The sequence below is a fragment of the Rhizobacter sp. OV335 genome, assembly GCF_900142965.1.
Lineage (GTDB): Bacteria > Pseudomonadota > Gammaproteobacteria > Burkholderiales > Burkholderiaceae_C > Rhizobacter.
Map to the genome: position 1 here is coordinate 1 of NZ_FRCQ01000035.1, position 57,671 is coordinate 57,671.

At 70.7% G+C, this 57,671-nt stretch carries 27 protein-coding genes and 1 tRNA gene (1 of these 28 running past the window's edge); 10 read left to right on the plus strand and 18 right to left on the minus strand.

The window, feature by feature from the left end; genetic code table 11:
* Positions 1-297: 297 nt before the first annotated feature.
* Positions 298-774 (minus strand): T6SS immunity protein Tdi1 domain-containing protein, encoded by a 477-nt coding sequence (locus BUE42_RS27195; RefSeq protein ID WP_073468424.1) that lies wholly within the window; start codon positions 772-774, stop codon positions 298-300.
* 295 nt (positions 775-1,069) lie between these two features.
* A complete protein-coding gene (locus tag BUE42_RS27200) occupies positions 1,070-1,945 on the minus strand; it encodes a LysR family transcriptional regulator (protein WP_073468425.1) in 876 nt (291 codons plus the stop codon).
* A 103-nt stretch (positions 1,946-2,048) separates the two neighbouring features.
* Between BUE42_RS27200 and BUE42_RS27205 the strand changes: the two genes are divergently transcribed.
* Entirely contained in the window at positions 2,049-2,987 is a 939-nt protein-coding gene (locus BUE42_RS27205) for an NADP-dependent oxidoreductase (protein ID WP_073468426.1), read from the plus strand.
* Between the two features lie 23 nt (positions 2,988-3,010).
* Positions 3,011-3,898, plus strand: a complete 888-nt coding sequence (locus BUE42_RS27210) for an NmrA/HSCARG family protein (RefSeq protein WP_073468427.1) — start codon at positions 3,011-3,013, stop codon at positions 3,896-3,898.
* A gap of 29 nt (positions 3,899-3,927) precedes the next feature.
* Here the strand turns inward: BUE42_RS27210 and BUE42_RS27215 are convergent.
* A tRNA-Gly gene (locus BUE42_RS27215) sits at positions 3,928-4,001 on the minus strand.
* Between the two features lie 73 nt (positions 4,002-4,074).
* Here BUE42_RS27215 and trmB point away from each other — a divergent pair.
* Positions 4,075-4,767, plus strand: coding sequence for a tRNA (guanosine(46)-N7)-methyltransferase TrmB (gene trmB, locus BUE42_RS27220; protein ID WP_083614633.1), 693 nt, complete (start codon positions 4,075-4,077; stop codon positions 4,765-4,767).
* A 1-nt stretch (position 4,768) separates the two neighbouring features.
* Here the strand turns inward: trmB and BUE42_RS32680 are convergent, their stop codons facing one another.
* Both BUE42_RS32680 and apbC read right to left on the minus strand, forming a co-directional pair.
* Entirely contained in the window at positions 4,769-5,020 is a 252-nt protein-coding gene (locus BUE42_RS32680; RefSeq protein WP_143171789.1) for a hypothetical protein, read from the minus strand.
* A 9-nt stretch (positions 5,021-5,029) separates the two neighbouring features.
* Positions 5,030-6,121 carry an iron-sulfur cluster carrier protein ApbC gene (gene apbC / locus BUE42_RS27225; RefSeq protein ID WP_073468429.1) on the minus strand — a complete coding sequence of 364 codons (1,092 nt, stop codon included), beginning with the start codon at positions 6,119-6,121 and terminating at the stop codon, positions 5,030-5,032.
* A gap of 103 nt (positions 6,122-6,224) precedes the next feature.
* On the opposite strand from apbC, the gene metG reads away from it, so the two are divergent.
* Positions 6,225-8,270, plus strand: coding sequence for a methionine--tRNA ligase (gene metG / locus BUE42_RS27230; RefSeq protein ID WP_073468430.1), 2,046 nt, complete (start codon positions 6,225-6,227; stop codon positions 8,268-8,270).
* A gap of 84 nt (positions 8,271-8,354) precedes the next feature.
* Complete coding sequence (locus BUE42_RS27235; protein WP_073468431.1) at positions 8,355-8,726, plus strand: hypothetical protein; 372 nt, start codon at positions 8,355-8,357, stop codon at positions 8,724-8,726.
* Positions 8,727-8,728: 2 nt separating this feature from the next.
* Here the strand turns inward: BUE42_RS27235 and BUE42_RS27240 are convergent, their stop codons facing one another.
* Positions 8,729-9,469, minus strand: coding sequence for a fused MFS/spermidine synthase (locus BUE42_RS27240; RefSeq protein WP_073468432.1), 741 nt, complete (start codon positions 9,467-9,469; stop codon positions 8,729-8,731).
* 89 nt (positions 9,470-9,558) lie between these two features.
* On the opposite strand from BUE42_RS27240, the gene BUE42_RS27245 reads away from it, so the two are divergent.
* The 5 genes from BUE42_RS27245 to panC are packed head-to-tail and all read left to right on the plus strand — an operon-like array spanning position 9,559 to position 13,324.
* Entirely contained in the window at positions 9,559-9,759 is a 201-nt protein-coding gene (locus BUE42_RS27245; RefSeq protein WP_073468433.1) for a DUF3460 family protein, read from the plus strand.
* Positions 9,760-9,794: 35 nt separating this feature from the next.
* Positions 9,795-10,634, plus strand: a complete 840-nt coding sequence (locus tag BUE42_RS27250) for a segregation and condensation protein A (protein ID WP_073468434.1) — start codon at positions 9,795-9,797, stop codon at positions 10,632-10,634.
* Between the two features lie 12 nt (positions 10,635-10,646).
* Positions 10,647-11,639, plus strand: a complete 993-nt coding sequence (gene bioB, locus BUE42_RS27255; RefSeq protein ID WP_073468435.1) for a biotin synthase BioB — start codon at positions 10,647-10,649, stop codon at positions 11,637-11,639.
* The gene (gene panB, locus BUE42_RS27260) at positions 11,636-12,469 is read left to right on the plus strand and encodes a 3-methyl-2-oxobutanoate hydroxymethyltransferase (protein WP_073468436.1); all 834 of its coding nucleotides are present in this window, start codon (positions 11,636-11,638) and stop codon (positions 12,467-12,469) included. The genes bioB and panB overlap by 4 nt, the downstream gene beginning before the upstream one ends.
* Positions 12,470-12,490: 21 nt before the next feature.
* On the plus strand, positions 12,491-13,324 hold the full coding sequence (panC, locus tag BUE42_RS27265) for a pantoate--beta-alanine ligase (protein WP_073468437.1): 834 nt from the start codon (positions 12,491-12,493) through the stop codon (positions 13,322-13,324).
* Between the two features lie 29 nt (positions 13,325-13,353).
* On the opposite strand, the gene BUE42_RS32685 is transcribed toward panC, so the two are convergent.
* The 12 genes from BUE42_RS32685 to BUE42_RS27325 form a co-directional block, all read right to left on the minus strand.
* The gene (locus tag BUE42_RS32685) at positions 13,354-15,996 is read right to left on the minus strand and encodes a hypothetical protein (RefSeq protein WP_143171790.1); all 2,643 of its coding nucleotides are present in this window, start codon (positions 15,994-15,996) and stop codon (positions 13,354-13,356) included.
* Between the two features lie 246 nt (positions 15,997-16,242).
* Complete coding sequence (locus BUE42_RS27275) at positions 16,243-17,124, minus strand: alpha/beta fold hydrolase (protein ID WP_143171791.1); 882 nt, start codon at positions 17,122-17,124, stop codon at positions 16,243-16,245.
* A 2-nt stretch (positions 17,125-17,126) separates the two neighbouring features.
* A complete protein-coding gene (locus BUE42_RS27280) occupies positions 17,127-17,852 on the minus strand; it encodes a serine aminopeptidase domain-containing protein (protein WP_073468440.1) in 726 nt (241 codons plus the stop codon).
* Positions 17,849-24,415, minus strand: a complete 6,567-nt coding sequence (locus BUE42_RS27285; protein ID WP_159445503.1) for a non-ribosomal peptide synthetase — start codon at positions 24,413-24,415, stop codon at positions 17,849-17,851. Before BUE42_RS27285 ends, BUE42_RS27280 begins: the two co-directional genes overlap by 4 nt.
* A gap of 121 nt (positions 24,416-24,536) precedes the next feature.
* A complete protein-coding gene (locus BUE42_RS27290) occupies positions 24,537-25,451 on the minus strand; it encodes a DMT family transporter (RefSeq protein ID WP_073468441.1) in 915 nt (304 codons plus the stop codon).
* 2 nt (positions 25,452-25,453) lie between these two features.
* Complete coding sequence (locus BUE42_RS27295; RefSeq protein ID WP_073468442.1) at positions 25,454-26,419, minus strand: DMT family transporter; 966 nt, start codon at positions 26,417-26,419, stop codon at positions 25,454-25,456.
* A complete protein-coding gene (locus BUE42_RS27300) occupies positions 26,416-32,988 on the minus strand; it encodes a type I polyketide synthase (RefSeq protein WP_073468443.1) in 6,573 nt (2,190 codons plus the stop codon). The genes BUE42_RS27295 and BUE42_RS27300 overlap by 4 nt, the downstream gene beginning before the upstream one ends.
* A complete protein-coding gene (locus BUE42_RS33205; RefSeq protein WP_073468444.1) occupies positions 32,985-33,173 on the minus strand; it encodes a hypothetical protein in 189 nt (62 codons plus the stop codon). The genes BUE42_RS27300 and BUE42_RS33205 overlap by 4 nt, the downstream gene beginning before the upstream one ends.
* Positions 33,174-33,364: 191 nt before the next feature.
* Positions 33,365-39,139 (minus strand): type I polyketide synthase, encoded by a 5,775-nt coding sequence (locus BUE42_RS27310; protein ID WP_073468445.1) that lies wholly within the window; start codon positions 39,137-39,139, stop codon positions 33,365-33,367.
* Between the two features lie 297 nt (positions 39,140-39,436).
* A complete protein-coding gene (locus tag BUE42_RS27315) occupies positions 39,437-47,008 on the minus strand; it encodes a type I polyketide synthase (RefSeq protein WP_073468446.1) in 7,572 nt (2,523 codons plus the stop codon).
* Positions 47,005-51,570, minus strand: a complete 4,566-nt coding sequence (locus BUE42_RS33530) for a type I polyketide synthase (protein WP_073468447.1) — start codon at positions 51,568-51,570, stop codon at positions 47,005-47,007. Before BUE42_RS33530 ends, BUE42_RS27315 begins: the two co-directional genes overlap by 4 nt.
* A protein-coding gene (locus BUE42_RS27325; RefSeq protein WP_073468448.1) for a type I polyketide synthase crosses the window boundary here: on the minus strand, positions 51,567-57,671 show its 3' portion. The gene runs 333 nt beyond the window's last position; only the last 6,105 of its 6,438 coding nucleotides appear in the window; its start codon lies off the right edge, out of view — the gene reads right to left on this strand; its stop codon occupies positions 51,567-51,569. Before BUE42_RS27325 ends, BUE42_RS33530 begins: the two co-directional genes overlap by 4 nt.

The window sequence follows — 57,671 nt, forward strand, 5'->3', positions numbered from 1 at the left end:
GATCGTCTGCTGTGCTTGGTCAAACTCAACCCACTAGAAGCACTCAGGCCCCTTCAAGGTTTCGATCGGCTCCGGCTCACTAACGATCGTTCCAACGCTAGCCTGCTTCCATCCGCCAAGTGAGGAGACGATGACACGGTCACGGGGGTTGAAGCTCTTCATGGCTGAACATCCTAACGCGACACCCGAAAGCTGCCGGTCGCGAGCGTCTGCTTGTGGCCGATCAGCGACTTCCGCGGCAGGCGCGGCAGGCGCGGCAGGCGCGGCAGGCGCGGCAGGCGCGGCAGGCGCGGCAGGCTACGAGCCTACGTTGATTCTGACTTGCGCGCCGTCAGGGAGTTCTCGGATCTCCTGGAGGAGGTGTCCGGTGAGGGCAAAGTGTTCGCGCGCGTTGACCGGGTTCAGATTCGAAACCTCATAGGTGCCTTCCTTGAAGACTGGCAGCGTCACGTAGGTGAAGCATTCGCCAGGAGAGGGACGCTTCCCGGCACCGTGAAGGCGCTCCACGAGATCGGGCATGAACCAATCGTCCACAAGGTCGGTACCGAGTAGGCTTTGGAATTCCTCGACAGAGCCAGCGACCCGATTGACCTCCGCCGTTCCTGCGTTGAGCCACCAGACGCCACCAGAACGGGCCTCGAAAAACACATCACCGAGTACCGAGAACAGAACGGGCACGAATGGCTCGCGCAGCAGCCATGACCAGGACTCTCGAAGCTGCTGCACGGCCTCGTCACTGGGCACGAATGTGAGCGACGACCATTTGTGCGACATGTTATGCGGGAGGAGATCCTTGTACGGGAGCTCGTCGATTGTGCCTTGGGCGGTGGACCTCGCCGCACGCCCCCAAAGCGGCCCTTCGCGACCGGCAGCAAGTGGCCGACTGCACCCCTCCGCCCCGTGCCCCGGAAGCGGCCGTCGAGAGGTGACGCCCCCGCCAGCGACCGGATGCTTGCAGTGATGTCGCGAACATAAACCGTCGGCCAATAGCGGGCGCTGACGTCGACACTGCGAAAGAAATCCCCCGGGACATCACACCGACAAGTTCGGCCAAGTTCCGCGCGAGCTTCTATCCCATCAGTACAAGCGATTCCTCTGGGTATCGGTTGCACATGAACTCCACGAACGCCCGGACCTTCGGCGCAGGCAGGCGTCTCGATGTGTGCAAGACCCAGAGCGCGGTCTCCACGCCCGAGACCGTTCCCCACTGAACCAACTCGCCTCGAGTCAACTGGTTCCATGCGATGGACTGCGGAATGAGGGCCGCGCCGGCGCCGGCGACGGCAGCGTCGCGGATCATCAGGAACGAGGACAGCCTCAGCTTCGGGATGGGGTCCAGGACCAGGCGTCCATCGTCGAGCTTCCAATGGGTCGGCTGGAAGCTCGAGGACACGATGCCGGGAACGGCCCTGACCGCACCCGGGTCGGGCATCGGCACCGAGGGCGCGGCCACGACCACCAGCCGGTCCTTCGCGAAGCACCGCCCCACCAAGCTGCTGTCCGGGCTTGGGTTGATCCGAATGGCGACGTCGAACTGCTCCTCGACCAGGTCGACCAGGCGGTCCTCGGCCACGACCTCGCACGTGACCTCCGGGTAGGCCGTGCAGAACTCCGCACTGATCCGCCCCATCGCCAGTTGCGAGAACAGCACGGGCGAGGCGACACGCAGGCGTCCGCGAGGCATTGACACCCCCTCCCGGGCCGCGGTCATGGCTTCGGCCACTTCGTGAATCGGCCCTTCGGTTCGAGCCATCAACAGATCGCCGGCTTCGGTGAGCTTCAGCCCGCGGGCGCTGCGCTCGATGAGTCGCACGCCGAGCTGCTCTTCCAGGTCGGAGATGCGCCGGGACAAGGTCGCCTTCGATTTGCCGCTGGCGCGACTCGCCTTGCCCAACCCCCCGTTCGTCGCGACGAGCGCGAAATCGGCCAATGCGTTCAGATCCATGGTGTTCCATATTTGAAACGGTGTATCTACATTTTGGCGTCTTCGTTTTAATGGTGCAACAGCCTATCTTCTCGTCATCGCAACTTGATACGAGGAACTTCAAATGAGCACCACTCAACAACGCGCAGTCCTGATCCGGGCCTATGGAGGCGCCAGCGTCGCCGAGGTGGCCGAGATCGCCCGGCCGGAAGCCGGGCACGGCGAGGTCCTGGTCCGGGTTCGGGCCGCCGGCGTGAACGGCCTCGACTGGAAGGTCCGCGAGGGTTACGTCCGGGATGCCTTCCCGCTTCAACTGCCGGCCGTGCTGGGCATCGAACTGGCGGGCGTGGTCGAGGCCGTCGGCCCCGGCGCCTCCCGCTTTCGCGTCGGCGACCGCGTCATGGGTCCGCTGGGCAGGCTCGGCGCCTACGCCGATGTCGTGGCAGTCGCCGAAGGCAACCTGGCTCGCACACCCGAAGGCCTCGACGATGTCCGGGCGGCCGCCATTCCCGTGGCAGCCGTCGCGGCCTGGCAGAGCCTGCATCACGCGGGTCCGATCCTCCCTGGCCAGCGGATCCTGATCCACGGCGCGGCGGGCGGGCTCGGCGGCCATGCCGTGCAGTACGCGAAACGGGCGGGCGCCGAAGTCTTCGCGACGGCGGCCACTGCTCATGTCGAGTACGTGAAGAGCCTCGGCGCCGACCACGTCATCGACCACCAGACCCAGCGCTTCGAGGACATCGCCCGCGACATCGACCTGGTGCTCGACTACGTCGGAGGCGAAGTCCTCGATCGCTCATGGCAGGTTCTGACGCCGACCGGCGCGATCGTCGGCACCTCGTCCCCCGACATCCTGGCGCGCACGCCGGCGGGCCGCCGCGGCCTGTGGTTCATGAACAAGTCGGACACCGCACTGCTGGAAACGCTGGCGGCCGATGTCGCCGCCGGCACGCTGAAGTCTCCGGTCAGCGAGGTGGTCGGCTTCAACGACCTCCCTGCGGCCATCGAACGCAATCGCACCGCCTCGCGCACCGGCAAGGTCGTCGCGGACTTCTCCCTCTGATCCAACATTTCCTGGAGATTCACATGAGCATCCTCGTCACCGGTGCCACCGGCACCATTGGTTCCCTCATCGTTCAACGCCTGGCCGACGCCGGCGCCGAGGTCAAGGCCCTCGTTCGCCAGCAGGGCAAGCGCAGCTTTCCCGCAGGCGTCACCGAAGTGGTCGGCGACCTGACCGACGTGCCCTCGATGCGTGCAGCGCTGTCGTCGGTGCGAACGCTGTTCCTGCTGAACGCCGTGACGCCCGACGAGGTGACGCAAGCCCTCATCGCGCTGAACCTGGCGCGCGAGGCCGGCATCGAGCGCGTCGTCTACCTGTCGGTGATCCACGCGGACAAGTACACGAACGTGCCGCACTTCACGAGCAAGTACACGGTCGAGCGCATGATCGACAGCCTCGACATGCCGGCGACCATCCTGCGCCCGGCCTACTTCATGCAGAACGAAGGCACGGTCCAGCAGGTGATCCAGGGTCATGGCGTCTATCCGATGCCGATCGGCTCGGCCGGCGTCTCGATGATCGATGCGCGCGACCTCGCCGACCTCGCCGTCGCCGAGCTGTTGCGCCGCGACAGGGCACCTGCCCCGCTTGCGCGAGTGACGCTGGACGTGGTCGGTCCGCAAGCGCTGACGGGCACTTCCGCAGCAAGGATCTGGGGCTCCGCCTTGGGTCGCGAGGTGGCCTACGGAGGCGACGACGTGGCAGCCTTCGAAGGACAGATGGCGTCGTTCGGCCCGGCCTGGCTGGCCTACGACATGCGCCTGATGATGGCCGGCATCCAGAAGCTCGGGATGCGGGGCGAGGACGGTGCGGTGGACCGCCTGCAGGCGATCCTGGGACGCCCCCTGCGCACCTACGCCGCCTTCGTGGCGGAGTCCGTCGCCGCAACTTGGCCTGAGGCACGGAACTGAGGGCCCATCGGTCAAGGAAAATCGGGCAGTGGAGCGGGTGAAGGGAATCGAACCCTCGTATGAAGCTTGGGAAGCTGCCGTTCTACCATTGAACTACACCCGCAACGGGGCGGATTCTAGCGCGTGCTCGGGCACAATTCGGCCCCCTGCCTGCGAGGCATGCCCGCCGAATTGCCATGACCGCCCCCTCCGACCCCACCGTTCCGCCGCGCGGCATCAAGAGCTTCGTGCTGCGTGCCGGTCGCATGGGCCCCGGTCAGGTGCGCGCGCTCGAGACGCTCGGCCCGCGCTACGTGATTCCGTTCTCGCAGCAGCGCTTCGACCCGCAGGCCGCGTTCGGCCGCAGCGCCCCGCTGGTGCTGGAGATCGGCTTCGGCATGGGCGACGCCACCGCGGCGATCGCGCAGGCATTGCCGGGCACCGATTTCCTCGGCGTCGAGGTGCACACGCCGGGCGTCGGCGCGCTGCTGAAGCAGATCGGCGAGAAGGAGATCGCGAACCTGCGCATCGTTCAGCACGACGCGGTCGAGGTGCTGGAGCACATGGTCGCGGCCGGCTCGCTGGCCGGCGTGCACGTGTTCTTTCCGGACCCGTGGCACAAGAAGAAGCACAACAAGCGCCGGCTGATCCAGGCGCCGTTCGTCGCGAAGCTCGCCGCGCACCTGGCCCCCGGCGGCTACCTGCACTGCGCGACCGATTGGCAGCCCTATGCCGAGCAGATGCTGGAGGTGCTGTCGGCCGAGCCCGCGTTGGCCAACACGGCCGAGGGCTACGCCCCGAAACCCGCCTACCGCCCACTGACCAAGTTCGAGAACCGCGGCCTCAAGCTCGGCCACGGCGTCTGGGACCTGGTGTTCACGAAGCGCTGATTCAGCCCTTGGCGGGTGCCGACGCCGCGCGCGGCGGCACGAACGGCCCCGGGTCGACGCAGGCAGCCAGCTTCTTCGCCACCGCACCCGATGCCGCCGGCCCGTAACTCGGCGCTCGTTGCCCTGCCCTGCACTGCTGGAAATCCTGCAGCTTGCGCGCCCAGGCGGCTCGGGCCGCGCCCTCGTCCTCGGGCGCTGCGGCGCAGGCCGCGGCCGTGATCAAGGCCATCGCTCCGACAAGCATCCGGCGCATGCGTGTTCCTCAGGTGGTCTTCGAGATCGAGATGGTCGGGAACTTCGACGAGAAGTCCTTGCTCCGCTGCGCGATCTTCGCCGCCACCTGGCGGGCGATCGCCTTGTAGAGCCCCGCGGTCTCGCCGTCGGGGTCGCTCACCACCGTCGGCTTGCCCGAATCGGCCTGCTCGCGGATGGACAGCGCCAGCGGCAGCGCCCCCAGGTAGTCCATGTTGAACTCGGCCGCCATCTTCTTGCCGCCATCGGCCCCGAAGATGTGCTCCACGTGCCCGCAGTTGCTGCACACGTGCACCGCCATGTTCTCGACGATGCCCAGGATCGGCACACCGACCTTCTCGAACATCTTGATGCCGCGGCGCGCGTCGATCAGCGCGATGTCCTGCGGCGTCGTCACGATCACCGCGCCGGTCAGCGGCACGCGCTGCGAGAGCGTCAGCTGGATGTCGCCGGTGCCGGGCGGCATGTCGACGATCAGGTAGTCCAGGTCGCCCCAGTTGGTCTGCCGCAGCAGTTGCTCCAGCGCCTGCGTGGCCATCGGTCCGCGCCAGATCATCGCGCTGTCGCGCTCGACCAGGAAGCCGATCGAGATCACCTCGACGCCGTGGTTGCGCATCGGCTCCATCGTCTTGCCGTCGGCGCTCTCCGGGCGGCCTTCGAGGCCCATCATCATCGGCTGGCTCGGGCCGTAGATGTCGGCGTCGAGGATGCCGACCTTCGCGCCCTCGGCCGCCAGCGCCAGCGCCAGGTTGGCCGCGGTCGTGCTCTTGCCGACCCCGCCCTTGCCCGACGCCACCGCGACGATGTTCTTGACGTTCGGCAGCAGCTGCACGCCGCGCTGCACCGCGTGGGCGGTGATGCGGGTGGCGATCTCCACGTCGACCTTGCCGATGCCCGGCAGCGTGCGCGCCGCCTGCTGCAGACTCTCGCGCAGCGCCGCGTGGAGGCTCTTCGCGGGGTAGCCCAGCTCCAGCTCGAAACTCACGTCGGCCCCCTGGATGCGCAGGTTCTTCACCTGGCGGCCACCGACGACGTCCTTGCCGGTGAGCGGGTCGTTGACGGTTTGCAGGGCGGCCAGGAGGGCGGATTCGGTGATGGTCATGGCAGGCGGTCGGGTGGCGGCCGGCAGTCTAGCCCACACCCCTTTCCCCTCTGGCCGGCAAGCCTAGAATCGCCCCCTTCCCCCGTTGATCCGGACGCCTCCGATGACCCGCAAGCTCTTCGTCACCACCGCCCTGCCGTACGCCAATGCGCCGTTCCACATCGGGCACATGATGGAGTACATCCAGGCGGACATCTGGGTGCGGTTCCAGCGCATGGTCGGCAACGAGGTGCACTTCGTCTGCGCCGACGACGCCCACGGCGCGCCGATCATGATCGCCGCCGAAAAGGCCGGCAAGACGCCGCAGCAGTTCGTCGCCGAGATCGCGGCCGGCCGCAAGCAGTACCTCGACGGCTTCAGCATCGGCTTCGACAACTGGCACTCCACCGACGGGCCCGAGAACCACCAGCTCGCGCAGGACATCTACCTCGCGTTGCGCAAGGAAGGCCTGATCGCCGAGCGCACGATCGAGCAGTTCTTCGACCCGGTGAAGGCGATGTTCCTGCCCGACCGCTACATCAAGGGCGAATGCCCGCGCTGCGGCACCAAGGACCAGTACGGCGACTCCTGCGAGAACTGCGGCGCCGTCTACGCCCCCACCGAGCTGAAGAACCCGTACTCGGCGCTGAGCGGCGCCACGCCGGTGCTCAAGAGCAGTGCGCACTACTTCTTCCAGCTGTCGTCGCCGCGTTGCATCGAGTTCCTGAAGGACTGGACGCACACGCCCGGCCGCCTGCAGCCCGAGGTGCTGAACAAGATCCGCGAATGGTTCGCCGTCGACGAGCACGGCCACGGCGGCCTGGCCGACTGGGACATCAGCCGCGATGCGCCCTACTTCGGCATCCGCATCCCCGACACCGACGACAAGTACTTCTACGTCTGGCTCGACGCGCCGGTCGGCTACCTCGCGTCGCTGAAGAATTACTTCGACAAGACCGGGCGCGACTACGACGCGTTCTTCGCCGACCCGGCGGTCGAGCAGGTGCACTTCATCGGCAAGGACATCACCTACTTCCACACGCTGTTCTGGCCGGCGATGCTGCATTTCAGCGGCCGCAAGACGCCGGACCACGTCAACGTGCACGGCTTCATCACCGTCAACGGCGGCGAGAAGATGAGCAAGAGCCGCGGCACCGGCATCTCGCCGCTGAAGTACCTCGAGGTCGGGCTGAACCCCGAATGGCTGCGCTACTACATCGCCGCCAAGCTGAACGCGAAGGTCGAGGACATCGACTTCAACCCCGACGACTTCATCGCCCGCATCAATTCCGACCTGGTCGGCAAGTACATCAACATCGCGAGCCGGGCCGCCGGCTTCCTCAGCAAGCGCTTCGACGGGCGCTTGTCGTCCGACCTCGGCGTCGAGGGCCGCGCGCTGCTCGACGGCCTGCGCAACCACCGCCGCGCGATCGAGGAGCTCTACGAGGAACGCGAGTACGGCAAGGCGCTGCGCGAGGTGATGCTGCTGGCCGACCGCGTGAACGAGTACGTCGACCAGAACAAGCCCTGGGACCTCGCGAAGAAGGCCGGGCAGGAGGCGGTGCTGCACGACGTGTGCAGCGTCTGCATCGAGGCCTTCCGCGTGCTCACGATCTACCTGAAACCGGTGCTGCCGACATTGGCGGCGCAGGTCGAGGCCTTCCTGAAGCTGGAGCCGATGGTGTTCGCCGATGCGATGCGCGCGATCGGCGGGCACACGATCGGCGACTACAAGCACCTGATGCAGCGCGTCGACCCGGCGCTGCTCGACAAGCTGCTCGAGCCGCCGGTGATCGCGCTGCCGCCGCCGGGTGGCGAGGAGCTCGCGCCCGAGATCAAGATCGACGATTTCGCGAAGGTCGATTTGCGCATCGCGAAGATCGTCGCCTGCGAGGCGGTCGAGGGCAGCGACAAGCTGCTGCGCCTGACGCTCGACGTCGGCGAGGCGAAGACGCGCAACGTCTTCAGCGGCATCAAGTCGGCCTACAAGCCCGAGGACCTGGTCGGCAAGTTCACCGTGATGGTGGCCAACCTGGCACCGCGCAAGATGAAGTTCGGGCTCAGCGAAGGCATGGTGCTGGCGGCCTCGCACGCCGACGAGAAGGCGCACCCGGGGCTGTATGTGCTGGAGCCGTGGCCGGGGGCGACGCCGGGCTTGCGAGTGCGCTGACGGCGCCGCGGCATCCCCCATCGGGATGAACGACACGCAGCGCCCTGCGGGCTATGCTGCGCGCGCAGTGGAGGGAGGAACACCGTGGGATTTCTGGACGACCTGAAGCGTCAGGCCGAGTCGTTGAAGACTCAGCAGACGATCGACATCGCAGCGCTGGCCCGCAACGCCGGGGCGGTCGAAGCGGCCTGCAAGACGACGTGGCATTACTGGATGGACCTCGCGCCCCAGCTCAACGTGCTGCTGCCGCGCCCGCCGGTGCGCCTGCTCCCCGATCACGACCAGGGCACTGTCGCCTTCAAGGCCAGCAACCTGGACAGCCTGGAAACGGTGACCGTGAGCTTCGCAGCCGAACTGGTCAACGCCGACATGCTGGACCAGTTGGCGCGCTGGTTGGTCGGCGAGCCGCACACTTTCCTGAAGCTGGGCACCGATACGCGCCGGCAAGAAGCCTGAGCTCAGCCTGGCGACGCGCCGCGCGCCGCTGCAGCGATCTTCAGGAAAGCGGCCGACAGCGCCGGCCAGCCCGAGGCCGACAACGCCACGGGGCAGCGCGGCACCCCCCGCGCCGGCTTCAACCCGCCGCGGCACGCGAACACCACGCAGTTGCTGCGGTCATCGTCATGCACCACCAGCGGCTCGTGCCCGAAGCTGTGCCGGACGCGCGCGAGCCACACCGGCTGCTCGGCATGGTTGGCGTGCAGGTTGGCCACCAGCACGCCGCCCGGCTGCAGCGCATCGGCCGCGTCGTCATAGAAGCGCTGCGAGCACAGCTGCCGCGGCAGGCCGTGCCGGTCGAAGCCATCGACCAGCAGCGCATCGAAGCGCACCGGGGCATCGCGCACGAACCGGGCGCCATCGACCAGGCGCACCGCCAGCCGCTCGTCGTCCGCCGGCAAGTGAAACCGATCGCGCAAGGCCAGCACCTCGGGGTTGACCTCGGCCACCTCCAGCCGCGTGCGGCGCAGGTGCCGGTGGCAGAACTTGGCGATCGAGCCACCGCCCAGCCCGATCATCGCGATGCGCTCCGCGCTGCCCGCGAACAGCAGGAAGCCCATCATCAGGCGGGTGTACTCCAGGTCGAGCGCATCGGGATCGCGCAGCCACATGCGGCTCTGGACCTCGGCGTCCGAGAACTGCATCACCCTGCGGTCCAGCGTTTCGCTCACCCGCGGCACATCGTCATCGCGTTCGGACATCGCACCACTGCGTCGTTGTGGAGGCAGATCATAGGTCGCGGCCGAGGACGGCTAAAATCCGCCCTCCCTCGCTTCACCTGGCCCCGACCATGCCGCTCTTCTGGAAAGCCTACAAGTCCGACACCACCTCGTTCATCGAGGAGCTGAAGGCCAAGGACCCGACCCTGTCGGACCGGATGCTGAAGGGCCGCCAGCTGCTGTGGGACAAGCCGGTCGACCGCGACGCGCAGAGCGACTACCGCGACGCCGAGGTGCCGCAACAGCCCTACGTCTACCAGACCGGGCACTGACCCGGGCCGGACCGCGACACCGAACGGGCACCCCTGTGAGCGAAGACGCCCTGGCGCAGGCCGCCACCGATGCGGCAGCGCCCACCGTGGTCGACCACGTGGCCGTGGCCCGCCTGTACGGCGAGCCGCTGTTCACGATGCCGACCGACCTGTACATCCCGCCGGATGCGCTGGAGGTCTTCCTCGAGGCCTTCGAAGGCCCGCTCGACTTGCTGCTCTACCTGATCCGCAAGCAGAACTTCAACATCCTCGACATCCCGCTGGCCAGCGTGACGCGCCAGTACCTGGCGTATGTCGAGCAGATCCGCAAGACCAACCTCGAGCTCGCCAGCGAATACCTGCTGATGGCGGCGATGCTGATCGAGATCAAGTCGCGCATGCTGCTGCCGCCGAAGAAGGTCGCCGAAGGCCAGGAGCCCGAGGACCCGCGCGCCGAGCTGGTGCGCCGGCTGCTGGAGTACGAGCAGATCAAGCTGGCCGCGGCCGGGCTCGATCGCCTGCCGGTGCTGGGCCGCGATTTCCTGCGCGCGCAGGTGACCATCGAGCAATCGCTGACGCCGCGCTTCCCCGACGTCGAGATCGACGAGCTGCGCGCCGCCTGGGCCGACATCCTGAAGCGCGCCAAGCTGAACCAGCACCACACGATCACCCGCGAGCAGCTGAGCGTGCGCGAGCACATGAGCATCGTGCTGCGCGGGCTGCAGGGCCGGCGCTTCGCGATGTTCGAGGAGCTGTTCGACCTGAGCCGCGGCCCGCAGGTGCTGGTGGTGACCTTCATCGCGATGCTGGAGCTGGCGCGCGAGCACCTGCTGGAGATCACGCAGGCCGAGGCGTTCGCGCCGATCTACGTGCGGCTCGCCTATCAACCCGCCTAGAAAAGAACATTCATGACGATCCACGAAGCACCCGTCCACCTCGTCACCCGCGCTGCCCCCCAGACCGCGCCGACCGACCGCTGGCAGGTGGCCGACATCGAAGCCTTGTTCGAGCTGCCGTTCACCGAGCTGATGTTTCGCGCGCAGACGGTGCACCGCGAGCATTTCGACCCGACCGAGGTGCAGCTCTCGACGCTGCTGTCGATCAAGACCGGCGGCTGCCCCGAAGACTGCAGCTACTGCCCGCAGGCGGCGCGCTACGACACCGGCGTCGAAGCCGGCAAGCTGATGGAGACCGAAGCCGTGCTCGAGGCCGCGCGCCGCGCGCAAGAGGCCGGTGCCTCGCGCTTCTGCATGGGTGCCGCATGGCGCGGCCCGAAGGACCGCGACATCGAGAAGGTGGCCGAGCTGGTCAGCGCGGTGAAGGCGCTGGGGCTCGAGACCTGTGCGACGCTCGGCATGCTGGAAGACGGCCATGCCGAACAGCTGCAGAACGCCGGCCTCGACTACTACAACCACAACCTCGACACCGCGCCCGAGTTCTACGGCGACATCGTGCGCACCCGCCAGTACCAGGACCGCCTCGACACGCTGCAGCGCGTGCGCGGCGCCGGCGTCAAGGTATGCGCCGGCGGCATCGTCGGCATGGGCGAGACGCGGGCGCAGCGCGCCGGCCTGATCGGTGCGCTGGCCAACCTCGACCCGTACCCGGAATCGGTGCCGATCAACAACCTGGTGCAGGTCGAAGGCACGCCGCTGCACGGCACGGTGCAACTCGACCCGCTGGAGTTCGTGCGCACGATCGCGGTGGCGCGCATCACGATGCCGAAGGCCCGCGTGCGGCTGTCGGCCGGCCGCCAGGCGCTCGGCGAAGCGGTGCAGGCGCTGTGCTTCACGGCTGGCGCCAACTCCATCTTCTACGGCGACAAGCTGCTGACCACCGGCAACCCCGACGTGCAGGCCGACCGCGCGCTGCTCGACAAGCTGGGAATGCGGCCGGCATGAGCAGCCACCCGGCCCAGGACACCGCGCCCGGCCGCAAGCCGGTGACGCTGCACAAGCTGCGCGAGATGCATGCGGCCCGCGAGCCGATCGCGATGCTGACCTGCTACGACGCGAGCTTCGCGCGGCTGCTCGATGCCGCGGGCGTCGACTGCCTGCTGGTCGGCGATTCGCTCGGCATGGTGCTGCAGGGCCAGGCGAGCACGCTGCCGGTGACGCTGGACGAGATGGCGTACCACACGCGCTGCGTCGCGCGCGGCAACCGTGGCGCGTGGCTGATCGGCGACCTGCCGTTCGGCAGCTACCAGCAGGGGCCGGCGCAGGCGCTGGCGAGTGCGACGGTGCTGATGCAGGCCGGCGCGCAGATGGTGAAGCTCGAAGGCGGCGGCTGGACGGCCGAGACGGTGCGCTTCCTGGTAGAGCGCGGCATCCCGGTGTGCGCGCACCTCGGGCTGACGCCGCAATCGGTGCATGCGCTGGGCGGCTACCGCATCCAGGGCCGCGACGACGAGGCCGCGGCCACGCTGCTGCGCCATGCGCGCGAGCTGGCCGAGGCCGGCGCCGCGATGCTGGTGCTGGAGCTGATGCCGGCGGCGGTGGCGAAGCAGATCACCGACGCACTCGACATCCCGGTGATCGGCATCGGTGCCGGCGTGGCCTGCTCCGGCCAGGTGCTGGTGCTGCACGACATGCTCGGCATCACGCAGGGCAAGCTGCCGCGCTTCGTGCGCAACTTCATGGACGGCAGCGCGGGCATCGGCGATGCGATCACGCGCTACGTGGCCGATGTGAAGGCCCGCCGCTTTCCCGACGACACGCTCCACGGTTATTGACGCTCCCGGGTTGATCCATCAATGAAGACAGTCCACACGACCGCCGACCTGCGCGCGGCCCTCGGAGCGCCCGGTGCGTGCGCCTTCGTGCCCACGATGGGCAACCTGCACGAAGGCCACTTGGCGCTGGTGCGGCAGGCCAGGCGGCATGGCTTGCCGGTGGTGGCGAGCATCTTCGTGAACCGGCTGCAGTTCGCGCCGCATGAAGACTTCGACCGCTACCCGCGCACGCTGGCGCGCGACAGCGAGCTGCTGCAGGGCGCCGGCTGCGACATCGTGTTCGCGCCCGACGAGCGCGGGCTGTACCCGCAGCCGCAGACGGTGAAGGTGGTGCCCGACGCGGCGCTGGCCGACATCCTCGAAGGGCATTTCCGGCCGGGCTTCTTCACCGGCGTGTGCACGGTGGTGATGAAGCTGTTCGCGTGCGTGCAGCCGCGCGTGGCGGTGTTCGGCAAGAAGGACTACCAGCAGCTGATGGTGATCCGGCAGATGACGCAGCAGTTCGCATTGCCGATCACGATCGAGGCCGGCGAGACGAGCCGGGCCGACGACGGGCTCGCGCTGTCGTCGCGCAATGGGTACCTGGGCGCGGCGGAGCGGGCGGAGGCGGTGGCCTTGTCGCGCAGCCTGCGGACGCTGGCAGAGGGTGTTCGTGCAGCAACGAGGCCGGTGGCGCAGTTGGAGGCAGACGCGATGGCGGCACTCGCTGCACGCGGCTGGCAGCCGGACTACCTGACGGTGCGGCGGCGTGCCGATCTGCTGCCACCGGGCACCGGTGACGCGCCGGGGTCGCTCGTGGCCCTCGGAGCGGCTCGGCTGGGGCAGACGCGGTTGATCGACAACCTGGAGCTCTGACGGGCCGAGCACCGGATCGACAGGATCGCTCACGCCTGAAGATGGCTCAGCGCCCTTTCGCGGTCGGCCAGCGACAAGGTGTCGTCTGAACGAATCGAATTTGTCAACTCCATGCGCAACCGGTCGATGATTTCGGAGACCTTGCGTCTTTGCTTTGAATTGACCACGACGCCATTGGCACGCTCAAATATGGATGCCTTGATCAAGGGGCTGAAGTCTGCGTCCAGAAAGTGCTTCGCCACTCTGGATGCGAATTCGGCATCACGGTGCAAGGCCATGGCCAGCAAGTTCTTGTCTCTGGAATCGGCCTCGAATTTCCACAAGGCTTCGACAGTTCTCTTCGGAAAACGTGTCATGTCGTCAAACAGCATTTCCGCTTCATCGAGATTGTTGTTCGACAAGGCTTCGCCGATTGAGGCAACATAGAATTCCTCGTGGTCTGACTGACGAGTATTTCTCGAGAGAGCATTGACGGCAGTCTTCAGATCCGCGGCATGCATCGAAGCGTCCCGCGCCGCCGACTTGAGTCGCGTCCACATTGCTTTATATTCTTCTGGTTTCTGGTTGCCACGCAACAGGTTTCTTGCTGTCTTCAACAGATCGTTGAACTTGTCGAGAGCCTGGTAAGAAATCGAATTACAGGTCAATGCGGCCGTCAATATCTCGGCCAACGCTGATGGATCGCGTGCGACCAAGCCTACGCCGGCAATGATCTCCGAGGCGGTTGCCGTGCCGATCTGTCCCGTCAATGCCAGAGCGAGCACCGTCTTGTGTTCTTCATTGCGTTCGCACAATGCGATCACTTGATCGGCAGGGCTCAGCTTGGAAATCATTTGAAAGACGGTGGAGATGGTTTCCTTTTGGCCCTCGGCAGTTGCCATCAGCAACAGCCCACCGCAGAGAGACGGAGACGCCACTCGAGTGATTCGAAGAATGGGGCCGATGGCAGCGCACAAAGGCGCCGATAGTATATCCACCGGCCAATGGCTCAATGGGTCTGTATCCCATGAAATGAGTTCGGCAAGGGAGTTGAGCTCGCTACTGCTGGCAACGCGCGTGCCAAGCAGAAACAGCATACGGATCTGTTTGGGGGAAAGTACGTCAACCGTTTTCATCCCGAGATCGAACGTCAACTGTTGTTCACGCTTGCTTGCGTAGTTGACGAAGCTTCGCTCCAGCATCGACTTCCACTCGATCGAGTCGGGCGCAATCTCCTTGGAGATGGACGACGGGATGATGTCGTGTTGCGCCAGCCAATCATCCAGCGCCAAAGCACTGCGCATCAGGTTGTAGGCATCGGCATCCTGCCCCAACGACGATTGATGGCTCGCTTCGGCGGCCCGCAAACACGCCTTGGCTTGCCGGTAGAAGGCCCGCGTCAAGGCATCGGACCACAGCGTACCGTGCTCTTGCAAGCTTCGGGCGTAGTGGTTCATCCGGGCCAGCAACGTTGTCCGCAAACCTTTGCGTCGAAGGTAGTCTCTGTGCTTGGTGATTGGGTTCTGGTGGCGCGAAAAGAATTCGGCCAGATTGCGATCGGCAGGCCTGCGACCGCTGTTGCGGCGACGAACCGGCGTCTCTGCCGTTGCGCCACGATGAGCTTCAATGAACTTGCTGGTCTGGGCAAGCACCAGCAGTTCTGCGGGCAAGTCCATCGCGAAAAAATTTTCCCACCCGTCAACGGGTTTTGCGTTCTGAAGAAGCTGCTCCATCGGTATACGGTAGCTGCCATCGGCTTCAATTTGTGTCAGGGCCTTGCCAACAGCGATGGTATGCGTTCGGCACCCGTGCCCTATTTGGCTCTTCTCGGTCACCAGATAGATGGCCGACTTCGATTTATCTCTCAGGCGCGCCAAGTCCTTCAGCATGCGCGTGTGATAACTCGGCATTCCAGTTCTCGGCATGGCAAGCGTTCCGAAGGAATCAAAAATCATCCAGCACGTCAGCTGCGGAGATCGAACAAAAGTCAGTGGAATTGAATGGTTTCCGTTGTCGACGGCGAAACTCAAACGCAGCTCGGAACGGTCGCCCCGACCGGACAGTTCGGCCAGCAATTCGTCCAGGTGGGCCTTGATTTCCCCAATGGGAACAGGATCGTCATTCTCATCTCGCGGCAATCTGATGGACGTTCCGAGCTTGGTGTTGTAGAAATCGATGATGGATTTCTGTGCAGGCGTCTTCAGTTCCGGGAAAATATTTCCGGCACGGGCATCCCAGCACAGATCGAAATGTTCGGCGTCTCCGTTGCCTCCTGCATCGAACGGCACGATGTTTCTTTTCATGTCGAGCATGGAAAGCCAATCGGGCACGCTCGCAAACCATTCCGGCAGCGCGAACTTCTCTCGAGCAGGCCAGGATATCTTCCATTGCGTTTCAGTGAAGCGCACGCTCCTGTAGGCGACGATGGATTCAATCAGTTTCGGAGGAACGGCGAGCATGGCCCGGATCTCTGCATCATCCTGCCATCCACTGAAATCAAGCGATGGCGCCTGTGCATTCAGCGTATCGCGCAGTTCCCTGCAGACCGGAGACGAGCAGGCATTCGATTGCTGGAATTCTGCGATTTCGTCCTCGATGCGTTCCAGCTCCAGATCATGAATTTCGTTGCGTGTCGCGGCGAGAGTCTTGTGGAATCTCGGGGTTGGCTGAGAATTACTGAATTGTGGGTTCATGATGGCGTTGAGATGGACCGACGATCCCGAAGTCGAGAAGTCGTCAGCACCCGTCGCTCGTTTGCTTCATCAAACCAAGTGCGTCGTTGTCGCGACCATGCCGATCCGGTTGGAGATCGTTGGTGACGCCGGAAACGTTGGCGTTCCGTATCCATGAGAGCGGGGGATGAGCCATTGGTCATCCCGAGTTGTGCCGCTGCAGCGAGATGGTGATTCGGAGCCGAGTTCATCAGCTCCTGTCGGAGTTCAAACGGCTCCCGCCACCCACCCCACGATCCCCCCGATCACCCGCTCCCGATTCACCTCCGCGGTGAACGTGTGGTCCGTGTCCTCGTGGTACTCCAGCTGCAGCCGGTCGCCGAACGGCACGTCGGGAAACGCGTCCAGCAGTTGCTCGCGGTAGTTGTGGAAATCTTCCCGCTCGGCCGTCAGCACCGCCAGGAAGCGGTTGCCCGAGCGCTGCGCCGCCGCGTAAGCGTTCGACAGGAAGGCGCGCGCTTCGGGCGAATCCAGGTCCGCACGCGCCCCCTCCTCCGGCGGCTCGGCGTGGCTTGCGCCGCCCATGCGCTGCCCCAGCGCCTGCCACAGTGGGTGCTTCCCCCGCGCGATGTTCATCCAACTGCTCAGCCGCGTCGCGCGCCGCGCGTAGTGGTTCAGGTAGTAGCGCGGCGTGTGCGGGATCGACGGGTCCAGCAGCACCAGCCCCGTCACGCGCGCGTCGCGGCCTGCGTAGACCACCGCGTGGTCCGCGCCCGAGCACAGGCCGACCAGCACGAAGCGCTTGAAGCCCCGCGCTGTCTCCAGCGTGTCCAGCGCCTCCTTGATGTCGGCCAGGCTCGCCTCCAGCAACCCGAGCCCGTCGTCGCGGGGCTCGCTGTCGCCGATGCCCGAGAGGTCGAAGCGCACCGCATCGACACCGTGTTGCGACAGCCGCCGGCACAGCTGCACCGTCATCCGGTTCGCGCCGACGCGGTGGATGATCCCCGAGTTCAGCACCACCACTGCCGGCCGGTCCGGTGACACCGCCGTGCCCTCGGCGGCCGGCGTCACGATGCCCACCAGCGCCTTGCGCGGCCCCATCAGCAGCACCTGCTCCGTCACCGGTCGATCGTTCACGCGTTCGTTCACGGTCAGCTCCACCACTGCGCCATGCGCTGCAACACCTTCACCGGCACCGCGCCGGCCCCCGAATGGTGATCCTCCAGCCACGCGGGCTGGCCCTCGACCTGCTCGACGGGCACGGAGCCGACGGCCTCACCCGGCACCGATCGAACCACCAGCGTGCGTGCCGGCAACTCCGCCGCCGGCAGCGCCAATCCACGCAGCTCCGCCACCATCGCGTCACCGAGCGCGAAGCCCATCACCTCGTACCCGCCACCGTGCTCCGCCTTGCGGGCCGGCGCATCAGCCAGCAGCTCCTTCAGATACCCCTCGCCCGACACCACCGGGTCCCACAGCACCACGCTGTCGACATCCTTGCGCCGCCGCGCCGCGACACCCGCGGCCAGCGTGCCGCCCAGCCGCAACCCCAGCAGCCCGACGCGCGCCGCGTCGGTCGTGTCTTTCAGCTCGTCGATCGCCGTCTCGATGTCGGCCTGCCAGCCGGCCAGGCTCGCGTCCAGCATCTCGCCAGCCGAATCGCCGGTGCCGAAGTAGTCGAAGCGCAGCACGTGCACGCCGGCCTGGTTCAGCAGCGTCGCGAGCTGCTTCATCGCGCGATGGGCACGCAGGTACTCCTGCCCCCACGGCGGGCACAGCAGCACGGCTTTCGTGCCGCTGCCGGAAGCCGATGCCCGCGCCGGGCTGTACACGCCGAACAGCCGCCGTTGCCGCGTGCCGAAGAAGAATGGGTTCATGTGCTGGGCAAGTGATCTGAAACATGCGCGGCGCCCGCAGCCGCGATCTGGCGAAGGTTCTGGAAGAACAGCACGCGCGGATCCATGCGCCAGCCGGTGCGCTGCTCCACCGCCACCGCGACGCGCAGCGACAGCAGCGAATGCCCGCCCAGCTCGAAGAAGTTGTCCTCGGCGCCCACCCGCTCGATCTGCAGCGTCTCCTGCCACACATCGGCCAGCAGCCGCTCCAGGCCCGGCGCCGGCGGCTCGTAGGCCGCCACCGGCGCGGCGTTGCGGAACGGGTCCGGCAGCGCCGCGCGGTCGACCTTGCCGTTCGGCGTCAGCGGGATCGCGTCGAGCGCGACCACCAGCGACGGCACCATGTAGTCCGGCAGCTCGCGCCGCAGATGGCGCCGCACCTCGCTGACGGTCAGGTCCTCGCCGGGCTGGTAGACGACGTACGCGACCAGCCGCAGGTCGCCCGGCCCGGCCTCGCGCGCGATGACCACCGATTGCCGCACCGCCTCGTGCCCGGCGAGCACCGATTCGATCTCGCCGAGCTCGATGCGGAAGCCGCGGATCTTCACCTGGTGGTCGATGCGCCCCAGGTGCTCCAGCCGCCCCTGCGCGGTCCAGCGGCCGAGGTCGCCGGTGCGGTACAGCCGCGCCCCGGGCTGCGTCGAGAAGCGGTCGGCGACGAAGCGATCGGCCGTCAGCTCCGGCCGCCGGTGGTAGCCGGTCGCGACGCCCGCGCCGCCGATCCACAGCTCGCCCGGGATACCGGCCGGCTGCAGTTCGCCGGCGCGGCTCAGCACATGCACCTGCGTGTTGTCGATCGGCCGGCCGATCGTGACCGGTGCGCCGCCGCCGATCACGCGCTCGGCCGTCGACCACACCGTCGTCTCGGTCGGGCCGTACAGGTTCCACAGCTCGCTGACGCGTGCGAGCAATGCATCAGCAAGCTCGCGCGGCAGCCCCTCGCCGCCGCACAGCGCGCGGAAGCCCGGCCCGCCGGTCCAGCCGGCTTCGATCAGCAGCCGCCAGGTGGCCGGCGTCGCCTGCAGCACGGTCGCGCCGCTCGCCGCCAGCGCGGCGGAGAGTGCAATGCCGTCGGCCGCCGTCTCGCGCGACAGCAGCTCGACCCGCGCGCCGACCAGCCACGGCAGGTACAGCTCCAGCCCGGCGATGTCGAACGAGACGGTCGTCACGGCAGCCAGCACGTCGCCGGCCTGCAGCCCCGGCTCGCGCCGCATCGAATGCAGGAAGTTCGCGAGCGCGCCGTGCGGCACCACCACGCCCTTCGGCCGGCCGGTCGAGCCGGAGGTGTAGATGACGTAGGCCGGGTCATCGGGCGCGGGCGCGCCCGCGAGGTTGTCCTCGCTGCCGGCCCCCAGCGCAACCGCATCAGCCAGCACGTCCAGCAGTTGCACGCCGGGCGGCAGCGCGATGCCGTCGGCCGCATCGCCACCCGCCACCAGCACGGTCGCGCCGCTGTCTTCCAGCATGTAGGCGAGCCGCTCGGCCGGGAAGCCCGGGTCCAGCGGCACGTAGGCCCCGCCCGCCTTCTGCACGCCGAGCAAGGCCACCACCAGCGCGAGCGAGCGCTGCAGGCACACGCCGACCAACTGCCCCGGGCCGACGCCCATCGCGCGCAGCCGGTTGGCCACGCGGTTCGCGCGGGCGTTCAGCGCCGCGTAGGTCAGCGACGCGCCTTCGTAGCGCACCGCCTCGGCCGCCGGGCTGCGGGCGACCTGGGCCTCGAAAAGGCGTGGATAAACATCGCTGGCATGCGCGGCCGCGGTGCCGTTCATCTCGACCAGCAGCCAGCGCTGCTCGTCGGCCGTCAGCATCGGCAGCTTCGCCAGCGCCATGGAAGACGACACGGCAGGCGCCGCCACCAGCGCTTCGAGCAGCGCGCGGTAGTGCCCCGCCATGCGTCGGATCGTCGGTTCGTCGTACAGCTCGGTCGAGTACTCGAACAGCACGCTGCCGCTGACGGCCGCCTCGATGTACAGCCCCAGCTCGAACGGCGCAGCAGCACGGTCGATCGCGACCGGCTCCCATTGCAGGCCGGGGAACTCGATGCCGCTCATCGGCGCGTTCTGCAGCGTGAACAGCACCTGCGCGAGCGGCGGCAGCGCAGGCCCGCGCATCGGCCGCAGTTCTTCCACCAGCTTCGCGAACGGCAGCTCCTGGTGCGCATACGCCTCCAGCGCGGTCGTGCGCACGTTCGCCAGCAGCTCGCTGAACGCGGTGTCGTCGCCGCAGGTGCTGCGCAGCACCTGCGTGTTGATGAAGCCGCCGACCAGCCCTTCGACCTCGCGCTGCTCGCGGTTGGCGATCGGCACCGCGACCGCGATGTCGGCCTGCCCGGTGTAGCGGTGAAGCAGCGTCACGTAGGCGGCGAACAGGGTCATGAACAGCGTGCAGCCGTGGCTGCGACTGAACGCTTCGAGCGACGCGATCAGCGCGGGCGGCAGCACGTCGGCATGCCAGGCGGCGCGGTCGGAGAGGATGGTCGGCCGCGGGTGGTCGGTCGGCAGCAGCAGCGGCGCAACGCCGTCGAGCTGCCGGCGCCAGTAGCCGAGCTGCGCCTCCAGCACCTCGCCCTGGAAGCGCTCGCGCTGCCACACCGCGACATCGCGGTACTGCACCGCCAACGGTTGCCACGTCGGTGCGCCGCCGCGGCGGAACGCGGCGTAGGCCTCGGCCAGTTCGCGGCCCAGCACGCCGTACGACCATTGGTCGCCGGCGATGTGGTGCATCGCGAGCAGCAGCAGGTGCTCGTCGTCGGCCACCTGGACCAGCAGCGTGCGGAAGACCGGCCCATGCACCAGGTCGAAGTAGGCGCGCGCGGTGTCGGTGGCCAGTGCGATCGCGGCCTCCTCGGCCTGCCGACCCTGTGCGCGCAGGTCATGGAACGGCAGCGCGACCGGCTGGTGCGGCTGCACCGTCTGCATCGGGCGGCCATCGATCATCGCGAAGGTGGTGCGCAGCGTCTCGTGCCGCTGCACCAGCGCGTCGAGCGCACGCTCCAGCGCGCTGCGGTCGAGCACGCCGTGCAGGCGGAGTGCGACCGGCATGTTGTAGGCCGAGCTGTCCGGCGCCAGCTCGTGCAGCAGCCACATGCGCTCCTGCGCGAACGACAGCGGCGACGGGCCGTCGCCGGCCAGCCGCGTGATCGGGGTGCTCGTTGAAACCGGCGCGCGGCCCGCGTCGATCGCCCGCGCCAGCTCGTGCAGCAGCGGCCGCTCGAACACCGTGCGCAGCACGAAGCCGCGGTCGAGGGCCTGGCGGATGCGCGCCGTCACCTGCGTCGCGAGCAGCGAGTGGCCACCCAGCTCGAAGAAGTTGTCGTGGCGGCCGATCTCGGCGTCGCCCAGCGCCAGCACGTCGCGCCAGATCGCCGCGAGGCCCAGCTCGGTCTCGCCCTGCGGCGGCTCGACGCGCCGCCCGGCCGCGCCAGCCAGCCCCGCTGGCGCCGGCAGCGCCTGGCGGTCGACCTTGCCGTTGCCGGTCAGCGGCAGCGTCGGCAGCGTGACGAACGCGGCCGGCACCATGTAGTCGGGCAGCCGCTCGCGCAGCGCCTGCTTCAGCACGTCGACATCGGCCGTGCCGGCCACGTACGCGACGAGCCGCTGGTCGCCGGGCACGTCCTCGCGCGCCAGCACCGCGCTCTCGCGCACGCCCGGCTGCTGCGCCAGCAGCGCCTCGATCTCGCCGAGCTCGATGCGGAACCCGCGGATCTTCACCTGGTGGTCGATGCGGCCGAGGTACTCCAGCTCCAGTGCGCCGTCGGCGGCCCGCATGCGCCAGCGCGCCAGGTCGCCGCTGCGGTACAGCCGCTCGCCCGGGTTGAACGGATCGTCGACGAAGCGCGCCGCCGTCAGCTCGGGCCGGTCCAGGTAGCCGAGCGCGAGGCCCGGCCCGCCAACGTACATCTCGCCGGTCACGCCGATCGGCACCGGCTGCATCAGCGCGTCGAGCAGCAGCACGCGCAGGTCGGGAATCGTCACGCCGATCACGCTGCCGGCGCGCGCCTCCACGTCGGCGCGCGTGATCGGCCGGTACGTCACGTGCACGCAGGTCTCGGTGATGCCGTACATGTTGACGAGCCGCGGCTGCGCGTCGCCATGGCGCTCGAACCATGGGCGCAGGCTCTGCAGCTCCAGCGCCTCGCCGCCGAACACCACCTCGCGCAGGGCAGTGCGCCGCGGCGCACCACTGTCGACATCGGCTTGCACGAGTTGGCGGAAGGCCGACGGCGTCTGGTTCAGCACCGTCACGCGCTCGTCGTGCAGCAGCTGCAGGAAGGCCTCCGGCGAGCGGCTCACCGCATGCGGCACCACCACCAGGCAAGCGCCATGCGCCAGCGCGCCCCACAGCTCCCACACCGAGAAATCGAAGGCGACCGAGTGGAACAGCGTCCACACATCCTGCGGGCCGAAATGGAACCAGCCGGCGGTGGCGCTGAACAGCCGGTCGACCGCGCGGTGCGTCAGCAGCGTGCCCTTCGGCTGGCCGGTGGAGCCGGAGGTGTAGATCACATAGATCAAATCATCGGCGCCGACAGGGCTTGCCGGATTGCCGGTGGATGCCTCGGCCAGAGACGGGTCATCGAGGCACAGCGTGGTGCCCGCGTGCTGCGGAAGCTGCGCAATCAGCGCCGACTGCGTCAACATCACCGGTGCCTGCGCGTCGCCGAGCATGAAGGCCACGCGTTCGGCCGGGTACGACAGATCGACCGGCAGGTAGGCGCCGCCCGCCTTCAGGATGCCGAGCAGCCCGACCACCAGCGCGATCGAGCGCTCGGCGCACAGCCCGACGCGCGTGCCCGGCCCGACGCCCAGCCCCTGCAGCCGGTGCGCCACCTGGTTCGCGCGGCGGTTCAGCTCGCCGTAGCTCATCGCGACGCCGTCGCAGCGCAGCGCGGTCGCGTCGGGCGTGTTCGCGGCATGGGCCTCGAAGCGATGGTGGATCGGCTGCGCATCGCTGGCGAGCGCAACCACCGGTGGCAGCAAGGCCGCACGCTCGGCGGCACCCAGCAACGGCAGCCGGCCGATCGGCATCGCCGGGTCGGCCACGATGCCATCGAGCAGCACGCGGTAGTGCGCCCACAGCCGCTCGATCGTCGCGCGGTCGAACAGCGCAGGGTTGTACTTGAACGCGCCCGACAGCGCATCGCTGCGGTCGATCAGCCCGAGCCCGAGGTCGAACTGCCCCTCCTGCTGCGCCATCGCATACGGCGTCACGCGCCAGCCAGCGAAGTCCACCGGCACGTCGCTCGCGCCGGCGACCAGCAGGTCGTTCAGCTCGCGGAACTGCTCGAAGCGCTGCAGGACGAACATGGTCTCGAACAGCGGCGAGCGGCTCGGATCGCGCACCGGCTGCAGCCGGTCGACCAGCAGGGACAGCGGGTACTCCTGCGCGTCCAGCGCCTCCAGCAGCGTGCCGCGCACCTGCTGCATCAGCGTGCGGAACGGCAGCGCGGCGTGCAGGCGCGAGCGCAGCGCGACCGGGTTCACGAAATCGCCCATCACGCGCGCGAACTCGGGCTGCGTGCGGCCGAAGGTCGGCGTGCCGACGATCACGTCCTCGGTGCCGGTGTGGCGGTACAGCAGCACCTTGAACGCGGCCAGCAGCAGCACGTACAGCGTCATGCCTTCGTCGCGCGCGAGCTGGTTCAGGCGCGCGGTGGTGGCGGCATCGACATGGAAATCGAAGGTGGCGCCCTGCCCGCTGCGCCGCGGCGGACGCGGGCGATCGGGCGGCAGCTCGACCTCGGCGCGCGGCGCGGCGAGCTGGCGCGTCCAGTACGCGGCAAGCTGCTCGCCCTGCGGGCCGGCCAGCATCGCGGCCTGCCAGTCGGTGTAGTCGGCGTACTGCAGCTCGACGCGCGGCAGGCCGGCCGGCGCGCCACCGCCCGCTTCGACCAGCAGCGCACGGAACTCCTCCAGCAGCATCAGCAGCGACCAGCCGTCGATCGCGATGTGGTGCATCGCCAGCAGCAGCACCCGGTCGTCGGCGGCGCGGCGGTACAGCGAGGTGCGCATCACCGGGCCGTGGGCCAGGTCGAAGGGGCGTTGCGCGTCGGCCTCGATGCGCTGCAGCAGTGCGGCATCGGAGAGGCCCGCCGCGTCGTGGAGATCAAGCATTGCGGTGCCGATGCCCGCGATGCGCTGGCGCGGCAGGCCGTCGATCACGTCGTAGGTGGTGCGCAGCACCGCATGCCGGTCGACCAGTGCCTGCAGCGCCTGGCGCAGCGCGGCCTCGTCCACCGGCGAAAGAACGCGCAACGCGAACACCACGTTGTAGGCCGCGCTGTCGGGCTGCTCCTGGTGCACGAACCACAGCGCCTGCTGCGGGTGCGACAGCGGCGCGATGCGCTGCTGCTGTGCCGCCTGCGCACGCAGGCCTGCCAGTACCTCGTCGCGCCGCGCGCCGATCTGCGCGCGCAATTCGGCCGACAGCGCCCCCTGCGGTGCACGGAAGCGCAGCCGGCTCCCTTCGAACCACAGCAGCACGCCTTGCGCGGCCAGGGCAGACAGCAAGGCGCTGATGTCAGGGTGTTCGTTCAGGGTCACGGCTTCCTCCCGTTCGCCCTGAGCTTGTCGAAGGGCCTGCGCGCACGGGACCTGGGCTTCGACAAGCTCAGCCCGAACGGAGATTTGTGCAGCGCGCACGGAACACTGTCGGCCACTGAAGTCACTTGGGGACGATCCTTTCCACGGACGGTTGCCACAGCCAGAGCGCGAGCAGCGCCAGCGCGATCCACACCGCGCCGAGCATGTCGCGGTGCGTGAAGGCTTCGCCCGCGGCGCCCCACTCCACCAGCGCCATGCACAGCAGGTGCACGTGCAAGGTCGGCGCCACCTGCGCGACCGGCGCGCGCTCGCAGGCGCGGTCCAGCGCCCACAGCGCGAGCAACCCGACGATGCCGATGCCGGCCAGCAGCACCGCGTCGTGCAGGTTCGGCGTGACCCAGACGAAGGGCATCAGCGGCGTCAGCAGCGCGAACACGCCGAGCGCGGTGAAGAACAGGTTGGCCCGCACCGGCTCGTCGCGCAGCGAGCGCGTCATCACGACGTAGACGCTGAACGACAGCGCCATCGCGAGCGGCAGCAGCGCGCCGGCCCACGAATGCGGCAGCGACGGCTCGGCCATCACCGCCGCGACACCGCTGCCGATCGCCGCAACCGCCCACACCCAGCGCGGCACGCGTTCGCCCAGGGCCCAGCGCGCGAAGCCGAGGATCAACAACGGCGCGACCCAGAACATCGCCCACACGGTGCCGGGCCGGTCGCCGGCCGCGAGCGACAGCGCGAAACTCGCCGGCATCACCAGCATCAGCACCGAGCGCGACAGCTGGAAGCCGACCCGCTGCGTGCGCCACAGCCGCGACGGCGCGCGCCAACCAACGATCAGCAGCAGGCAGGCCAGGTGCGCCGCATAGCGGCACCACACCACCTGCATCAGCGAGTAGTGCAGTTGCAACCGCGCACCGAACACGCCTTCGACGAAGGCCCAGGCCGCCGCGAACAGCGCGAGCAGCAGCATCGCGCTGCGGCCCGGGTCGCGCCGGACGAAGGAGGATGCGAAGGCGGGCGGCGCGAGGTTCATCGTCAATGCCTCGTGTCGTCGTCCAGCGGCACCGGGCCGGTGGCCGATTCCAGCGCCATCGGGCCGGTCATCGGAACGCGCTGCCCCGGCAGGTCGCGCGCCACCGCGGCGCGCCACAGCGCGAACGCGATGCCGCCGACCATCGCCAGCCCGAGCGCAATGCGCAGCGACGGCAGGTGCCCGCGGGCCGCCAGCGACACGAGCGTCAGGCAGGCCACGTGCACGTACAGCGCCGGCGCGATCCACGGCAGCGGCGAGCGGCGCAGCGCGTGCTCCAGCAACCACAGCGCGACGAAGCCGACCACGCCGAGCGCGGCGAACACCAGCGCATCGTGCAGCGAGGGCATCACCCACACGCCGGGCAGGAAGGGCAGCACGCCAAGCAGCCCGCCCAGGCCGACGTAGAACAGGTTGGTCATGACCGGCTCATGGCGCAGCGAACGCGTCAGCGCGAGGTAGGCCGCGAAGGCCAATCCCATCAGCAGCGGCACCACCGAGGCCTGCAAGGTGGTCGGCCGGGCCGGCTCCAGCATCGCGATCGTCGCGCACAGGCCCGCGGCGGCGGCGATCCAGACGAACAGCGGCGCCTTCGACAGCAGCCAGCCGCGTGCCAGCAGCAGCGCGAACACCGGCGCGACCCACAGCCCGGTCATCGCGAGGTGCGGCGACGCGCCCTGCAGCACCGCGACGCCGAACGACAGCGGGATCGCGAGCATCAGCGCTGATCGAACCAGTTGCGCAAACGGACGGGTCGTGCGCCACAGCGGCGTCTTGCTGCGCCAGCCCCACACCGCGCCCATCAGCGCGAGCTGCACCGCGAAGCGGCAGCCTTCGATCTGCAGCACGTCGTAGCCGCCCTGCAGGCGGGAAGCGATCAGTTCGAGCACGGCCCAGAGCGCGGAGAACGCGAACGCGAAGCCCAGCGCCGCGCGAGCCGACGGCGCCCGTGTGTGCTTCGGGCGACTCACAGCGAGCCCTCCTCGTACGCAGCCTGCGACGCTGCAGCCGGTGCCGTCGGCGCCCCCACCGCGAGCGACGTCTCCGCCAGCACCGACGCTGCCAGCTGCGCAATGCTCGGCCCCTTCAGCAACGCCGCCACCGCGACCTTCGCCTTCAGCGCGGTCTGGATGCGGTTGCGCAGCTCCATCGCCATCAGCGAGTCCATCCCCATCTCCATCAGCGAGCGCTGCGGGTCGACCTGGTGCGAGGCCGGCAACGCCAGCACGCGCACGATCTGCTCCGACAGGAAGCCGACCAGCAGCGCGAGCCGGTCCTCGGCCGGCGCCTGCGCCAACTGCGCGAGGATGTCGACCTGCCCCACCCCACCGGCCGGTGTCGCGGCCCGCACCGGCGCCGCCTGCACCAGCTCGCTGAAGAACGGCCCGAGGTTGCGCGGCAGCCGCGCGCGCACCAGCGGCATCGCGGCCATCTGCGGCGACCGGGCCGACGCGAGCATCTGCTTCATCATCGCGACGCCCTCGTGCGGCGCGATCATCCCCAACCCCATCGCGGCCCAGCGCCGGCGGTGCTGCTCGCCGATGCCCGCCGCCATGCCGACCTGCGACCAGCTGCCCCAGTCGATGCTCAGCGCATGCTGGCCGCGCGAGCGGCGCAGGTGGGCCAGCGCATCGACGAACGAGTTCGCCGCCGCGTAGTTGCCCTGCCCCGGCGAGCCGAGCAGCGCCGCGCCCGACGAGAAGCCGATGAAGAAATCGAGCGCCAGGTTCGCGGTCAGCTCGTGCAGGTTCCAGGTGCCGCGCACCTTCGGCGCCATCACGCGGGCGAAGCGGCGCATGTCCTGCTCGGCCAGCATGCCGTCGTCGACAAGGCCCGCCGCATGGATCACGCCGCGCAGCCGCGGCAGTTGCGCCGCGACCTGCGTGACCAGGCGCGTCATCTGCCCGGTGTCGGCCACGTCGGCCTGCGCGACCAGCACCTGCACGCCGTCGGCGCGCAGCGCATCGATCGCGGCCTGCGTCTCGGGCGACGGCGCGCGCCGGCCGACCAGCACCAGGTGGCGGGCGCCCTCGGCGGCCAGCCATTGCGCGCTGACCAGGCCCAGCCCGCCCAGCCCGCCGCTCACCAGGTAGCTCGCGTCCGGCCGCACCGGCGGCGTGCGGTGCTGCGTGACGACGATCTTGCCGACGTGGTGGCCCTGGCCCATGTAGCGGAAGGCCTCTTCGGCGCGCTCGATCGGGTAGAGCTTCTGCGGCAGCGGCTGCAGCACGCCGGTCGCGAAATCGGCCAGCAGCTCCTGCAGCATCTCGCGCACGAACAGCGGCCGGGCTGCGGCGATCTCGCCGAGGTACAGCGGGTGGTAGTGCCGGCCCGGGAACTCGTCGGCGACGCGTGCGGCGTCCCAGATGCCGGTCTTGCCGATCTCGATGAAATGCCCGCCGGGTTTCAGCAGGCGCAGGCTGGCCGGAATGAAATCGCCGGCCAGCGAGTTCAGCACGATGTCGACGCCGTCGCCGTTGGTGTCGCGCAGGACGTCGTCGACGAAGCTCAGCGAGCGCGAATCGGCCACATGCTGCACGCCCAGCCGCTGGGCCAGCGCGCGCTTGTGCGGCGAGCCGGCGGTGCCGAAGATCTCGGCGCCGGCCCGCTTCGCGAGCTGCGCCGCCGCCATGCCGACGCCGCCGGTCACTGCATGCAGCAGCAAGCGGTCGCCCTTCTTGATGCCGGCCAGGTGCTTCAGCGCGTACTCGGCGGTCAAGAAGGTGACGGGGATCGTCGCCGCCTCGGCGAAGCTCATCTGCGGCGGTTTGCGCACCGTCAGCGACGCCGGCGCGAGCACCCAGGTCGCGAAGCTGCGGTCGACCATCGCGATCACCTCGTCGCCGACCTGCAGGTCATCGACGCCGGTGCCGACGGCGGTGATGACGCCCGAGCATTCGTTGCCGAGCGGCCCGGGGTCACCGGGGTACATGCCGAGCGCGTTCAGCACGTCGCGGAAGTTCAGGCCGGTCGCGAACACGCGGATCTCGACCTGGCCCGCGCCGGGGGCTTCCCTGGTCACCGGCTGCAGCGCGAGGTTCTCGAGCGAACCGCGCTCGGTGATTTCCAGGCGCAGCGGCTGGTCGTCGGGAACGAAGACGCCGGGCACCAGGCGGGCGGCGAGGCGCGTACCGTCGCGCAGCGCGATGCGGTCTTCGGCGTCGGCTTGCCAGAGGCTGGCGAACAGCAGCTCGGCCTCGTCGGCGCGCACGACCGGGTCGAGGTCGATGCGCACGCAGCGCGCGAGCGGTGCCTCGGACGCGATGACGCCGCCGAGCCCCCACACGGTTGCCTGCACCAGGTCCGGCACCGAGCCCTGCACCGGCTGCGCGCCACGCGTGACCAGCCAGCGGCGCGCGCTCGAATCGCCGAGCGCCTGGGCGGCGTGCAGCAGGTTGCCGAGCAGCAGCGCCTGCGCGTTCTCCATCGCCTCCAGCGAGTGGGCGACCGGCGGCACCAGCGCCCACAGCACGACGACGCCTTGCAGCGGGCGAGGATCGGCCTGCGCGGCCTCGTCGATCGCGCGGCGGATCTGCGCGCTGTCGGCGGCATCGACCTGCCAGCCTTCGGCCAGCGCCGCATAGCCATCGCCGCGGTAGACCAGCGCGACACCGGCGCCTTCGGCTTTCAGGCGTGCGGCGAGGGTGGCACCAACGCCGGTGCGGTCGGCCAGCACCAGCCAGCGGCCTTCAGCACCCACTCCGTTCGCCGTTGCAGCACTGCCGTTCGCCGCCGCCCCCTCTCCGTTCGCCCTGAGCCTGTCGAAGGGGCCCTCCGAGGTATGCGCCGGCTTCGACAGGCTCAGCCCGAACGGAGGTGGGGGGCTCGGCCCGAACGGTGCAGGTCGCCACTCGGTCTCGAAGGCCCAGTCGGACGCCGCACTGACGGCCGGTAGGCCAGCCACGCGCTGCAGCGCTTCCCGCGTGATGCGGCGCAGCTCCAGCCCGGACAGCTCGGCCAGCACGCGGCCGTCGTCATCGAGCAAGGTCAAATCGGCGCGCAGCACGTCGGCATCGCGCGCGGCGGGTTCGACGCGCACCTGGCACCAGGCCTGCGCCGCCCCGCCTTCGAACACGCGGTAGCCGGCCAGCCCGACCGGCACGCAGATGTCGTCGCTGCCGAGCGGATCGTCGGCCCACGGCAAACCGAGGCCGATCAGTTGCAGGCAGGCATCGAGCAACGCCGGGTGCAGCACCAGGCCCGCGGTCGGCAGCCCTGCCGGCAGTTGCACGCGGCCGAGCACCTGCGTGCCGTCGCGCGCGATCGACGTGATGCCGCGGAAGGCCGGCCCGTAGTGCGCACCTTGCGCAGCGAGCTTGTCGTAGTACGGCTCGACCGGCTGCGTCGGCGCACCGGCCAGGCGCCACGCGCCGTCGACCGCCGGCGCGTCGCCGCGGCCGGGCATCAGCGTCGCGCTCGCATGCAGGCGCCACGCGGCGTCATCGGCGGCGCGGCTGAAGACCTGCACCGTCTGCGCGTCGGGCGCGATGGCGTCGGCCGGCGTCACGATCACCTGCAGCGTCACGCCGCCCTGCTCCGGCAGCACCAGGCCTTCGCGGATCGCGAGGTCCTGCAGCCGCACATCCTCGCCACCGCTGACCTCGCGCGCGGCAGCCTGCATCAGTTCCAGGAAGCCGGTCGCCGGGAACAGCGTGAAATCGAAGATGCGGTGGTCGACGAGCCACGGCTGATCGCCGAGCCCGATCGTCGACTGGAAGATCGGCAGCGGGCTCGCGACCGTGCCGCCGAGCAGCGCATGCGGCGTGCGGGTCGCGCCGAGCGCGTTGCCGGTCGACGCGTTGCCGGAGCGCGGCTCGAAGCTCTGCCAGTAATGCTCGCGCTGGAACGGATACGTCGGCAACGTGGCCCGCGGCCGATGCCCGCCCTGCACCGCCGCCCAGTCCGGCCGCACGCCGCGCACGAACAACTGGCCCAGGCTGTCGAGCAGCGACACCACATCGTCGCGGCCCTTGCGCAGCGACGGGATCCATGCGCTGTCGGGCATCACGCTGCCGCGCTGCGCCATGTTCAGCAGCGTCGGCTGCGGGCCGAGCTCGATGAAGACGCGCAGCCCGTCGGCCTGCAGCGCCGCGATCGAATCGCCGAAGCGCACCGCGTCGCGCACATGGCGGCGCCAGTAGCCGGCGTTGCAGACTTCGTCGCCGGCCAGCCGGCCGGTGACGTTCGACGCCAGCACGAGCTGCGGCGGACGGAACTCGACCTGCGACGCGACCGCCTCGAACGCATCGAGCATCGGCTCCATCAGCGGCGAGTGGAAGGCATGCGAGACCTTCAGCCGCTGCGCCTCGATGCCGGCGACCGCGAGCCGTTCCAGCGCCGCGTCGACCGCGTCGCTGCGGCCGGAGATCACGGTGTTCTGCGGGCCGTTCGCCGCGGCGATGGCGAGCACGGCAGCATCGCGCGCGATCGCGGCGCGCACGGTGGCCTCGTCGCTGAAGACCGCCGCCATCGCGCCGTCGCGCGGCAGCGCGCCCATCAGCCTGCCCCGTTCGACGATCAGCCTCAGCCCGTCGGCCAGGCTGAACACGCCGGCCACGCAGGCCGCGACGTACTCGCCGACGCTGTGGCCCATCACCGCGGTCGGCTTGACGCCCCACGACTGCCACAGCTGCGCGAGTGCGTATTCGATGGCGAACAGCGCCGGCTGCGTGAACGCGGTGTCGTCGAGCCGCTCGGCGTCGTTCCACACCACGTCGAGCAGGCTGCGGCCGAGCAGCGGCGCGGCGATGCGCTCGCAGTCGTCGAGCGCGGCGCGGAACACCGGCTCGGCGTCGTACAACCCGCGGCCCATGCCGGCGTATTGCGCGCCCTGGCCGGTGAACAGGAAGACGAGCTCGGGCACCGTGCCGCCGGTAGCGCGGCCGCGCGAGGTGCCGGCGCTCGGGGTGCCGGCGCTGAATTCAGTCAGCCGCGCCTTCAGCGCGTCGGCGCTGTCGGCGACGACCGCGAGCCGCTCGATGAACGGCGAGCGGCCGACCGCGAGCGTCGCGGCGATCTGGTCGAGCGGCGCCGTGCCGGCGGCATCGACCAGCCGGCGCGCGGCGGCTTCGAGCGCGGGCGGGGTCTGCGCGCTCAGCACGAAGAGCTGCTGCGCGCGCGTGGCCGCCGGCACTGCGGCCATGGCCGGCGCTTCTTCGAGCACGACGTGCGCGTTGGTGCCGCTGAAGCCGAACGAGCTGACGCTCGCGCGCCGCGGCTGCCCGGTGGCCGCGGACCACGGCGTCGGCACCGTCGGCACCGTGATCGGCATCTCGTCCCACGCGATCAAATGGTTGCGGTTCTTCAGGTGCAGGTGCGGCGGGATCGTGCGGTGCTGCAGCGCCAACGCGACCTTGATGACGCCGGCCACGCCGGCGGCGGCCTCCAGGTGGCCGATGTTGGTCTTCACCGAACCCAGCATCAGGGGCGTGTCGGCCGCGCGCTGGCCGTAGACGTGGTGCAGCGCCTTGACCTCGATCGGGTCACCGAGCGGCGTGCCGGTGCCGTGCGCCTCGACATAGCTGATCTCGTCCGGCTTGACGCGCGCATTCGCGAGCGCAGCGCGGATCACCGCCTCTTGTGCGGTGCCGTTCGGCGCGGTCAGGCCACTGCTGCGGCCGTCCTGGTTCAGCGCCGAGCCCCGCACCAGCGCGACGATGCGGTCGCCGTCGCGCTGCGCATCGGACAGGCGCTTCAGCACGAGCACGCCGCAGCCTTCGCCGCGCACGTAGCCGTCGGCCGCGTCGTCGAAGGTCTTGCAGCGGCCGTCGAACGACATCATCCGCGCGCGAGAAGTGAGGATCGAGCCGTCGGCCGTCAGCGTCAGGTTCACGCCGCCGGCGAGCGCCAGGTTCGCTTCGCCGCTGCGCAGGCTCTGCACCGCCCAGTGGATCGCGACCAGCGACGACGAGCACGCGGTGTCGATCGCGACGTTGGGCCCGTGCAGCCCCAAGAAGTACGACAGCCGCCCGGCCGCGACGCTGTGCGCGGTGCCCGAGGGCGTATAAGCATCGCCGAAGCGCGAGCCGATCGCCTCGGACAGCTGGTTCGCGTAGTCGTGCGTCGTGATGCCCATGTAGACGGCGGTGGGGCTGCCGGCCAGCGACGACGGCGCGATGCCGGCGTGTTCGAGCGATTCCCAGGTCACCTCCAGCAGCAGCCGCTGCTGCGGATCGAGGCTGACCGCCTCGCGCGGCGAGATGCCGAAGAAGCCCGCATCGAAGCGGTCGACGTCCTTCACGAAGCCGCCCCAGCGGGTGTAGCTCTTGCCGGGCACGTCGGGGTCGGCGTCGAAGCAGGCGTCGGCATCCCAGCGCTCCTTCGGCACCTCGGTGACGCCGTCGGTGCCGCTCTCGAGGAAACGCCAGAAGGCCTCGGGCGTGTCGCCGTCACCGGGGAAGCGGCAACCGATGCCGACGATCGCGATCGGCTCGTGGCGCGCATGCTCGGCCGCCTTCAGCTTTGCCTCGAGCTGGTCGATGGCCTGCAGCGAGCGCTTCAGCAGCGCTGCGTAGTCGGGGGTCTGCCTCGTATCGGTCACGGGGTCTCCTGAGCAATGAAGGACTCGGCCCGAGCGCGGGCCTCCACACCGTTCGCCCTGAGCTTGTCGAAGGGCCCGATCATCCTGAGCTTGTCGAAGGGCCTGAGCTTGTCGAAGGGCTTGCTCGCATTGAACCGGGGCTTCGACAGGCTCAGCCCGAACGGAGTGGGGCTCAGGTCGAACAAAAGAACCGTTCGCCCTGAGCCTGTCGAAGGGCTGCCCTGAGCTTGTCGAAGGGCATGCTCGCTGCATGCGCCGGCTTCGACAGGCTCAGCCCGAACGGAGGTGGGCTCAGTCCGAACGGAGGTAGCTTCAGCCCGAACGGTGTGGAACTCCGCCCGAACGGGTGCGGGAAGGCCAGGTCGCACACGATCCATCACGACATTCCCCCCGCATCCATGCCATCCAGTCGCCGCATCAGCTGCATCGCCAGTTCATCCTCCGACAGCGCATCGAGCCCTTGGTCGGCAAGCGCCGCCGTTGGCGCCGCTACAACCGCGGCCTCGCCGAACTGATCCGCGAACACCTCGCTCGCCAGGTGCTCGGTCAGCGCCGCCACCGACGGATGGTCGAAGGTCACCGTCGCGGCCAGCGTGCGACCGACCGATTTGCCGAGCAGGTTGCGCAGTTCCACCGCCATCAGCGAATCGAGGCCCAGCTGGCGCAGCGGCTCGGTCACGTCCAGCTCGTCGGCGCGCTGCACGCCCAGCACCTTGACGGTCAGCCGGCGCACCTCGTCGCGCAGCACCGTCTTTCGGCGGGCCGGCAACGCAGCCGCCATCCGCTCGTGCAGCGACGCCACGGCCTGCACCGCTTGCGCAGGCGCACCGCCCGGCGCGGCCGCGGCCACCGCCAGCTCGCTGAACAGCGGCGGTTCGGTACCGGCGGCACGCGGCTCGCGCAGGTGCGCCCAGTCGCTCGCCAGCACCGCGATCTGCGCGGTCTCGAAGGGGCTGCGCGCGCCGTCGCGGCGCATCGCGTGGTCGAGCGCGGCCAGGCCATCGGGCGGCGCGATCGGCTGCAGCGAGCCGGGCTGCACCAGCCGGCGGTCGGCCGCGGCGCCGATCTCGGCCCACGGCCCCCAGTTGATGCTGAGCGTCGGCAGGCCCTGCGCCTGGCGGTGCCACGCGAGCGCATCCTCGAAGGCATTCGCCGCCGCATGGTTGACCTGGCCCGGCGAACCGGCCACCGACGCGCCGGACGAGAAGAGCACCATGAAGTCCAGCTCGCCGCACAGCGTGTGCAGGTTCCAGCTGCCGAACACCTTCGGGCCCATCACGCTCGCGAAACGCGGCCAGGTCTGGCCGGCAATCACGCCGTCGTCGAGCACGCCGGCCGCGTGAATCACGCCGGCCAGCGGCACGGTCACCGCTGCCAGCATGCGCTGCACGTCATCACATTTCGCCACATCACCAGTCACGAGCTGCACCTCGACGCCCCGCGTCCGCAGCCGGTCGATCACGCGTTGCGCGCGCTCGTCAGCCGCGCGCCGGCCCATCAGCACCAGGTGGCGTGCGCCCTGTTCGGCCAGCCATTCGGCGACACGCAGCCCGAGCCCGCGCAGCCCGCCGGTCACGAGGTAGCTGCGCGACGCATCGATGGCCAGGCTGCCGTGCGCCGGATGCGCCTCATGCTGCACCAGCCGCCGCGCCAGCCGGCGGCGGCCACGCAGCGCGAGCTGGTCTTCGCGCGACGCGGATTGCAGCTCAGCGACCAGCGCCGCCGCCGCGGTCGCCGCATCGGCGGCCGGGTCGAGGTCGATCCGGGTGCAGTGCAGCTCCGGATGTTCGATCGCCACCCCATGGCCGATGCCCCAGGCTGTCGCCTGCGCCGGGTTCGCGCCGTCGTGGCGGTGCGTCGCCTGCGCGCCGCGCGTCGCGATCCACAGCCCGGGCCGCGCGGTGCCGGCCTGCGCTGCCATCGTCTGCACCGTCTGCAGCAGCGCGCTGACGATGAACTGCTGGTCGCGCGTGATGTCATCGGTCGACAGCCCGGCGTGCGCCGCGAGGTCGAGCGCCTGCAGCTGCACGACGCCACGACATGGCAGCGGGCTGCGCAGCGCGTGGGCCAGCGCATCGGCCGTCGGCGCCACCAGCTCGGGCAAGTCGCCGGCGCGGCGCAGCTCGCCCATCAACGCATCCGCGAAGCCAGCCCGGTCGGCCAGCACCAACCAACGCGACGGTTCACGCTCGACCGAGGCCACCGGCGCTTGCGCGACGAACACCGCCTGCTGCGCGAGCACCGGGTGCACCGTCGCGCCCGGTAGCGGCGTCGGGTCCTGCAGGCCGTGCTGCGACAGCAGGGCCGTCCAGCCTTCGCGCGGCATCAGCGCGTAGCTGCGCCGCTGCGTGTCGGTGTACGCCCACCAGCCGTCGAGCAGGCCGACCGTCAGGTCGCCGAAGCGCTGCGGCGTGGTGCCTTCGAGCAGCACCAGCACACCGCCCGGGGCCATCAGTTGCCGCACGTGGCGGATCGTCACGTCGAGGTCGGGCGTCGCATGCAGCACGTTCGCGCCGAGCACCAGGTCGTAGCCGCCGGCCGTGAAGCCCTGCCCGGCCGGCGCGCGGCCGATGTCGAGCAGCTCGTAACGCATGAAGCCGTGCGCCGCGAACTTCTCGCGGGCACGGTTCAGGAACAGCGGCGAGACGTCGGTGAAGGTGTACTCGACGCGTGTGCCTTGGGTGGGCAGCATCGGCAGCACGTAGCCCGTCGTGCTGCCGGTGCCGGCACCGATCTCCAGCACGCGCAGCGGCCGACCGGCCGGCCACGCGGCGGCGAGCGCGCGCACCGTCTCGGCGATCACGCTGTTGTAGGTCTTCGCCGGCGGCGAGTTGCGGTACAGGCGCTCGGTGTCGTCGAGCGAGCCGCCGGGGAACAGCAGCGCGAGCGGGTCGGCCCGGCCGCGCAGCACCGCGGCCAGCTCGCGGCCGCAGCGGCGCGTGATCACCAGCTCGGCCTCGCCTTCGGGGTGCTGCGCGAGCAGGTCGTCGGCGAGCGTTTCGGGATCGGTCTCGTCCGGCGCACGGCGCACCACCCAGGTGGCGCCGTCGCGCACCAGGATGCCGTCTTCGCCGAGGATCGCGAGCATCCGCTGCACGAGGCGGGCGTGGGCGGGCAGCGTGTCGAAGCGGGTCGGATCGATCGCGGTGGCCGGCGCGAAGCCGCAGCCGAGCTGGCGCAGTGCGCGCACGACGTAGGCCGAGGCGAGGTGGTCCAGCCCGGTCAGGAAGCCGGCGTACCCATCGAGGCCGTTCTGCGCGGCCAGCGTGTCGACGCGTGGCAGTACGCGTGCCGCCAGCTGCGCGGGCGCGAGCGGGTGCAGCGCGGGGCGCTCGGTCTCGCGCCAGACGATCTCGTGGAGCATCTTCTGGACACGCGGCGCGAGGCCGGTGTCAGCGGCCACGGGCGCCGTGGGAGACGGCGGCACGGCCGACGCGAACGCCGGCCAGAAACGCTCGCGCTGGAACGGGTAGGTCGGCAGCGGCACGCGGCGTGCACCGCGGCCGGCGTCGAAGCCCTGCCAGTCGATGTCGACCCCGTGCACGAACAGCGCAGCGAGGCTGTCGAGCATCTGCTCGCTGTCGGGTTTGCCGCGCCGCAGCGACGGCAGCCAGCCGCCGCGCTCCGGCAGGCAAGCGCGGCCCAACCCGAGCAGGGTCGGGTGCGGACCGATCTCCAGGAACAGTTCGCAGCCGGCATCGGCCAGCGACTGCATCGCCGGCGCGAACAGCACCGCGGCCATCACATGCTCGCGCCAGTAGGTCGGGTTCGCGATCTCGGCGCCGATCAGCCGCCCGGTGACGTTGGACACCAGGTCGATGCGCGGCGCGCTGTAGTGGATCGTCTGCAGCACCTCGCCGAAGGCATCGAGCATCGGCGCCATCAGCGGCGAGTGGAAGGCATGGGACACCTTCAGCCGCGTGACGACGAGGCCGGCGGCCTGCAGCTGCGTGGCGATCGCGTCGACCGCCATCGCGAGGCCGGAAATCACGATGTTGTCGGGGCCGTTCACCGCGGCGACCGAGACCTCGCGGCGCCACGGCGCCAGCACGTCGGCAATGCGTGCCTCGCCGGCCATCACCGACAGCATCGCGCCGTTGCGCGGCAGCGCGCCCATCAGGCGGCCGCGCGCAGCTATCAGCCGCAGCGCGTCGTCGAGGCTGAACACGCCGGCGATGCAGGCCGCGACGACCTCGCCGACGCTGTGCCCCATCAGCGCCTGCGGCTGCACGCCCCACGACATCCACAGCGTGGCCAGCGCGTACTCGACCGCGAACAGCGCCGGCTGCGTGTACTCGGTGTCGTCGAGCGGTGCTCCGTCGCGGAACAGCACGTCGAGCAGCGGCATCGGCAGCTGCAGCCCGGCAGCGCAGCGATCGAGCGCGTCGCGGAACACCGGTTCGCCGTCGTACAGCCCGCGCGCCATGCCGATCGATTGCGAGCCCTGGCCGGTGAACAGGAACGCGAGCTTCGGTGGCCGCGCCGGCGCGGTGCCGGCCATGACACCGGTCGTCTCTTCGCCCGCCAGCCACGCCGACAAACGCTCGCGCGCTTCGGCCGGCGTCGCGGCGCTCACCGCGAGCCGCTGCGCAAAACGCGCCCGGCCGGTGTTCGCGCTGAAGGCCAGGTCGGCGAGCGACGCGCCATCGGCCAGCAGCGGCAGATGCTGCTGCACCAGCTCGCGCAGCGCCGCCGGCTGGCGTGCCGAGAAGCTGATCAATTGCAGCGGCCTCGGGTTCGCGACGACCGGCGCCACCTCGGGCGCCTGGGCCATCACCAGGTGCACGTTGGTGCCGCTGAAGCCGAACGAGCTGACGCCGCCGATGCGTGCAGCCTGCGATGTCGCCGGCCACGGCACGAGCGCCGTCGGCACGCGCACCGGCAACTCGTCCCACGGGATGAACGGGTTCGGCTGCTGCAGGTGGATCTGCCCCGGCACCTGCGCATGCTGCAGCGCCATCGCCATCTTGATCACCGCGGCGACGCCGGCCGCCGCCTCCAGGTGGCCCACGTTCGCCTTCACCGAGCCGAGCAGCAGCGGCGCATCGGCCGCGCGGCCCTCGCCCATCACCGCGCCCAATGCCTGCACCTCGATCGGGTCGCCGAGGGAGGTGCCGGTGCCGTGTGCCTCGACCACGCCGACCTCGGCCGGCAGCACATGCGCATCGGCCAGCGCATCGCGCAGCACCGATTCCTGCGCCGGGCCGTTCGGCGCGGTCAGGCCGTTGCTGCGACCGTCCTGGTTCGCGGCCGAGCCGCGGATCAGCGCGATCACCGTGTCGCCGTCGGCCTGCGCATCGGCCAGGCGCTTCAGCACCAGCAGCCCGCAGCCCTCGCCGCGCACGAAGCCGTCGGCGCGCGCGTCGAAGGCCTTGCAGCGGCCGTCCGGCGCCATCATGTGCGAGCGCGACAGCGCGACCGTGATCTCCGGGCTCAGCACCAGGTTGACGCCGCCCGCCAGCGCCTGGTCGCATTCGCCGCGGCGCAGGCTGTGCACCGCCTGGTGGATCGCGACCATCGACGACGAGCAGGCGGTGTCGATCGACACGCTGGGCCCGCGCGCGCCGAGCACGTACGACAGCCGACCCGACGCGATGCTGTGCGCGATGCCCGATGCGGTGTAGGCGTCGTAGCTGTCGACGCCGCCCTGGCGCAGCAGCTGCCAGTAGTCGCCGGCCGACAGGCCGACGAACACGCCGGTGCGGCTGCCCGCGACGCGTTCGGGGTTGATGCCGGCGTGTTCGAGCGCCTGCCAGGCCACTTCGAGCAGCAGGCGCTGCTGCGGGTCCATGCTGAGAGCCTCGCGCGGCGAGACGCCGAAGAAATGCGCATCGAAGCCGTCGACCGGGCCGACGAAGCCGCCGAAGCGGGTGTTCATCGTGCCGGGGTGGTCGGGGTCGGCGTCGTACCAGTCATCGATGGCCCAGCGTTCGACGGGCACTTCAGTGATGGCGTCGACGCCGTCGCGCACCAGGGTCCAGAACTTCTCCGGCGTGTCGGCACCACCCGGGAAGCGGCAGCCGATGCCGACGATCGCGATCGGCTCGCGCGCGGCGCCTTCGAGCGCCTGCACGCGCTGCTGCAGCTCGTCGGCCAGCAGCGCGAGGCGCTTCGGCGAAAAGTGACTGATGCGCTCCAGGAAGTCGGACATTCAAGGCCTCCGTGATGAGCGCAGTCCGGATGCGCGAGAAAGCCGGTTGGGCTGATATTTCCCGTTCGGGCTGAAGCGAATTCCCCCGTTCGGGCTGAGCTTGTCGAAGCCCTGGTTGCATGCGTGCAGGCCCTTCGACAGGCTCAGGGTGAACGGTCTTGTTTGCTCAGGCTGAAGCGGATTCACCCGTTCGGGCTGAGCCTGTCGAAGCCCTGGTTCCATGCGCGCAGGCACTTCGACAAGCTCAGTGCGAACGGAGTGGGAGGCGCGAACAGCGGGACGGTGAAGGTGCTTCACTCAGGGCCTCTTCAGTTTCTTCGCGAACATCGCTTCGACTTCTTCGTCGCTCATCTCGTCGAGCGCGCCGACCGCATCGACCGGCTTCGCGACCGCCGCCACGGCCGCCGCAGCCGGCACCGCCAGCTCCTCCAGGTAGGCCGCCAGCGCCTCCAGCGTCGGGTGGTCGAACACCAGCGTCGCCGGCAAGCTGCGTGCCAATCCGAGCCCGGTGCCGAGCCGGTTGCGCAGCTCCACCGCCATCAGCGAATCGAGCCCCAGTTCGTTGAGCGGCTGGCGCGGGTCGATGGCCTGCGCGCTCGGCGCATCGACCACCCGCGCGACATGCTCGGCGACGAACGCCAGCAGCCGCTCGCGCCGGCGCTGCGGCGTGGCCTGCTTCAGCTCGTCGATCAGCGCCGCACCCGCCGCCACCGCGGCCTTCGCGCCGGTGGCCAGCTTCAGGCCAGCCTTCGTCACGGCCACCGCGCCACGCAGGTGCTCGACGAAGCGGCCATGCGCATCGCCGCCGTTCAAGAAGCGCTCCCAGCGCACCGGGAACACGCCGGCATGCGGCGCCTCGGCCCGCATCAGCTTCTCGAGCAGCTCCAGCCCGTGCGTCGGCGTGATCACGTCGATGCCGCGCGCGGCCACCCGCTGGTCGACCTGCCGATCGGCCGCCGCGCCGACCTCGCTCCACGCGCCCCAGCTGATGCTGAGACCCGGCAACCCGAGCGTGCGCCGGTGCGCGGCCAGCGCGTCCATGAACGCATTCGCCGCCGCATGGTTGGCCTGGCCGCGCGAGCCCAGCACCGAGGCCATCGACGAATACAGCACGAAGAAGTCCAGCGGCTCGCCGCGCGTCAGCACGTGCAGCGCCCAGCTGCCGTCGAGCTTCGGCCCGAGTGGCCGCATGAAGCGCGACCACTCGTGCTGCAGCAGCGCGCCGTCTTCCAGCACGCCGGCCGAATGGATCACGCCGCGCAGCGGCAAGCCGCCCTGCGCGATGCTGCCCAGCACGCGCGCCACCTCGTCGGCGCGCGACATGTCGGCCTGCAGCGCCTGCACCTGCGCGCCCTGCGCCCGCATCGCATCCAGCGTGGCCTGCGCCGCGGGCGATGCGGCGCACCGGCCCACCAGCACCAGGTGGCGCGCGCCGCGTTCGACCAGCCGGCCGGCGGTCAGCAGCCCGAGGCCCGACAGTCCTCCCGTGATGAGGTAGACGCCGCGCGGCGTCAGCGCCTGCAACGAGGCCTGCAGCGCGTCGTGCTGCGTCAGCACGACCTTGCCGGTGTGCCGCGCCTGCGCCATGAAGCGGAAGGCCTCGCCGCCGCGCTCCAGCGGGAAGGCCTGCAGCGGCAGCGGCTTCAGCTCGCCGCGCTGCACCGCGGCCATCACGTCAGCGAACAGCGCTTGCGCGGCTGCGGGGTCCTGGTAGCGCTGCGCGTTCAGGTCGATCGCGTGGTAGCGCGCCTGCGGCTGCAGCTCGCGGAACTGCGACAGGCTCCAGATGTCGCGCTTGCCGATCTCTAGGAAGGTGCCTTGCACCGACAGGCTGCGCACGCCGGCCGGGATGAACTCGCCGGCCAGCGAGTTCAGCACCAGGTCGACGCCGCGGCCTTCGGTGAGCTGCGCGATCTCGACCTCGAAATCGAGCGTGCGCGAGTTCAGCACATGCGCCGCGCCGTGCGAGCGCAGCAGCGCGCGCTTCGCGTCGCTGCCGGCCGTCGCGAACACCGTCGCGCCGGCGCGCTGCGCGATCTGCAGCGCGGCCATGCCGACGCCGCCCGCGGCCGCATGGATCAGCACCGTCATGCCGGCGCGGAGGCCGCCCAGCACGTGAAGCGCATGCCAGGCCGTCATCAGCGCGAACGGCAGCGTCGCGCCTTCCGCGTAGCCGATGCCGCGCGGCAACGGCGCGACGTGTTGCGCGCCGGTCGTCATGTAGGTTGCGAAGCAGGCCTCGCCGGTCGCGACCACTGCATCGCCGAGCGCGAAGCCTTCGACGCCTTCGCCCATCGCGACGATGGTGCCGGCGCATTCGCCGCCCAGCGGTTCCGGATCGGCGCGCAGCGCGACCGCATTCATGATGTCGCGGAAGTTCAGGCCGGCCGCGCGCACGCGGATCTCGACCTCGCCGGGGCCGGGCTCACGGCGCGCCATCGGCACCAGCGGCATCTCGTCGAACACGCCGCTGGCGGCCTTCTCGAGCCGCACCGGCGCCGGGTCGAACGGCGCGGCGCTGCCGTGCACCAGCCGCGCGACGAAGGCCTTGTCGCCGCGCAGCGCGAGCTGCGGCTCGTCGCCGTCGGCGCAGATCACTTGCCACAGCGCGTCAACATCGTGGCCACCATCGAGGTCGATGCGGGTGGTGCGCAGCTCCGGATGCTCCAGCGCGACGACCTTCGCGAAGCCCCACACCGGCGCCTGCAACGGGTTCGGCGCGTCGCCGTCGACGACCGGTTGCGCGCCGCGCGTCGCGATCCACAGCCGCGGCGTCGTGCCGGCCGCGAACGACTGCGCGCCGAGCGCCTGCACCAGCTTCAGCAGCGAGCCGAGGCTGGCGCGCTGCGTGTCGATCAGCGAGGCGGCCGACGCGGCATCGGGCACCGCGAGTTCGAGCGCGCCGAGGTGAACGATGCCGCGCAGCGGGCGCCCCGCGAGCAGGCTCGCCGGGTCGGCCTCGGCAGCCGCCATCACCACCTCGTGGCCGTCTTGCCGCATGCGCGCCGCCAGCGCCTCGCCGACGCCGCCGCGGTCGCCGATCAGCAACCAGCTCGACGCCGGCACCGCATCCACCGCCTGCACCGGCCGCCGCGCGGCCAGCAGCACCTCGCGAGAATTCGGCTGCGGCGCATCGATCGCCGCGGCCTCGAAGCCGAGCTCGTCGAGCAGCGCAAGCCAGCGTTCGCGCGACAGCAGCGGGTAGTCGGGCCGCAGCGCGGTGTCGGTGAAGCGCCACCAGCCGTCGGTCAGCCCGAAGGTGATGTCGATCCAGCGCTCCATGCCGGCCACTTCGAGCATCAGCAGCGTGCCGCCCGGGACCAGCACCTGGCGGACCTGGCCGAGCGTGCGGGCGAGGTCGGCGGTCGCGTGGATCACGTTGGCCGCGATCACGATGTCGAAGTGCTGGCCGGCGAGCTGGGTCGCGAGCGGCTGCTCCAGGTCCAGCGGCTGGAAGCGCATGAACGGGTGCAGGCCGAAGCGCTCGCGCGCCCGGGCCACCATCAGCGGGCCGATGTCGGTGAACAGGTAGTCGCAGCGGTCGGCCGGCAGCATCGGCGCGACCCAGGCGGTGCTGCCGCCGGTGCCGCCGCCCACTTCGAGGATGCGCAGCTTCTGCCCGGCCGGCAGCCGCGCGAGGGCGACGCGCACGGTCTCGCGCAGCAGCTGGTTGTAGGCCTTGGCCTCGGGTGCGTCGCGGTACAGCGCCTCGGCCAGTTCGGCCGAGCCGTTCGGGAACAGGTGGTGCAGCGGATCGGCGCGGCCGGCCAGGATGTCGCCCAGCGCCGCGCCGCAGTTCGCGGTGAGCAGGATGCGCGGGCGCGAGGCCGGGTGGCATTGCAGCAGCGGTGCGACGCGCTGCGCCGGGTCGGCGACGGGATGCCAGTTCGCCACCGTGAAGCCGCCACGGTCACCGCCGCCGTCGGCGCGCAGCCAGCCGTCCTCCGCCAGGATCGCGAGCAGCCGCGGCAGCAGCCGGTGGTAGCGCGGCGCGAGCTTCAAGCGCCGTGCCAGTTCGTCGGCCTGCACGTGCTCACCCCGCAGCGGCGACCAGCCGAGCTCGACGAGCGCACGGGCGATCCAGGCCGCGCTCAGCGCTTCGAGCGCGACGAAGGCCTGCTGGTAGTCGGCCAGGTCGTGTTCGCGCGACAGGTCGTCGAGCCGCGGCCCGGCCTGTGCGGCCAGTTCCGCCGGCGTCGGCAGCCAGCCTGCACTTGGCACCGGCTCCCACGCGATGCGGTAGACCGGCTCGCTCGCGGGCGCGCCCGGCATCGCGGCGGCGCGCAGCGCAATGCCGTTCAACGTCGCCACGGTGCCGTGCGTGTCGAACAGCACCAGCTCGGCCTTCAGCGTGTCGCCGCTGCCGCCGGGCGTGATGCGCACATGGCTGCTCAAGCGGTCGCCATGCGCGCGGTGCACCGCGACGCGACCGATCGCGAGCGGCAGGTACGCGCGGCCCGCGGCGGCCTGCGCCGGCAGCGCGGCGGCCATCACCTGCAGCGACGCGTCGAGCAGCGCCGGGTGCATCACGTAGTCGGCGCGGCCGGCAGCGGGCGGCAGCACGATCTCGCCGAGCGCCTCGCCGTCGCGCCGCAAGAGGCGCTGCACGCCCTGCAGCGCGGGGCCGAACACGAGCTGGCGCGCGGCGAGGTTCGCGTAGTGGGCGCCGGCATCGATCGATTCGGTGCAGCGGGCGCGGATCGCGTCGGCCGATTCATGCGAGGGCGATGCGTCGATCTCCGCATAGCTGCCTTGCACGTGCGTGTGCCACGCCTCGTCGGCCTCGCCGTCGCCCAGCGACAGGATCTCGAAGGAATCTGCATCACGGCGCAGCAGCAGTTGCAGCGTGCGCACTTCGCCGGGGGCGAACACCAGCGGCTCCGAGATCACGACATCGGCCACCGCACGCGCCGCGCCGGACACCAGGCGGCTCGCCGCCAGCGCCATCTCCAGGAAGCCGGTGGCCGGCAGGATCAGGCGGCCCTGCACGTTGTGGTCGGCCAGGTACGGCAGGTCGTCTGCGCGGAGCGTGGCCTCGAACTGCATGACATCGCGCAGCGGCGAGCGCAGCCGCGCGCCGAGCAGCGGGTGGCCGGTCGGCGTGCCGCTGCGCGCGGCCACCGGCGGGCGCGCCTGGAACCAACAGCGCTCGCGGCGGAACGGGGTCGGCGGCAGGTCGGCGAGGCGTGCGCCGCTGGCCGACCAGACCGCGCGCCAGTCGATCGGCGCGCCGGCCAGGAACAGCGCGGCCAGCGATTCGGCGAGCTGGTCGGCATCGGCGCGGCCCTTGCGCAGCGTCGGCACGCGCACCGGTAGCTCGTCGGCCAGCTCGGCGGCGAAGTTCAGCAGCGTCGGGTGCGGGCCGAGCTCGATGCAGAGGTCGGGCTTCAAGCCGGCCAGCGTGCGCAGGCCGTCGGCGAAGCGCACGGCCTCGCGCACATGGCGGCGCCAGTAGGCGGGCTGCGTGATCGCGTTGGCATCGGCGAGCTGGCCGGTCAGGTTGGACACCAGGCGCAGTTGCGGGCGCGCCATCGTCGTCGCTGCGGCGGCCTGCTCGAACGCATCGAGCACCGGATCGACCAGCGGCGAATGGAAGGCATGCGAGACCGGCAGCTTCTGGCAGCGCACGCCGCGTTCGGTGAAGCGCTCGCAGACGGCGTCGACCGCGGCCGCGGCGCCGGAGATCACCGTCTGCGCCGGTGCGTTGACGGCGGCGATCGACAGTTGCGCGGCGAACGGCGCGGCCGCCTCGGCCACGTCGGCTTCGGCCGCGAAGACCGCCGCCATCGCGCCGCCGGCCGGCAGCGACTGCATCAGCCTGCCTCGCTCTGCCATCAGCGCGAGCGCCTGCGGCAGCGTCATCACGCCGGCCAGGCAGGCGGCGGCGTACTCGCCGACCGAATGGCCCATCACGACATCAGGCGTGATGCCCCAGGACGCCCACAGCTTCGCGAGCGCGATCTCGATGCTGAACAGCGCCGGCTGCGTGTAGCGGGTCTCGTCGATCGCGCCGCCCTGCTCCGCGAAGATCACGTCGAGCAGCGGCTGCGGCAGCACGCCGGCCAGCGCCTGCGCGCAGTCGTCGAGCGCGGCGCGGAACACCGGCTGCTGCGCATACAGCGCGCGCGCCATGCCGGGGTACTGCGCGCCCTGGCCGGTGAACAGGAAGGCGATGCGCGCCGGGTCGCGCCGGGTGACGCGGCCGCTGCGCACGCCGTCGGCCTCGCGGCCTTCGGCCAACGCAAGAAGGCGTTCGCAGAGCTCCGACACGGAGCGTGCGAGCACCGTGGCGCGCTGCGCGAAGCTGGCGCGGCTCACGGCTGCCGTGAAGCAGAGGTCGGGCAGCTCGCTGTCGGGGCGGCCGGCCAGCGAGGTGGCGAAGCGGCGTGCGGTGTCGGCGAGCGAGGCTTCATCGCGCGCGGACAGGACGAACAGGTGAAGCCCTTCGACAGGCTCAGGGCGAACGGAATCAGAAGGCGCTTCCTCGATCACCACATGCGCATTCGTCCCACTGAACCCGAACGAGCTGACGCCCGCGATGCGCCGCCCGCCAATCGGCTCCCAGGCCATCAGCGCAGTCGGCACCTTCAACAGCTGGTCGCCCCACGCGATGTGCGGACTCGGGGTCTTGAAGTGCAGGTGCGCCGGGATCTGCCGCCGCTGCAGCGACAGCACCAGCTTGATCAGCCCGGTCACGCCGGCGGCCGCTTCGAGGTGGCCGAGGTTGGTCTTCACCGAGCCGATCCACAGCGGCTTCGACGCATCGCGCCCTTCGGAGAACACCGCCCCCAGCGCCTGCACCTCCAGCGGGTCGCCGAGCTGCGTGCCGGTGCCGTGCGCCTCGACATACCCGACCTCGCGCGGCGCGATGCCGGCGCGCGCCAGCGCCTCGCGGATCACCGCTTCCTGCGCCGGGCCGTTCGGCGCGGTCAGCCCGCTGCTCGGGCCGTCCTGGTTGACCGCGCTGGCGCGCACCACCGCGAGGATGCGGTCGCCATCGGCCTGGGCATCGCTCAGGCGCTTCAGCACCACCACGCCGCAGCCCTCGCCGCGCGCGAAGCCGTCGGCCGACGCATCGAAGGTCTTGCACTTGCCGTCCGGCGACAGCATGCGCGAATGCGACAGCGCGATGTACAGGTCCGGCGACAGGATCAGGTTGACGCCACCGGCCAGCGCCATGCGGCAGTCGCGCGCGCGCAGCGCCTGGCAGGCCAGGTGCAGCGCGACCAGCGACGACGAGCACGCGGTGTCGAGCGTGACGCTCGGCCCCTGCAGCCCGAGCAGGTACGACAGTCGGCCCGACGCGATGCTGTGCGCGATGCCCGACGCGAAGTGCGCATCGAGCAGCCCGCGGTCGCCGGTCCCGAGCTGCATCTGCGCGTAGTCGTTCGCGCAGACGCCGACGTAGACGCCGGTCGCCGAGCGCTCCAGCCGGTCGGGCGCCTGGCCGGCGTTTTCCAGCGCCTCCCAGGCCACCTCCAGCAGCAGCCGCTGCTGCGGGTCCATGCCCTGCGCCTCGCGGCGGGTGATGCCGAAGAAGGTGGGGTCGAAGCCGTCGACCGGGCCGAGGAAGCCGCCACCGCGCGTCGCGATGCGGCCGGGCGCTTCGGGATCGGGGTCGTACAGTGCATCGACATCCCAGCGCTCGCGCGGCAGCGGGCCGGTCGCGTCGATGCCGTCGCGCATCAGGCGCCAGAAGCTGTCGCCATCGACGCCACCGCCGGGCACGCGGCAGCCGAGCCCGATGATCGCGATCGGCTCGCGCGCCGCGCCTTCGAGCGCAGCAACTTTCGCCTGCGCCTGCTGCAGTGCGAGGAAGGCGCGCTGCAGCGGCGTCAGCGTGGGGGTGTCGGCGGCAGGACTGCTCAAGATCCCTCCAATCGGCTCATCAGCAAGGCTTCGATCTCGGCATCACTCATGGCCGCGACGGCTTCGACGGAGGCGTTCGGCGCGGTGGCCTGCACCGGCTTGTCGGCCACCACCGGCGCGGCTTTCGGCAGCACGCGATCCAGCAGGTAGATTGCCAGCGCATCGATCGTCGGGTGGTCAAACATCAGCGTTGCCGGCAAGGGCTTGTCGAGGCCCAACCCGCTGCCGAGCTGGTTGCGCAGCTGCACCGCCATCAGCGAATCGAAGCCGATGTCCATCAAGCGGTCGGCGCGGCCGGGTGCATCGGCCGCGTCCAGGCGCAGCACGCGCACGACGCGCTCGCGCACGAAGTCGCGCATCAGCTCGGTGCGCTCGCCGGCCATCGCGTCGAGCAGCCGCTGGCGGAAGGCCTGCGCGAGTTCGGCCGGTGCGGTGGCGACGCTGCGTTGCGGTGCGTCGTCGGCGACGACTGCCGATGCGGCCGCTCCCACCGCATCGCCCGGCACGCGCGCAACGATCACATGCTGGCCCAGCGCCTCGGCCGGCGAGCCGACCGGCGGCCACGCGCCCGCCTCGTCGAAGCCGGCCTCGCGCAAGGCCTCGAGCCAGCGCGCCGGCGGCAGCAGCGGGTTGTCGCCGCGCAGGTCGTCGGCGAAGTGCTGCCAGCCTTCGATCAGGCCGGTCGTCATGTCGAACCACGGCAAGTGGGTCGTCGATTCGACCAGCACCAGCACGCCGCCCGGCGCGAGCAGCGCGCGCAGCCGCTTCAGCGCGACGCGCAGGTCCTTGCTGGCATGCACCGCATTGGCAGAGACGATCGCGTCGACGCTGCCGGGCGCGTAACCCTGCGGCTGCGGATCGGCGTCCATGTCGAAGCGGCCGAAGCGCACGAACGGGTATGCCGCGAAGCGCTCGCGGGCGCGGTCCAGGAACACGTCGGAGACGTCGGTGAACTGGTACTGCGCGCGGTCGGCCGGCAAGGCCGCAAGCACCGCGGAACTCGTGCCGCCGGTGCCGGCACCGACCTCCAGCACGCGCAGCGCGCGGCCGGACGGCACGGTGGCGGCCAGCGTCTCGAACGCCGCGGCGGCCAGGCCGTTGATGTAGCGCATCGTCGCCGAGCGCTCGTAGAGGTTCTCGGCGAGTTCGAACGAGCCGCCGGGGAACAAGGTCTCGAGCGGGCTCTCGCGGCCCAGCAGCACCGGCGCGACCAGCGAACCGCAGTGGCGCACGTAGGCGAGCAGCGGCTGGTTGTCGGCGAACAGGCGGTCGGCCTCGGCCCACAGCGCGGCCAGCGGCGGCGCGGCGAGCGCCCGGTCGGCGACGAAGGCTTCGCCGTCGCGCCGCAGCGTGCCGGCGTCCACCAGGCTGTCGAGCCAGCGCGACACCAGGTGCCGGTAGCTCGCGCCGATGCCGCTGCGCTGCATCAGGCCGTCGAGCGTGTGCGATTCACCGGCTTGCAGGAACAGGCCGGCTTCGCGCAGCGTGTGCGCGGCGTGCGCGCTGGTCACGCGGGCGAGGCACTCCCATTTCGCCGGGTACGAGGCGGCGTTCAGATCGAGCGGCCCGCGCTCGGCTTGGCGCGACAGCGCGGTGCTGACGCGCGACCAGCGCTGCGCCGCATCGACCGCCGGCGCGGGGCCGTCACCAACAATGTCCATCCAATGCCGTTTCGCGCGGAATGGATAGGTGGGCAGCGGAACGCGGCTGCGGCGGTACGGCGCGTCGAACGCGGCCCAGTTCACGTCGGCGCCGGCCACGTACAGGCGCTGCAGGCTCGCGAGCAGGTCGGTCCAGTCAGTGCGCTCGCGGTGCAGCGACGGCAGCCATTCGACCTCGGCCCCACCGGCGCATTCGGCCCCCATGCCCAGCAGCACCGGGTGCGGCCCGACCTCGATGAAATGCGTGATGCCCTGCGCCAGCAGCCCCTGCAGCGCCTGCGCGAAGCGCACCGGCTGGCGCATGTGCGTGAGCCAGTAGTCGACGCGGCCGATCTCGGCCGGGCCGGCCGGCGCGCCGGTGACGTTGGAGACCAGCGCGACGCGCGGCTCGTGGAAGGTCACCGTTTCCAGCACGCGGCGGTAGGCCGGCAGCACCGGCTCGATCAGCGCCGAATGCGCCGCATGCGGCACGCGCAGCAGCTTGACGCGGATGCCCGCTGCCTCGAGCCGCTGCGTGGCCGCATCGACCGCGTTGCGCGGGCCGCTGATCACGAAATGCTCGGGACCGTTGTAGGCGGCGATCGTCAGCGTGGCGGGGCCGTGCGCCAACTCGGCCTGCACGACGGCCTCGGGCGCGAACACCGCGGCCATCGCCCCATCGGCCGGCAGCTCGTGCGTCAGGCGGCCGCGCGCGATCACGCAGGTCATGCCGTCCTCCAGCGACAACAGGCCCGACACGCAGGCCGCCGCGTACTCGCCGAGGCTGTGCCCGAGCAGTGCGACCGGCTCGATGCCCCACGAGCGCCACAGCGCGGCCAGCGACACCTCGATCGCGAAGTTGACCGGCTGCGCCCACACCGTCTCGTTGATCGGCGACCCGCTGCCGGCCGGCGTGACGATCACGTCGAGCAGGCCGCGCCCGAGGTGTGCCAGGTGCGGCCGCGCGGCCGCATCGCAGGCGTCCATCGCGGCGCGGAACACCGGCGCGCTGTCGTACAGGTCGCGGCCCATGCCGGCGTACTGCCCGCCCTGGCCGGTGAACAGGAAGGCCACCTGCGGCCGCGCCGCGCCTTCGAGCGTGCCGCGCGCGATCGCAGGATCGTCGCTGCCGGCGAGGAAGCCGGCCAGCCCAGCCTGGAGTTCGTCGACGCTGGCGCCGACCAGCGCGACGCGGTGCGAGAAATGCGAGCGGCCGGTGTTCGCGCTGAAGCACAGGTCGGCCGCTTCGACGCTCTCTTCGAACTGCAGCAGCCGCGCCTCGTGGCGGCGCGCCAGGTCGAGCAGCGCCGCTTCGTCGCGGGCCGACAGCGCGAGCACGTGGGCCGGCCGAACATCGGCACCACCACCCCGTTCGGGCTGAGCTTGTCGAAGCCCGAACTCCGTTCGCCCTGAGCCTGTCGAAGGGTCGGGCTGAGCCTGTCGAAGCCCCGCTGCCGCGCGAGCAAGCCCTTCGACAAGCTCAGGGCGGTCCTTCGACAGGCTCAGGACGAACGGAGTACCTTGTTCCCGCGGCGCCGATTCGAGGATCACATGAGCATTGGTGCCGCTGAACCCGAACGAGCTGACCCCGGCGAGCCGGCGGCCATCGATCTCGGGCCAGTCGGTCGTCTTCGTCGGCACCTGCACCGGCCAGTTCCAGTCGATGTGCGGGTTGCCCTGCGTGAAATGCAGGTGCGGCGGGATCTGGCCGCGCTGCAGCGACAGCACCACCTTGGCCACGCCCGCGAGGCCGGCTGCGGCTTCCAGGTGGCCGATGTTCGTCTTGACCGAGCCGACGCGCAGCGGCTGCGCCGCATCGCGGCCCGCGCCGAGCACCACCGCGAGCGCGCCGAGCTCGATCGGGTCGCCGAGCGGCGTGCCGGTGCCGTGCGCTTCGACATAACCGATCTGCCGTGCATCGACCCGGGCCGACGCCAGCGCGGCGCGGATCACCGCCTCCTGCGCCGGGCCGTTCGGCGCGGTCAGCCCGCCGCTGCGGCCGTCCTGGTTCAGCGCGCTGCCGCGCACCACCGCCAGCACGCGGTCGCCGGCGGCCTGCGCATCGGCCAGCCGCTTCAGCACCAGCACCGCGCAGCCTTCGCCGCGCACGTAGCCGTCGGCCGCGGCGTCGAAGGTCTTGCAGCGGCCGTCCGGCGCCATCATCCGGGCCTTCGAGAAGTTGATGTTCATCTCGGGCGTCAGGATCAGGTTGACCGCGCCGGCCAGCGCGATCTCGCATTCGTGCAGCCGCAGGCCCTGGCAGGCCAGGTGCAGCGCGACCAGCGACGACGAGCAGGCGGTGTCGACCGCGACCGCGGGCCCATGCACGCCGAGGAAATACGACAGCCGCCCCGACGCGACGCTGGATGCATTGCCGGTCGCGAAGTACGGGTCGATCAGCTCGGGGTGCCGGTACAGCGCGCGGCCGTAGTCGTTGTTGCTGATGCCAAGGTAGACGCCGGTGCGCTCGCCGGCCGGCGTGGCAGCGAGTTCGCCCGGCGCATGGCCGGCGTCTTCGAGGGCCTCCCAGGCCACTTCGAGCAGCAGCCGCTGCTGAGGGTCCATGCTGGCGGCCTCGCGCGGCGAGATGCCGAAGAACTCGGCGTCGAAGCGGTCGACGCCGTCGACGAAGCCGCCGAAGCGCGTCGTCATCTTGCCGGGCGCGTCGGCGTCGGCGTCGTACAGCGCGTCGAGGTTCCAGCGCTCGGCGGGGATCGGGCCGATCGCGTCGGTGCCGGACCACAGCAGCTCGGCCAGGCCGGCCGCATCGACCACGCCGCCCGGCAGGCGCAGCGCCATCCCGACGATCGCGATCGGCTCGTGCAGCGCGGCGTTCGAGCGCGCGAGCTTGTCCTTCAGCTCGCGGATCTCGAGTAGCGCGCGCTTGACGGGGCTCAGCGCTTCATCGCGCGGGTCGGTCATCGGGGATCCCCCAGTTCTTGCAGCAGCAGGGCTTCGGCTTCTTCGTCGCTCAGGTCGTGCAATGCGTCATCAGCGGTCTTGGCACTCGCGTCGAAGGCGGGCGCCGGTTCTTCGAGGCCGAGCAGGCGCATCAGGTGCGCAGTCAGCGCGGCGAGCGTCGGGTAGTCGAAAAGCAGCGTCGCCGACAGCGGCCGGCCGATCGAGCGGGTCAGCGCGTTGCGCAGCTCGACCGCCATCAGCGAATCGAGGCCCAGGTCCTTCAGCGGCGTCTTCGGGTCGACGGGCGTGCCGGCGTCCAAGCCCAGCACGTGCAAGGCGCGCTCTGCCAGGTGCGCCGAGAGCGCAACGGCACGCTGACCGGACGGCACGGCATGCAGGCGCGATAGCACGGTGGAAGCCGCGGCGGTCGGCTCGGTCGCTGCCGGTACGGGCGCCGCGGCACGCGGCACCACGTCGTCGAAGAAGGCCGCATCCACGCCGGCCGGCAGCGTCGCGATGAAGCGTTGCCAGTCGATCGGCAGCACCGCGGCATGCACCGCGCCGTCGCGCAGCAGTTGTTCGAGGCGCTCGAAGCCGTGCTCAGGCTCGATCGGCAACAGGCCGCGTTCGCGCCACGGGTCATGCCCACCGGCCGCGAGCTGCGTTGCCATGCCACCCTGCGCCCACGCGCCCCAGGCCACGCTCAAGGCCGGCAGGCCCTGCGCGCGGCGCATCTGCGCCAGCGCATCGAGCTCGGCATTGGCGGCCGCATACGCGCACTGCCCCGGCGCGCCGAGCAGCAGGCCGGCGGCCGAATACATCACGAAGAAGTCCAGCGGCAGCGTGCGCGTCAACGCGTGCAGGTGCTGGGCCGCCCGCGCCTTGTTGTGCAGCACCGCGGCACAGCGCGCCCAGCTCTGGCGCAGCGCGATGCCGTCGTCCAGCGTTCCGGCCGCGTGCACGACGCCGCGCAGCGGTGCCATCTCGCGGGCGACGGTCTCCAGCACGTGCTGCAGCGCGCCAGCGTCGCCCGCATCGGCCGCGAAGCAGCGCACCTGCGTGCCGGCCGCCTCGATCTCGTGGATTGCCTGCAGCGCCTCGGGCGATGCCGCGTGGCGGCCGAGCAGTGCGAGCTGGCGCGCGCCCGAGCGCTGCAGCCAGCGTGCGGTGTGCAGGCCAAGCGCGCCGAGGCCGCCGGTGACGAGGTAGCAGGCGTCGGCGCGGATCTCGAACGCGGCCGCCACCGGCAGCCGCAGCACGATCTTGCCGATGTGTCTGGCCTGCGCCATGTGGCGGAACGCATCGGCCGCCTGCGCGAAATCGAACACCGTGACCGGCAGCGGCTTCAGGCTGCCGTCCTGCAGGCCGGCCTGCAGCTCGGTCAGCATCGGGCGCAGCAGGCGCGGGTCGGCGTAGGCCGCGTCGCCCAGGTCGTAGGCGGCGTAGTGGATGCCGGGGCAGGCCTTCGCGACCGCCTCGGGCGTCCAGATGTCGCGCTTGCCGAGTTCGAGGAACCAGCCGCCCGGGGCGACGACGCCGAGCCCGGTCGGGATGAAGTCGCCGGCCAGCGAATTCAGCAGCACGTCGACGCCGGCGCCGCCGGTCGCGCGCATCAGCTCGGCGGCGAACGAGGTGCTGCGCGAGTCCATCACCGCGCGCACGCCGAGCGCGAGCAGGTGGGCGCGCTTCTCGGGCGAGCCTGCCGTGGCGTAGACCTCGGCACCGGCGCGCAGCGCGAGCTGCACCGCGGCCAGGCCGACACCGCCGGCACCGGCATGGACCAGCACGCGCTGGCCGCGCTTCAGCCCGGCGATGCCGAACAGGCCGTGGTGGGCGGTCAGGAACGCGACCGGCAACGCAGCCGCTTGCTCGTTCGACAGGCCAAGCGGAATCCGCGCGACGAACGCGGCTGGCGCGACCGCCTCGCTGCCCATGCTGTCGTGCACGAAGCCGAACACGCGCTCGCCGACGCGCCAGCCTTCGACGGCCGAGCCGACCTCGCTGACGATGCCGGCGCATTCGGCGCCGAGCGGGATGCCGCTGCCGGGGTAGACACCGAGCGCGAGCAGCACGTCGCGGAAGTTCAGGCCGGCGGCGTGCACCTGGATGCGCAGCTCGGTGGGCTTCAGCGGGCGCGGGGTGAGCGATCGGAGTTCGAGGCCGTCGAGCGTGCCGGCGCGGGCGACTTCGAGGCGCTGCAGCGGCGGCGTGGCGGCCGATGCGGCGCGGCGCACGAGGCGCGGTTCGTACCGCGTGGCGCCACGCAGCGCAATGGGTTGCACAGGGGTTGGCAACAGCAGTTCGGCCAGCAGCGCCTCGGGGTCGGCCGCGTCGGTGTCGATCGCGCGCAGCGGGAATTCAGGGTGCTCGACGGCCAGCACGCCGAGGAAGGCCCAGGCGCCGGCCGCCGCCGATGAGCGCGGTGCTTCATGCGGCAGCACGGGCTGCGAGGCCGGCGTGACGAGCCACAGCGCGACCGGCGGCGCGTCGGCATCGGCGGCGAGGGCTTGCAGCACGTGCAGCAGCGAGCCGCTGGCGCACAGCTCGGCGGCGTCGCCGTCGAGGCCGGGCGTGTCCAGGCTCCACAGCGAGACCACCGCACGTGGCGCGCCGTGCGAGCGCCAGTCGGTGACGACGGAGTGCATCTGGGCCGCGTCTACCGGGTCGACGGACCAGCGGTTCGATTCGAGGCGCTGGAAGCGTTCGCCGGCCAACACTTCGGTGCAGCGGGCGCCGCGGGATTCGAGCGCCTGGCGCAGCGTGGTGGCGAGGCCGCTGGCGTCGCTGAGCAGCAGCCAATCGCCTTCCGCCCCACCCCCCGCTCGCCCTGAAACGGGGATTGGGTGAACGGAGATTTGCGGTGCAAGCTGCCACCGCACCTCGTACACCCCGTCCTCCGCGCCACCGCCTGCCAGCGTGCGCGCATCGGTCGCTGCGAAGCGCACGCCGCGCAGCCGTGCGACCGGCGTGCCGTGCTCGTCGCTCAGGTCGATGTCGGCACCCGCCTCGCCGCGCAGCACCGCGACGGCCTGCAGGCGCGCGATGCCAGGTTGCAGCACCTCGACCTGCTCGATGCCCATCGGCGCCCACAGCGTGGTCGGCACGCCTCGCGCGGCGACGGCGCACAGCTGCAGCGCGCCGTCGAGCAGCGCCGGGTGCAGGCCGAAGGCCACCGCCTGCGATTCAAGCTCGGCCGGCAACGCGAGCGAAGCCCGCGCCCAGCCATCGCCGCGCTGCACCGCATGCAGGCTGCGGAATGCGGGGCCGAAGGCGACGCCGAGCGCATCGAAGCCGGCATAGATCTCGGCGGACGACACCGCCGTGGAAGCGCCCGCCGTCTGCAGCGGTTCGACCACCGGCGCATCACCCACCGCCGCGGTGCACACGCGCTGCCACGCGTCGTCATCCAACGCCTGGTGCAGCTCGACCGCGCCGTCGCGCAAGATCGCCTGCCAGCGCGCCGTGCCGGCCTCGGGCAGGTACAGCGGCCGCTCGACCGCGAACGCCGACAGCGCGCGCCCGCCGACCGCCGCGCGACACAGCTCGACCATCGCCGCCGCCGGCATCAGCAGCCGCCCTCCGATGCGGTGCTCGTGCAGCGCACCGGCATCGCCCGCCGACCACTGCGCATCGAACACGGTCGCGGTGGTCGCCGGCGTCGACAGCTTCACGCCGAGCAGCGGGTGCGCCCCGCGCCACAGCGGCTGCGCGGCCAGCGGCGTCGGCCGCAGCCAGAAGCGCTTGCGCTGCCACGGGTAGCGCGGCAGGTCGACCACCTCGCCGCCCTCGCCCGCCACCGCCTCGGCGTCCAGCGTGTGGCCGTGCACATGCAGCGCGGCCGCGGCCAGCAGCAGCGATTCGCGCTCCGGCCGGCCGCGCCGCAGCGATGCCAGCACCTGCCCACTCGGGCCCGCCGCAGCCAGGCTCTCGGCAATCGACGCACTCAGCACCGGGTGCGGCCCAATCTCGAGGAAGCTGCCGAAGCCGTCGCCGGCCATCGCGGTGATCGCCGCATGCAGCCGCACCGGCTCGCGCACGTTGCGGCCGAAGTACGCCCCATCGAAACGCTGCCCGGTCGCGAGCCCGCCCAGCACGGTCGAATACACCGGCACCGCCATCGGCTGCGACGGCACATCGGCCAGCAGCCCGGCCAGCGCCCGCTGGAACGGCGCCATCTGCGCGCTGTGGAAGGCGTACTGCACCGGCAGCATGCGGTGCGCGACGCCGCGCCGCGTCAGCACCGCCAGCAGTTCGTCGAGCGCCGCCGGCTCGCCGGACAGCACGATGCTGCGCGGGCCGTTGACGGCACCGAGCGCAAGCCGATCGCCGTAGGGCTTCAGCAAGGCCAGCGCCTCGTCTTCGGCCAGGCTCGCCTGCGCCATGCGGCCGGTGCCGGTGGCCTGCTGCATCACGCGGCCGCGCTGGCAGACGACGCGCACCGCATCGGCCAGGCCCAGCACGCCGGCGACATGCAGCGCGGCGATCTCGCCGACGCTGTGACCGACGACGCCGTCGGGCACGATGCCCCAGCTGCGCCACAGCGCCGCCAGCGCGACCTGGATCGCGAACAGCGCCGGCTGCGCGACCTCGGTGTCGGCGAGCCGTGTCTGCGCTTCGTCCTTCGCGAGCTCGGCGCGCAGCGACCAGCCGGCCAGCGGCTGCAGCAGCGCATCGCAGGCGTCGATCACGTCGCGGAACACCGGCTCCGAAGCGATCAGCTCGCGGCCCATCGCGAACCACTGCGGCCCCTGGCCGCTGAACACGAACGCGAGGCGTGGCACGCCTTCGGCCGGCACGCGGCCGGCCGCGATGCCGGGCGAGATCTCGTTGCGCAGCCAGTCGTCCAGGCGCGCCGAGAAGTCGCCGCGCGTACGGCCGACCAGCGCGAGCCGGTGGTCGAGCGCCGAGCGGCGCGCGCCGGCGCTGTGGCACAGGTCGGCCAGGCTCGCCGGGCTGCGCGGCAGGAACTCGACCCAGGCCTGCGCCAACGCACGCAATGCCGGCTCGCTCTGCGCGGACAGGTGCAGCAGCCGCGGCTCGCCATCGGCCGCCGGCTCATCGGCCGGCAGGCGCGGTGCCTCCTCCAGCACCACGTGCGCATTGGTGCCGCCGACGCCGAACGAGCTGGTGCCGGCGCAGCGCGTCTGCGGCCCGGCTGGCCACGGCACCGGCTGCGCGGCGACCTGCAGCCGCGTGCCGTCCAGCGACAGGTGCTTGTTCAATTGCGTGAAATGCAGCTGGCGCGGAATCAGCTCGTGCCGCATCGCGAGCACGGTCTTGATGACGCCACCGACGCCGGCCGCCGCCTCCATGTGCCCGAGGTTGGCCTTCGCGGCGCCGAGCCAGCAGGTGCCGCCGCCCGCATCGGCACGGCCGACGGTGGCGGCCAGCGCCTCGACCTCGATCGGGTCGCCGAGCGGCGTGCCGGTGCCATGCGCCTCGATGAAGCCGATGCGCCCCGGGGCGAGCTGCGCCGAGGCCAGCGCCTCGCGGATCAGCGCCTGCTGCGCGAGGCCGTTCGGCGCGGCCAGCAGCGTCGAGTGCCCGTCCTGGTTGACGGCCGAACCGCGCACCACGCCGAGCACGCGGTCGCCGTCGGCGATGGCATCGGCGAGGCGCTTCATCACGATCACGCCGCAGCCTTCGCCGCGGCCAAAACCGTCGGCGCTCTGGTCGAAGGTCTTGCAGCGGCCGTCCGGCGCCATGAAGCCAACCTTGCTGAGCGAGATCATCAGGTCGGGCGTGACCATCAGCGAGACGCCGCCAGCCAGCGCGATGTCGCTCTCGCCGTGGCGCAGGCTCTGGCAGGCCAGGTGGATCGCGACCAGCGACGACGAGCACGCGGTGTCGACCGAGATGCTCGGGCCGCGCAGGTCGAGCAGGAACGACAGCCGGTTGGCCAGCACGCTGTGCACCGTGCCGGTCAGCGTGCGGGCGTCGATGGCCTCGGGGTCGCGGTATTCGAGCAGCTGGTAGTCGTTGTGGTAGCTCGCGATGAAGACGCCGGTGCGGCTGCCGCGCAGCCGATCGCGCGTCAGGCCGGCGTCGTCGAGCGACTCCATCGCGACCTCGAGGAACAGGCGCTGCTGCGGGTCCATGCGCTCGGCCTCGCGCGGCAGGAT

What these genes read in the sequence shown, in the direction of transcription:
- BUE42_RS27195 (WP_073468424.1), bottom strand. Translation starts at nt 774, where the DNA reads ATGTCGCACAAATGGTCGTCGCTCACATTCGTGCCCAGTGACGAGGCC.
- BUE42_RS27200 (WP_073468425.1), bottom strand. Translation starts at nt 1,945, where the DNA reads ATGGATCTGAACGCATTGGCCGATTTCGCGCTCGTCGCGACGAACGGG.
- BUE42_RS27205 (WP_073468426.1), top strand. Translation starts at nt 2,049, where the DNA reads ATGAGCACCACTCAACAACGCGCAGTCCTGATCCGGGCCTATGGAGGC.
- BUE42_RS27210 (WP_073468427.1), top strand. Translation starts at nt 3,011, where the DNA reads ATGAGCATCCTCGTCACCGGTGCCACCGGCACCATTGGTTCCCTCATC.
- trmB (WP_083614633.1), top strand. Translation starts at nt 4,075, where the DNA reads ATGACCGCCCCCTCCGACCCCACCGTTCCGCCGCGCGGCATCAAGAGC.
- BUE42_RS32680 (WP_143171789.1), bottom strand. Translation starts at nt 5,020, where the DNA reads ATGCGCCGGATGCTTGTCGGAGCGATGGCCTTGATCACGGCCGCGGCC.
- apbC (WP_073468429.1), bottom strand. Translation starts at nt 6,121, where the DNA reads ATGACCATCACCGAATCCGCCCTCCTGGCCGCCCTGCAAACCGTCAAC.
- metG (WP_073468430.1), top strand. Translation starts at nt 6,225, where the DNA reads ATGACCCGCAAGCTCTTCGTCACCACCGCCCTGCCGTACGCCAATGCG.
- BUE42_RS27240 (WP_073468432.1), bottom strand. Translation starts at nt 9,469, where the DNA reads ATGTCCGAACGCGATGACGATGTGCCGCGGGTGAGCGAAACGCTGGAC.
- BUE42_RS27245 (WP_073468433.1), top strand. Translation starts at nt 9,559, where the DNA reads ATGCCGCTCTTCTGGAAAGCCTACAAGTCCGACACCACCTCGTTCATC.
- bioB (WP_073468435.1), top strand. Translation starts at nt 10,647, where the DNA reads ATGACGATCCACGAAGCACCCGTCCACCTCGTCACCCGCGCTGCCCCC.
- panB (WP_073468436.1), top strand. Translation starts at nt 11,636, where the DNA reads ATGAGCAGCCACCCGGCCCAGGACACCGCGCCCGGCCGCAAGCCGGTG.
- panC (WP_073468437.1), top strand. Translation starts at nt 12,491, where the DNA reads ATGAAGACAGTCCACACGACCGCCGACCTGCGCGCGGCCCTCGGAGCG.
- BUE42_RS32685 (WP_143171790.1), bottom strand. Translation starts at nt 15,996, where the DNA reads ATGAACCCACAATTCAGTAATTCTCAGCCAACCCCGAGATTCCACAAG.
- BUE42_RS27280 (WP_073468440.1), bottom strand. Translation starts at nt 17,852, where the DNA reads ATGAACCCATTCTTCTTCGGCACGCGGCAACGGCGGCTGTTCGGCGTG.
- BUE42_RS27290 (WP_073468441.1), bottom strand. Translation starts at nt 25,451, where the DNA reads ATGAACCTCGCGCCGCCCGCCTTCGCATCCTCCTTCGTCCGGCGCGAC.
- BUE42_RS27310 (WP_073468445.1), bottom strand. Translation starts at nt 39,139, where the DNA reads ATGTCCGACTTCCTGGAGCGCATCAGTCACTTTTCGCCGAAGCGCCTC.
- BUE42_RS33530 (WP_073468447.1), bottom strand. Translation starts at nt 51,570, where the DNA reads ATGACCGACCCGCGCGATGAAGCGCTGAGCCCCGTCAAGCGCGCGCTA.